Below are 57671 nucleotides of genomic sequence, written 5' to 3' on the forward strand. Positions count from 1 at the left end.
CGGCACCAAGGGCAAGACTACCACCACCTTCATGATCCGTTCCATACTGGAGCACGCTGGGATAAGCACCGGCCTCATCGGAACCATCGAGGTCATCATCGGCGACAAGCACATCCCGGCCCACAACACCACGCCGGAATCCTACGAGGTGCAGGAATATTTCGCTCAGATGGTGGCGGCAGGCTGCAAGGTTGCGGTTATGGAAGTCTCCTCTCAGGGCCTGAAGCTTCACCGCACCGCAGGCATCCGGTTCGACATCGGCATCTTTACGAATCTGGCTCCCGACCACATCGGGGAAAATGAGCATGCCAGCTTTGAGGAATACATGGAGTGCAAGAGCCGCCTGTTCCGCCAGTGCGATATCGGTATCGTAAATGCGGATGACGAGCACTGCAGCGATATCCTGAAGGGTCACACCTGCAAGGTGGAAACCTATGGCTTTTCCGAAAAGGCGGATCTTCGGGCATCCGATTTGAAGCTGGTGAATCGTCCGGGCTTTTTGGGCGTAGACTATCACGTATCAGGTCTTCTGAATTTCGATGTGGAAATCGATATGCCGGGCCGCTTCAGTGTATACAATTCCCTGGTAGCTATCGCAGTCTGCCGTCATTTTGACATTCCGAAGGAGGATATGCTGGCAGCTCTCGAAGTGGTACAGACCAAGGGACGTATCGAGAAGGTGAAGGTCTCCGACGACTTTACCCTGATGATCGACTATGCCCACAATGCCATGAGCCTGGAAAGTCTGTTGACCACCTTGAAGGAATACAATCCGAAGCGTCTGGTCTGCCTGTTCGGCTGCGGCGGCAACCGCTCCAAGCTGCGCCGCTATGAGATGGGAGAGGTGTCCGGCAATCTGGCGGATCTGACCGTCATCACCTCCGATAATCCCCGTTTCGAGGAACCCCAGGCCATCATCGACGATATCAAGACCGGTATTGCCAAGACCAGTGGAAAATATGTGGAAATCATTGACCGGAAAGAAGCCATCCGCTACGTGATTGAGAACGGCCGGCCCGGCGACGTCATCGTCCTGGCCGGGAAGGGCCACGAGGACTATCAGGAAATCTGCGGAGTCAAGCATCCCATGGATGAGCGGGTGCTTATCGCGGAGGTTCTGGAGGAGTTAGGTAGAAAGTGAAATTTGCCAATATCATTGTAGATATTTCCCTGGAAAAGCTGGACCGGACCTTCCAGTACCGGGTTCCCGAAGAACTGCAGGGTATCCTGAAGGAAGGTATGCAGGTCCGGATCCCCTTCGGAAACGGGGGGCGGACCCTGACCGGTTACGTGCTGGAGCTGACGGATACCTGTGAATGGGATGAGAAGAAATTGAAGCCCATCCTGGGACTGGCGGAAAAGGGCATCCGGCTGGAGGGCCAGCTCATCGCTCTGGCGGCCTGGATGCGCCGCACTTACGGCTCCACCATGAATCAGGCATTAAAAACAGTGCTTCCGGTGAAAAAAAGCGTGCAGGAAAAAATTTCCAGAAAAGTGCGGCTAGCGGTGACGAGAGAAGAGGCGGAGGCGGCGCTTGCGGAGATGGAGCGAAAGCACCAGACCGCCCGGGTCCGGATCATAAAAGCCTTGCTGGAGCAAACCGGGCAGGACATGGACTACGCGGCAGCCCAGAAGGAGCTTGGTCTGACCGCCGCCACCGCACGGAAGCTGATGGAGCTTGGCCTCATCCGCATCGAATCCGATACCATTTTCCGTAACCCGGTTCGACCATCTGAGGTACAGGCACATCCCTTCACCCTCTACCCGGCCCAGCAGGCCATCGTGGAGGATGTGGCGGCGCGCGCGGCAGCAGGCGACCTGCGGCCTTCTCTGATTCACGGCGTTACCGGCAGCGGAAAAACCGAGGTCTATATGGAGCTGATTGCGGCGGTGCTGGAGCAGGGAAAAGAGGCCGTCGTGCTGATTCCCGAGATTGCGCTGACCTTTCAGACGGTGCTGCGGTTTTACCGGCGCTTCGGCGACCAGGTGTCGATTATCCATTCGAAGCTGTCCGCCGGGGAGCGTTACGACCAGTTCGAGCGGGCCAGACGGGGCGAGGTGAAAGTCATGATAGGTCCCCGTTCCGCCCTGTTTACACCATTTCCCAGGCTGGGCGTCATCGTCATCGACGAGGAGCATGAGGGCAGCTACAAGAGTGAAAATGCCCCCCGATACCACGCCAGGGAGGCGGCCATCGAGCGTGCCCGCATGTGCGGAGCCTTTGTGGTGCTGGGCTCGGCGACCCCGTCGGTAGATTCCTATGAACGTACAAAAGAGGGCCTTTACCGGCTTTATGAATTGCCGTTCCGGGTGGAAAACCGTGCCATGCCAGAGACCGAGGTGGTGGATCTCCGGGAAGAGCTTCGCATGGGAAACCGCTCCATCTTCAGCGCCCGGTTAAAGGAGCTTATGGAAGACCGGCTGCGAAAGGGCGAGCAGATCATGCTTTTCCTGAACCGGCGGGGCTATGCGGGCTTTGTTTCTTGCAGAGCCTGCGGACATGTGATAAAATGTCCACATTGCGATGTGTCTTTATCCCTGCACCATGGGGGCAGGATGGTTTGTCATTACTGCGGATATCAGACAGTCCAGCCGAAGAAATGTCCTTCCTGCGGATCGGCCTACATCGGGGCTTTCCGGGCAGGCACCCAGCAGGTGGCGGAGGCTGCCGCGAAGACATTTCCGGGAGCGCGGATTCTGCGGATGGATTTCGATACCACGAGACAGAAAGGCGGCTATGAGCGGATTCTGGAAGCATTTTCAAAGAAGCAGGCCGATATTCTGGTGGGTACCCAGATGATTGTAAAGGGACACGATTTTCCGGGAGTAACCCTGGTGGGTGCGCTGGCGGCGGATCTGTCGCTGTACGCAGGCGACTACCGGGCGGCGGAGCGCACCTTTCAGCTGCTGGTGCAGGCGGCGGGACGGGCAGGCAGAGGCACTACGCCCGGAACGGCAGTAATTCAGACCTACAGTCCCGATCACTACAGCATTGAGACGGCGGCAGATCAGGATTACAAAGCGTTTTTTGAAAAGGAAATGGCATTCCGGCGGATGATGAACTATCCCCCGGCGGCCCATCTGATGGCGCTTTACCTCATGTCGGAGGACGAGGAAGCCCTGAACCGGGGCGCGGTGCGGCTGAAGGCACTGGCTATGTCCCATACCCGGCAGGAAATCGCTCTTATCGGCCCTTCAGACGCAGGTCTGTCTAAGCTGAAGGACGTCTATCGCAAGGTGCTGTATCTGAAATGCACGGAAATGAATTATTTGACAGAATGGAAGGGATGGCTGGAAGCAGTGCTTCCGAAGGAGAAGCAGCTTTCCACCTTCAATATACAGTTTGATATGGATCCCGTGAATCCTTTTTAAGGGGAAACCACTGTTCACAGTTACTGTACCGCGAAGCGTGTTACTGTGAACGAAGTGAACGGTAACGGGAGAGAAAGGAAGGAAACAAAAAATGGCAATCAGAAATATCAGAGAGCTGGGAGACGACATTCTCCGCAAAAACTGCCGCGAGGTCAAAGAGATGACTCCGAAGATTCAGGAGCTCATCGATGACATGTACGATACCATGTACGAAGCTATGGGCGTGGGCCTGGCTGCTCCGCAGGTTGGTATCTTAAAGAGAATCGTGGTGATCGACACGGACGGAACGCCCTATACCATGATCAATCCGCGTATCCTGGAGACTGCGGGCGAGCAGGAGGGCAGCGAGGGGTGCTTAAGCGTGCCGGGTAAGGCCGGTATGGTACGTCGCCCGAATTATGTAAAAGCGGAAGCCTACAATGAGAATATGGAGCGCTATGAGGTGGAGGCCGAAGGACTGCTGGCACGTGCCATCTGTCATGAGCTGGATCACCTGGACGGTAAGCTGTATGTGGATCTGGTGGAAGGCGATCTCTACGATGTAGAGACCGGCGATGATGACGAGGAGTAAATACGTATGAAAATCATTTTTATGGGAACCCCGGATTTTTCTGTGGGGACACTGGAAGCGCTGATTGCGGCGGGACATGAGATTACCCTGGTGGTATCTCAGCCGGATAAACCAAAGGGACGCGGTCATGAGCTGCAGCCCACGCCGGTGAAGGAGGCGGCCCTGAAGCACGGTCTGCCGGTCTATCAGCCGAAGAAGGTGCGGGATCCGGAAGTGATCGGGAAGCTTCGTGAGACGGAGGCTGATGTGATCGTAGTCATCGCCTTTGGTCAGATTATCCCGAAGGCCATTTTGGAGATGAAGCAGTACGGCTGTATCAACGTCCATGCTTCCCTGCTTCCCAAATACCGGGGCGCGGCCCCGATTCAGTGGGCGGTTATCGACGGCGAGAAGGAGAGCGGCGTGACCATCATGCAGATGGACGAGGGACTGGATACCGGCGATATGCTTCTGAAAGGAAGTCTGGAGCTTGCGGCGGACGAGACGGGCGGCAGCCTTTTTGACCGTTTGAGTACACTTGGCGCGAATCTCTGCGCGGAAGCGCTGGAGAAGCTGCCAAAGGGTGAATTAAAGCCGGAGAAACAGGGGGAAAGCCCGACGGAATACGCGCGGATGCTGACCAAGGACATGGGTAATTTGAATTGGAATGAGAGCGCGGAGAAGCTGGAACGGCTGATCCGGGGCCTGAACCCGTGGCCCAGCGCCTATACAAAGCTGGGCGACAAGACCCTGAAAATCTGGTCTGCGCGGGTCTGTGAGAGAGCGGATGAAAATGCCACCTGTGGGGAGATCATAAGAGTGACGAAGGATACTGTCTGTGTGGCCTGCGGCGAGGGAGCGCTGGAGATTACAGAGCTTCAGCTTCAGGGTAAGAAACGGATGGATACGGGAGCCTTCTTGCGGGGTTATCACCTGGAGCCGGGCACAAGGCTTGGTTAGGTAAAGAAACCCCTCATTGGGATTCCGGTCTGCCCCGGCAAGGGCAGATGAGTGAAAGGAGTGTTACAGTATGCCTTATGGATATGGCTATGGTTATTATTTTGATCCCACTTATATTTTAGTACTGATTGGCGTGGTGATTTCCCTGTGGGCTTCGGCCAAGGTGAAAACCACCTATTCCAAATACAGCCGGGTACGCAGTATGTCCGGCCTGACCGGAGCGCAGGTGGCAGACCAGATTCTGCGGGCCAATGGCATCTACGATGTGCGTATCGAGCATGTCAGCGGCGAACTGACCGATCATTACGATCCGAAGAACCGGGTATTACGTCTGTCGGATGTGGTGTATAATTCCACTTCCGTAGCGGCTCTCGGCGTAGCAGCCCACGAGTGCGGCCATGCGGTGCAGGACGATAAGGATTATTTTCCCCTTCGCTTCCGCAATGCGTTGGTGCCGGTGGCAAATTTCGGAACCCAGGCGGCCTGGCCGATTATCATCATCGGACTGATTTTCGGAAGCAGTTCATTTCTCGTTAATCTGGGAATTCTGCTGTTCTCCCTGGGCGTACTGTTCCAGCTGGTGACCCTGCCGGTGGAGTTCGACGCGTCCCATCGGGCGATCCAGATTCTGGGAAATACAGGAATCTTATACGGAGATGAGATTCGGGATACCAGGAAGGTCTTAAGCGCGGCGGCCATGACCTACGTGGCGGCTGCAGCGGCTTCTATCCTGTCTCTGTTACGTCTCCTGATACTCTTTGGAGGAAGAAGAAATCGTGACTAAAGGAACGGATATCCGTGAGCTGGCTCTGGGGATTCTGCTGGAGGTATCTGCAGGCGAGGAGTACAGCCACATTGCGCTTCGGAATGTACTGGATAAATACCAGTATCTGGAAAAGCAGGAGCGCGCCTTTTTAACCCGCCTGGTGGAGGGAACTCTCGAGCGGCGGATTGAGCTGGATTACATCATTGATCAGTTTTCCAGTGTAAAAGTAAGGAAACAAAAACCGGTCATCCGGGAGCTTCTTCGGATGTCGGTCTATCAGCTTAAATATATGGACAGTGTGCCGGATTCCGCCGTGTGCAACGAAGCGGTGAAGCTGGCCCAGAAAAAGGGCTTCCGACAGCTGAAGGGCTTTGTAAACGGCGTTTTACGGAACATTGCCCGAAATCTTTCAACGGTAAAGCTGCCGCCGGAAAAAGAACCGGTGCGTTACCTGTCTGTGCGTTATTCCATGCCGGAATGGATGGTAAAGGAGTGGCTGACAAGCTACGGGCGGGAGCAGACGGAAACTATGCTGGCAGCCTTTTATGAAAAAGAGCCGCTGACCATTCGGGTAAATAAGAACCGAATCAGCCCGGCAGAATTAAAAAAACGGCTTGAAGCGCGGAATATTCATGTCCAGCCAGCGCCCTACATCGACGGTGCGCTGCAGATGGACGGCTTCGATTATCTGGGCGGCCTCGATGAATTCCGTGAGGGACTGTTCCAGGTCCAGGACGTAAGCTCCATGCTGGCAGTAGAAATCGCGGGCGTAAAAGCGGGAGATCACTGCATCGACGTATGCGCGGCCCCCGGCGGCAAGAGCCTGTATCTGGCGGAAAAGGCTGGAGAGACGGGCGGCGTGGACGCAAGAGACCTGACGGACTACAAGGCGGAAATGATTCGGGATAACGCGGAACGGTTAGGCGTGACAAATGTAACAGTGTCCGTGAAGGACGCCTGTGTATATGATGAGGCCTCAAAGGAAAAAGCAGATGTACTGCTGGCGGATCTGCCCTGCTCGGGTTTGGGCGTTCTGTCAAAAAAGACAGACCTCAAGTACCGCATGAGTAAGGAACAGCAGCAGGAATTACAGGAGCTTCAGCGGAAGATCTTAAGCACCGCAGAGGCTTACGTGAAGCCCGGCGGAACCCTTGTATACAGCACCTGTACCATCAACCGGGGCGAAAACGAGGAAAATGTCCGCTGGTTTCTGTCCCATTTTCCATACGAGGCGGTATCCCTGGACGACTGCCTGCCGGAGGAGCTTCGGAGCGAAACCACGAAGCAGGGATACTTACAGCTGCTTCCGGGAGTCCATCGATGCGATGGCTTTTTCATTGCGAAATTCAGAAAGAAAATTGGAAAATAAGTATGGAACAGAGAGATATCAAATCCCTGACTCTGGAGGAGCTGAAGGGTGAGCTTCAGGCACACGGGGAAAAAGCTTTCCGGGCGGGTCAGATCTATAACTGGATGCATGGAAAGCTTGCTTCCGGCTTTGACGAGATGAGCAACCTCTCCAAAAGCTTACGGGAGCTTCTGAAAAACGAATATGAATACACCAATCTGGAGATTGTAGAGGTACAGCGATCCCGGCTGGACGGAACATGCAAATACCTGTTTCGCCTCGCTGACGGCAATGTGATCGAGAGTGTCCTGATGCGCTATCATCACGGCAATTCCGTCTGTATCTCCTCCCAGGTAGGCTGCCGCATGGGCTGTCGCTTCTGCGCATCCACCATCGGCGGTGTGGTGCGCTCCTTAAAGCCCTCGGAAATGCTGGATCAGATTTACCGGATCCAGAAGGACAGCGGCGAGCGTGTCTCCAATGTGGTGGTCATGGGAACCGGCGAACCGCTGGATAATTACGATAACCTGCTTCGTTTTATCCGGCTTTTGACGGATGAAAACGGACTGAACATCAGCCAGCGGAATCTGACAGTCTCCACCTGTGGTATCGTGCCGCGGATCCGGCAGCTGGCGGATGAGAATCTGGCGATTACCCTGGCACTGTCGCTTCATGCAGTGACACAGGAAAAGCGTGCGGAACTGATGCCCATTGCCAATAAGTATCCGCTGTCGGAGGTGTTGGATGCCTGTACGTATTATCATCAGAAAACCGGGCGTCGGATGACCTTCGAGTACAGCCTGGTAGGCGGCGTGAACGATCACCCGGAGGACGCGAGGCGTCTTGCGGCTCTGGCGAAACCCATTCACAGTCATATAAACCTGATTCCTGTAAATCCGGTGACAGAGCGGAGCTTTGTGCAGCCGAAAAAAGAGGTCATCGGTAATTTCAAAAAGGAACTTGAAAAATACGGGATAAATGTTACTATTAGAAGAGAAATGGGCCGCGATATCGATGGCGCCTGCGGACAGCTGCGCAGACGTTATCTGAAAAGCGGAGAACCCGGAGAGGAGGGATCAGATGCTGAAAGCCTGGGGCATGAAGGACATCGGGAAATGCCGTGAGATCAATCAGGACTATATTTTCGTATCGGAAGAGCCCATCGGAAACCTTCCGAACCTGTTTCTGGTAGCGGACGGCATGGGCGGCCACAAAGCTGGCGATCTGGCCTCTGAATATACGGTGGCGAAGGTACAGGAAGCGGTGTCCAAGAGTATGCAGACCATTCCCTATCAGATTCTGAAGGGCGCGTTCCAATATGCGAACCAAAAGCTTTTGGAGAAGGCGGGAGAGTCGGACAGCTACACGGGCATGGGAACCACGCTGGTGGCGGCGACAGTGAAGAACGACGCGGTCTACGTGGTAAATGTGGGCGACAGCCGCCTGTATAAAATCGGCGATAAGATCGAACAGATCACAGAGGATCATTCCCTGGTAGAAGAAATGGTCCGCATGGGAGAGATTTCAAAGGAACAGGCACGAAATCATCCCGACAAAAATATTATTACGAAAGCAATGGGCGTGTCGGACACGGTGGAGCCGGATTATTTCGACACAGATCTTCAAAAGGGCGAATGCCTTCTGATGTGCTCGGACGGTTTGACAAACATGGTCAGCGACCGGCAGATCAAAGAGATCGTGGAGCTGCGCACGGATCTGGAATCCTGTGCGAAGGAGCTTATAAGAGCAGCCAACCAGAACGGCGGAAGAGATAACATTGCTGTCGTATTAATAGAGCGTGTATAACGCGGATAGGATGATGAGGTGAAATTATGGTAAGAATTGGAATGTTTTTAGGAGACCGCTACGAGATTCTGGAGAAAATCGGATCCGGCGGAATGGCAGAGGTCTTTAAAGGAAAGGATCATAAGCTGAACCGTTTTGTGGCGGTAAAGGTACTGAAGGATGAGTTTGTGGAGGATAAAAATTTTGTCCGCAAATTTAAAGAGGAGGCCCAGGCCGCGGCGGCGCTGGCCCATCCGAATATCGTGAATGTCTACGACGTGGGAGACGAGCAGAATATCTTCTACATCGTCATGGAGCTGGTAGAGGGCATCACCCTGAAGACTTATATCGAGAAGAAAGGACGTCTGACGGTGAAGGAGGCCACCAGTATTGCCATTCAGGTGGCGTCAGGTCTGGAGATTGCCCATAACAATCAGATTGTACATCGGGATATCAAGCCTCAGAATATCATCATTTCCCGGGAGGGCAAGGTGAAGGTGACTGATTTCGGTATCGCCAAATCCATCTCTTCCAATACGAATACGGCGGACGCCATGGGATCTGTACACTATACGTCCCCGGAGCAGGCCAGAGGCGGTTACAGCGACGCCAAGAGCGACATTTACTCTCTGGGTATCGTCATGTACGAGATGGTGACCGGACGGGTGCCATTCGACGGGGAGACCACGGTGGTGGTAGCGGTGAAGCACCTGCAGGAGGATATCGTATCCCCCAGAGTCTACGCTTCCGATGTGCCGGTGAGTCTGGAACATATTATCCTGAAATGTACGGAGAAGAGCCCGGATCGCCGTTATGCCAATGCGGCGGAGCTCATCGCGGATCTGAAGCAGTCCCTGCTTACGCCGGATCTGAATTTTGTCAAAGAGATCGTGCCGGATGGAGCCAAGACCGTAGCCATCACCCGGGATGAGATTTCGAAAATTAAGCGGGAGACCGGTCGGATTCCGGCGGCTGCCGACGACGCGGAGTCCAAGTACGCTTATCTGGATCGCCTGAACGCGGAAAAGGATGAGGACTATGACGACGAAGATTATGAGGATGACGAGGACTACGAAGACGAAGATTACGAGGATGACGAGTACGATGAGGATGACGGAAAACGCGGTAAAGGCGGAATCTTCGGCTTTTTGAAAAAAGATAAGAAGGAAAAAGAAGCAGACGACGAGGATGAGGATGACGAAGACAACGACGGCATCCTGGATCCGAAGATGGAGAAGATCATGACCATCGGCGGTATTGTGGCCGCGATCATTATCGTAATTATCCTGGCGGTCATCATCGGCAAGGTGCTGGGCTTCGGCAAGGGATCCGGTAATAAGAACACAGATGATACGGAGATTGCGGACGTTCTGAATGAGGAAGTAGAGGTTCCGAGTCTCTTAGGGTTAAGCTATTCCAAGGCAAAGGATGAGCTGAACAAGCTGGATCTGGGTATCAAGCTTGGCGAGACCAAGTCTTCCGATCAGTATGACGCGGGCCAGATCATCAGCCAGAGCGAGGAAGCTGGTACGAAGGTGGATCCGAATACCACAATTATTGTAGACGTATGCGGCGACGGGGAAAAGGTAGAAGTACCCGATGTGAAGGGATACAGCCAGGCAAAGGCCGAGAGCGCGCTGAAGGCGCTGGGACTGACGGTGGATATTACCGAGGTAGCCAGCGAGGATGTGGCGGCAGGAAAGGTTATCTCCACTTCTCCGGTGGCAGGCAAGAAGATTGACAAGAGCGGCGTGGTAAGCGTTGTAGTCAGCAAGGGCAAGGAAGAGGATCAGAAGATAGAGGTTCCGGCCATCACCGGCAAGACTGAGGCCAAGGCCAAGGAGCTTCTGAAGGCGGCAGGACTGGCTTCCGGCCAGGCTTCCCAGGAGTTCAGTGATACCGTAGACGAGGGCAATATCATTTCCCAGAGCCCGAAGGCAGGCACCAAGGTGGATAAGGACAGCAAGGTAAGCTATGTCATCAGTAAGGGTAAGGAAAATAAGGACGTCTATATCGGCAATTACAGTGGCATGAGCGAGTCTGAGGCTACAAGCAAGGCTCAGGGCAAGGGACTTAAAGTAGTTGTGGATTATGAATACAGCAGCTCTATGGCCAGCGGACAGGTAACACGTACCGAGCCGGGTAACGGAACTACAGTGACTGCAGGCAGTACCATTAAGATTTGGGTCAGCAAGGGTACAGAGAGCGTAAGCGTTCCGGATCTGTCCGGTATGAATGCTTCCCAGGCGCAGACAGCACTGTCATCGGTAGGCCTGACTCTTGGCGGAACGACCACGGGTACGGCAGCGCCCAGTGAAGGAGATTCAGGACGTATCTACGACTGGAGCTCCAAGGGTTCCTCTGTATCAAAGGGAACCGCCATCAGCATTACCGTATACGGAGCTTATGCCGCTCCGACGCCGGAGCAGCCGACGACCCCATCTGAGGGCGGCGATACGACAACACAGCAGTAAGTGAAAGCAGATCACACATGCAGGGAAAGATAGTAAAAGGGATTGCCGGATTCTACTACGTTCACGTAGCGGAATCCGGTATCTATGAATGTAAAGCAAAGGGAGCCTTCCGCAATCAGAAGGTGAAGCCCCTGGTGGGCGACAATGTCCGGCTGGAAGTGCTGGATGAAGAACAGAAAAAGGGTAACATTGAGGAAATACTGCCCCGAAAAAATGAGCTGATCCGCCCGGCGGTAGCCAATATCGACCAGGCGCTGGTCATCTTTGCGGCGGCAAAGCCAAAGCCCAATTTTAATCTGCTGGATCGTTTTCTGATCCTGATGCAGTATCAGAAGGTTCCGGCTGTGGTCTGCTTTAATAAGCAGGATATGGTAGACGCGGAAGAATTACAGCTCCTTAAGAACACCTACGAGAGCGCAGGCTATCAGGTGATATTCACCAGCGCGGCGAAGGAGGAGGGCATACAGGCGGTACGTGATTTACTGAAGGGAAAGACCACCACCGTGGCCGGACCATCCGGCGTAGGAAAATCATCCCTCATCAATCTGCTTTCCCCGGAGGCAGAGATGGAGACCGGTGACATCAGCCGGAAAATCGAGCGCGGAAAGCATACCACCCGTCATTCGGAGCTTTTTGCCCTGGATGAGAACACCTTTATCTGCGATACGCCGGGCTTCAGCTCCATTTACCTGCCGGAGATGGAGAAGGAGGAGCTGGGAATCTATTTTCCGGAAATCGCGGAATACGAGCCCTTCTGCCGCTTTCAGGGCTGTGCCCATATCCATGAGCCGGGCTGTGGCGTCAAAGAGGCTTTGGAGGAGAAAAAGATAAGTCCTATCCGATACGATAATTATAAGCTTCTATATGAGGAGTTAAAGGATAAGAGGAGGTATTAGTTATGATGAACAAGCTGGCTCCGTCCATCCTGTCCGCCGATTTCGCGGCACTTGGCGAGGATGTACGGAAGGTAGAGGAGGCAGGCGCGGAGTACCTGCATATCGACGTGATGGACGGACATTTTGTCCCGAATTATTCCCTGGGTATCCCGGTCATCGAGTCCATCCGCAGGAAATCTGTGATGGTATTCGACGTCCATCTGATGATAGACAATCCGGATCAGTATATCAAGGCTTTCGCGGAGGCCGGAGCGGATATTCTGACCGTTCACGCGGAGGTCTGCCCCCATCTGAACCGGACCATCGCGGCTATCAAGGAAAACGGCATGAAGGCCTGCGTGGCCCTGAATCCGACCACGCCGCTGAACGTACTGGATTATGTGCTGGAGGATCTGGATATGGTGCTTCTGATGACCATCAACCCGGGCTTCGGCGGTCAGAAGTACATCGAGAGCAGCACCAGAAAGATTCAGGAGCTGCGGAAAATGATGGAGGCCCGCGGCCTCGAGATCGACATCGAGGTAGACGGCGGCATCAAGCTGAACAATGTGAAGACTGTTCTGGACGCAGGCGCGAACATCATCGTGGCAGGATCCGCGGTATATGGCGGCGACGTGCAGAAGAATGTGGCAGACTTTATGAAGATATTGGGTGAAGCATGAGAACAGTAATTATCAGCGGGGGCAGAATCGAGCGCGATTTTGCCCTGTCTTTTTTGGAAAATGAAACCTTTGAGCAGTTTATCGCAGTGGATAATGGACTGCGCTTCTGCTATGACAATCAGATAAAGCCCACATGGATTGTGGGCGACTTTGACACGGCGGCGCCGGAGCTGGTGGAATATTACCAGACACAGACCGATATTCCCATCCGCCGCTTCAATCCGGTGAAGGATTCCACAGACAGTCAGATCGCCATAGAGCTGGCCCTGGAACTGGGAAGCAGTGAAATCACGCTCCTTGGCGGCACGGGTACCCGTATGGATCATGTGCTGGGCAATATTCAGAGCCTGATGCTGGCAAAGAAAAAGGGCGTGTCCTGTGTCATTCTGGATGAATATAACCGAATTCAGCTGATTGATGGGGAGACGAGACTGAAGAAATCGGAGCAGTACGGTAAGTATGTGTCCCTGCTTCCTCTGACTACCGAGGTCACCGGCGTGGATCTGACCGGTTTTAAGTTTAATCTGACCGGTCACACCTTCACCAGTACCGGAAGCGCAGGACTTGGCGTCAGCAATGAAATTATCGAAGATATTGCGGAAATCCGCGTAAAATCCGGAATTTTTGTGTTAATCGAGTCCCGGGACCTTCCGAAACGATCCGAAATATCTGAAAAAAGCAACAGAAATACAAAGTGAAATGCTGGGTTGTCTGCATCCCGGGCGCATTTTAAAATGGAAATTCATGGAAACACCATGGGAATGTTGTAAAATTGTCGAAAAACTGCGGAATATGTTTGTGCATAATTACCAAAAAAACGGGTAGACTAGCCTGCAGACGAAATGTTTCGGCAGGGATTGACAAAGGAAAGACTTGCTGTCATAATACGTCCATCAAAGCAAAAGCGCTTTGAGCTAGACTTTGAATTCGTATTCAGGCCTAAAGGAGTGAAAGAAAATGCAGACAAAAAAGATTAAGCTGAACGCAACAGAGGACGTAAAGGAGTTTGTACAGGGCGCAAGCAAGTGCGATTTTGATGTGGATGTTTATTACAACCGCATCCTCATCGACGCCAAGTCCATTCTCGGCGTGCTGAGCATGGATCTGAATCAGATTCTGACTGTGAAATGTCACGGTGAGAACGGCGATTTTGATCGGGTGCTGGCAAAATTTGCAATAGCTTAAAACTAACCGATAAAAGAATACGGCGACAGAAGAAGGAGTCTTCGGCATCCCTGGGATGCCGGAGGCTCCTTCTTCGTTATCAGGGGCCGTTGCCGGGGCTTGCGATCCGGCATTTTTTGTTTCGGTAATTTTACAGGAGCATGCGGCTGTGCTACAATATATTTTTAGAGAACAGCGGTTGGTGAAAGCCAACCGGGAAAAAGCAGGAGAGACCGATACATGGAAGAGACAAGGCCGCAGATCCGCATTTCCGTGCGGGACCTGGTGGAATTTATTCTCCGATCCGGAGATTTGGACAATCGAACAGGAACGAAAACGGATCTGGAAGCCATGCAGGCCGGCGGGCGCCTTCACCGGAAGATCCAGCGGCGGATGGGCGCGCATTATACCGCTGAGGCTGCCCTTAAGCTTCTGGTTCCCATGGGCGACTTCGACTGCTTGGTGGAAGGGCGGGCCGACGGAATCTTTACGGAGGACGGGGAGGTCTACATTGACGAGATTAAGGGCATGTACCGGGATGTGATGCTTCTGGAGGAGCCTGTCCCCGTGCATCTGGCCCAGGCGCTCTGCTACGCCTGCATTTATATGAGACAGCAGGATCTGCCCCGGATCGGCGTCCAGATGACCTATGGCAACCTGGAGACCGGGGAACTGAGGTATTTTCGCTCAGAGCATAAGAGAGAAGCATTGGATGCCTGGTTTGATGAGCTGATGGCCCGCTATGAGAAATGGGCCCGGTTCCAGTACGCGTGGAAGCAGATCCGAAAAGCCAGCATCCGGCCTCTGGAATTCCCCTTTTCCTATCGGGAAGGGCAGCGGGATCTGGCGGCGGGCGTGTACCGGACCATTGCCCGGGGAAAACGGCTTTTTATTCAGGCGCCCACCGGCGTCGGCAAGACCATTTCTACGGTATTCCCGGCGGTGAAGGCCGTGGGCGAGGATCTGGGCGACCGCATCTTTTACCTGACGGCCAAGACGATCACCCGGACCGTGGCCGAGGAAGCCTTCGGAATCTTACGGACTCAGGGTCTGCGCCTGAAGGCAGTGACCCTGACAGCGAAGGAGAAGCTCTGTATCTGCGGGACCCCGGACTGCAATCCGGACGCCTGCCCCTATGCAAAAGGGCATTTCGACCGGATTAACGATGCGGTCTATGAGCTGTTGACGACCGGCCCGGATGCCATCGACCGTGAGCTTCTGCTTTCCCAGGCGGAGCGGCACCGGGTCTGTCCCTTTGAGCTGAGCCTGGACACAGCGACCTGGACCGACGCCATTATCTGTGATTACAATTATGTCTTCGATCCGAACGCGCGCCTGAAGCGCTTCTTCGGCGAGGGTGTGAAGGGCGATTACCTGTTCCTCATCGATGAGGCCCACAACCTGGTGGAGCGGGGGAGGGAGATGTTCAGCGCGCGCCTTTGCAAAGAGGATTTTCTGGAGCTGAAGCGGGCGTTAAAGGGCAGGGATAAAAAGGCTGAACGCCTGCTGGACCGCTGCAATAAGTATCTGTTGGGCTTCAAGCGGGAGTGCGAGACCTGGCAGCTTCATGAGAACATCGATCCGCTGATTCTGCTTACGCTGTCTCTGTCCACGGAGCTGGACCGTCTGCGTGAGGAGGGGCTGGAGCCGGAGCTGGACGCACAGGTGCTGGAATTCTGGTTTACCCTGCGGGATTTCCTGAATACGGCGGATCTGCTGGATGAAAATTATGTGATCTACAGCGAATTGGGAGAAAATGGAAACTTCTATCTGAAGCTCTACTGTGTGGAGACTGCGGAGAACATCCGGGCCTGTCTGGATAAGGGGCGGGCTGCCGTCTTTTTCTCGGCCACCCTGCTTCCCATGCCCTATTATAAGCATCTGTTGGGGGCGGAGGATGATTACGCGGTCTACGCCCGGTCGCCCTTCAGGCCGGAAAAGCGGCTGCTTCTCCTGGGGCAGGATGTGAGCAGCCGCTATACCCGCCGGAACCGCAGCGAGTATGAGCGGATAGCCGCGTATCTGAAGCAGATGAGCAACGCGCGGATGGGGCATTACCTGGCCTTTTTTCCGTCCTACCGGATGATGGAGGATGTCTACGATCTCTATCTGGAGTTGGATGAGGGGCGGACCGAGTGCGTCATTCAGCAAAGCGGCATGGGGGAAGCACAGCGGGAGACCTTCTTAAGCCGTTTCCGGGAACCGGCCTGTACCCGCAGTCTCCTGGGTTTTTGCGTGTTGGGCGGTATCTTCTCCGAGGGCATCGACCTGAAGGGCGAAAGCCTTATCGGGGCGGCCATCGTGGGTACAGGTCTGCCCCAGATCTGCAATGAGCGGGAAATTCTGCGGCAGTATTATGAGGGAAGGCAGATGGACGGCTTCGCCTACGCCTATCGTTATCCGGGCATGAATAAGGTGTTGCAGGCCGCAGGGCGGGTTATACGAACCGAGGAGGATCTGGGCGTGGTATTGCTTCTGGACGACCGGTTTGGGACAGCCGAGTACACGCGCATGTTTCCGCTGGAGTGGAGCGGCGTGCGGGGATGCCGGAGCCGGGATGTGGGAGAGCAGATCGAGGCCTTCTGGAAGATACAGGAAAAATAAAAACACCGATAAGTATGTCTGAGAATAAGACTACTTATCGGTGTTTTGCTATACTGTCCTAGGCAGTAAAATACTCCAGAAACTGCTTTGCAGCAGGACTCAGCGGCAGCTGCTCACTGTGCACCAGCATCAGCTGCCGGCTGGGCAGCTCTTCCGCCAGTGTCAACGGGAACAGATCGCTGGAATGGTTGGGCAGGCAGTAATCTGGCACGAAAGCAATGCCCAGACCAATGGTTGCCAGGTCCAGCAGCAGATCATTACTGGAAAGCTCGATTTCCGGCACCAGATCCAGCTGATGCTGCTGGAACAGGGCATGCAGATATTCGTTGGTGGTACTCTTGCGATCCAGCATCAGAATCGGATAGTTCAGAAGCTCCCTGAAACTCAATTTCTGATTTTCCAGATTAAAATAATTCCGGTTGGCAATAAAGACGTCCTGAAAGCTGCGGACTTTTGTCATATGTCCGGTATTGCCCAGTCTGGAATTAGGGTAATTGGAAAAAATCAAATCCACCTGACCACTTTCCAGAAGATCCACGCAGCCAATGGAGGTATTGTTGGTAACCTTGATATGGATTCCGGGAAATTCCCTGTGGAACCGGCTCAGGAAAGGCCCCAGAAAATACCGGCAGATGGTGTCGCTGGCACCGATGCGCAGCTGGCCGCCGCCCAGGGAATTGGCCTCCATAATCTGATTTTCACCCCGTTTTATCAGGTTGATGGCAGGCTCGATATGGCGCAGCAGAATCTCACCCTCGGGGGTCAGCTGCACCCGCTTTGTGCTCCGGATAAAGAGGTTCTGGTTCAGCTTCTTTTCCAGTACCTTGATGGACTGGCTCACCGCCGACTGAGAGATAAAGAGCTGCTTGGATGCTTCGGAGAAGCTTAAGGTTACAGCCACATGATAGAAGACCTTGTAAAGCTCGTAATTGATATCCATGAAATCACTCCTTCTTTTTCTGATATGCCGACAGAAGCGCAAGGGTCAGAAGGCCGATGGCAGTCAGCAGGGAAATTGCGTCGCCCACCCGGAACAGGATCGGAAGGGTAAAACGAATCGTGACAGTACCGTGCGTCTGTTCCGGAAGCGTGACGCGAAGCCGAACAAGGGTATCACTGACGCCGGTGGAAAGCTTCTGTCCGGATTCATCCTGAGCCCGGTAATAAGGGTAATAGTTAAAGGGCACATCCACATAGGAATCGGAAGCGCCGCTGCTGTTTTCATAGGTGAAAGAAGCGCAGGTGCCGTCTCTGGAAATATTGGTCAGCGCAACACCCTCCGACGCGGTGAAGGTGATGTCCTGGCTGCGAAGCTCCCGGGTACTGAAATAGGCTCCGTCATCGGAAATCAGGTACAGCACGTCGGTGGTCTGAATCTGATCCAGCTGATTTTCCGCTGTGGCAAAGGTGTCCGCTTCATTGACATAGCTGCTGAAATAAGATCCTGCGGACCAGGTCAGGAAGAGAGCGCAGCCGAAAAATAAAAGCTTCTGACCGGAGCGCTCCCGGAAATAGCCGCAGACAGCGATAGCTGATACCACGCAGAGAAACAGCGTCGCGAAGGTCAGAAACCGGGAGGAAAACTGAATGGCCCCGGCTACGCGGTTAATGAGCCCAATCCGCTGCAGCCGCTCCCAGGGAAAATAAATGGTAGAGGCGTAGACGGACAGCCAGCCAAATACCATGCACCAGGTACCAAGCTTTCTCTGAAAAGCCGGAAGCCGGTTTTTCCTGCGGAAGCAGAGGGCGAGGAACAGCAGGATTCCCATTAGCAGGAGAAGACCTATGGAATAAGGCATTTCCCCGGCAACAGAGCCCCGACCGAGAGCGTCGCCTGCGGGATTTAAGAGACCGACGTCAAAGAGCTGGATGCCGTACAGGGAATAACCGGCCAGATTGCGGGTGTCGTCAAGCAATACCAGCGGATACCGCATCAAATCGAGGAAGGGCAGAATTGACCACAGGTTCAGAAGCACCGTGACGCCGCCCGCGAGTACGATATGAAGCAGCCGCTTCCGGTCTTTCAGACGGGGCAGGCAAAGCAGAGCGAACAGTACCGCAAAGCCCAGAGCCAGCTCGGTGGAAATCATGTGGGACTGAAAAAGTGCGGTGAAAGCCAGCACAGCAGTCAGCCATTTCTTATAATTCCCATAGAAAAGCTGGTACATGCCGAGCATCAGCAATGGCAGGAAAACGGTCGCCAGAATCTCGCCCACAGCAGAGCGGGTGTAGAGATTGATGAGCCGGTAAGCCGACAGGGTGTAGAAAAACGCGGCGGTCATGCCAAGCTTTCGGGAACGGCACAGGCGGGAAAAAGCGTAATATGCCATGCCTGCTGTAGCCAGGTTTACACAGAACAGAAGCAGCCGATAGCAGCCGATGGGGGACATGCCAAGCCGAATCAGCAGCGCGAAGGGATACAGGAAAAATTCTGAATAAAAAGTCGGATTCATATAACCGAAGCCCCGGAACAGTCCGGAATGGATGCGCACCGGAAGCTGGGTAAACAGATCCTGAGCCAGATAAAAGAGACGGCTGTAGTGGAAGAACATGTCATGGCCGTTTAAAAGCCAGGGCAGAGTCAGCGGCATGGAAGACCAGACAGACGCAAAAGCCAGCGTAATCAGGATCTCCGGCCGGATGCTCCGGCGGGTTCGGTACAGCAGAAGCAGGCAGGAGGCCAGCAGTAAAAGCGCTGCCAGAATCAGCGGATCCCGGTAGAGGCCCCGATCGGAGAGCAGATAGATGCCCCGGAAGGTAAGGGGATTTTCTGCCAGCACGCGGAACTGTACGCAGGTCAGGGAGTCGTCCAGGGTAAAGGACAGGGTCACTTCTTCCTGTCCGGGCTCTACAGGAGCCTCATTCAGCACGCGTCCGGAGGTATTGTCAGAATTCAGATACAGGGGATCGTATACCTGTACAGTGCTGCCGTCCGCATCGGCTGTGACGGCAAAGGTCAGATGATAAGTACCCTTTTTTAAATAATGGCCGTCGCTGGTGAGTGGGACGGAACCGGCGCCCCCGGGAATAGTCAGCGTCTCATTTTCCACAGTGACGATACCGATGGCGTCTTCCGGATAGTTCATTTCCTCACAGGTAAAATTGCGCTCCACATAATCGGTGAACGGAGCAGCCAGAATCATAACAAGCAGAACCAGCGTAAAGAAAAGCTGGCCCCGGAATTTCAGCAGCTGTTTCATAAAAATCTCCTTTTTAATTAAGAAGTCAGATCTTGTTTTTTTCAGTATAACACAGAAAAAGGAGAAAAGCCATTAGATAAAGTTATAAATTAATTTAAATATATTAATTATACTTATGGAAAGTTTTGTGCTAAGATGGAGACAGGAATTGTTACAAGATGGATAATGTGGTATAATTACGCGAAAGTGTATGATACCGTGCTGAAATACTATCATTATTAGGAGGTCGGTTATGAGCAACGTAAGAAGAATTTATGTGGAGAAAAAGGACGCTTTTGCCGTAAAGGCGGAGGAACTTCAAGAGGAGATCCAGAGCTTCCTGGGAATTGAGGATGTAAAGGGCGTGCGGGTGCTGATCCGTTACGATGTGGAGAATATCTCTGACGAGGTATTCGAGCGTGCCTGCCGGACGGTATTTTCCGAGCCGCCTGTGGATATGTTATATGAAGAGACCTTTGAGATCGCACCGGACGCGAAAGTATTCAGCGTGGAGTACCTGCCGGGACAGTTCGACCAGAGAGCGGATTCTGCTGTGCAGTGCGTCCGTTTCCTGAAAGAGGATGAACAGCCGGTGATCCGCACCGCCACCACCTACGTCATCGAGGGCGGCATTTCCGATGAAGAACTGGCTTCTATTAAGAGCTACTGCATCAATCCGGTAGATTCCCGGGAGGCAGCCGTGGAGAAGCCGGAGACCCTGGTGACCGTATTTGACGAGCCGGCGGACGTGAAGATTTTCGACGGCTTCTGCGATATGGACGAGACCGCTTTAAAAGAGCTTTACAGCTCCCTGAACCTGGCCATGACCTTCCGTGATTTCCAGCACATTCAGAACTATTTCAGAGGCGAGGAACACCGGAATCCGTCCATGACCGAGATCCGCGTGCTGGATACATACTGGTCCGACCACTGCCGTCATACCACCTTCTCCACGGAGCTGACCGACGTAAGCTTCGAAGAGGGTTACTATAAGAAGCCCATCGAGGACACCTATCAGCAGTACCTGGCTGACCGTGCTGAGATTTTCAAAGGAAGAAAGGACAAGTTTGTCTGCCTGATGGATCTGGCGCTGATGGCCATGCGGAAGCTGAAGGCCGAGGGTAAGCTTCAGGATCAGGAGGAATCCGATGAGATCAACGCTTGCTCCATCGTGGTACCCGTGGAAATCGACGGCGAAACGGAGGAGTGGCTGGTAAACTTTAAAAACGAGACTCACAACCATCCGACTGAGATCGAGCCCTTTGGCGGCGCAGCCACCTGTCTGGGCGGCGCGATCCGCGACCCGCTGTCAGGCCGTACCTATGTATATCAGGCCATGCGTGTAACCGGCGCGGCTGACCCCACCGTATCCGTAAAAGAGACCCTGAAGGGCAAGCTGCCCCAGAAGAAGCTGGTGCGCGGCGCAGCCCACGGCTACAGCTCCTACGGCAATCAGATTGGTCTGGCTACCGGTTATGTAAAAGAGATTTATCATCCGAACTACGTGGCGAAGCGTATGGAGATCGGCGCGGTCATGGGCGCGGCTCCCAGAAAGGATGTCATCCGTGAGACATCGGATCCGGGCGATCTGATCATTTTGCTGGGCGGCGAGACCGGACGCGACGGCTGCGGCGGCGCTACCGGTTCCTCCAAGGTACACACTGAGAAGTCCATTGAGACCTGCGGCGCAGAGGTGCAGAAGGGTAATGCTCCCACCGAGCGGAAGATTCAGAGACTGTTCCGCCGTCCGGAGGTAACCCGTCTGATTAAGAAGTGCAACGACTTCGGCGCAGGCGGCGTATCCGTAGCCATCGGCGAGCTGGCAGACGGCCTGAAGGTAAACCTGGATCTGGTTCCGAAGAAATATGCAGGCTTGGACGGCACCGAGATCGCTATTTCCGAGTCCCAGGAGCGTATGGCTGTTGTAGTAGATAAAAAGGACGAGGCAGAGTTCCTGAAATATGCTGCAGAGGAGAACCTGGAGGCTACCACCGTAGCTGTGGTAACCGAGGATCCGAGACTGGTGCTTTCCTGGAGAGGAAAGGAGATCGTGAATATCTCCAGAGCATTCCTGGATACCAACGGCGCTCACCAGGAGACCACCGTAGCGGTAGACCTGCCCACCGAGCAGGATAAATACTTTGTAAGAAATGACGTCGAGGATGTCCGCGCCAAATGGCTGGATACCCTGAAAGACTTAAATGTATGCTCCCAGAAGGGCCTGGTGGAGATGTTCGACAGCTCCATCGGCGCAGGCAGCGTCCTGATGCCCTACGGCGGCAAGTATCAGCTGACCGAGACCCAGGCCATGGTGGCAAAGCTTCCGGTGCTGAAGGGCAAGACAGACGTGGTTACCATGATGAGCTACGGCTTCGATCCGTATCTGTCCAGCTGGAGCCCCTACCATGGAGCAGTATACGCAGTCATTGAGTCCGTGGCAAGAATCGTGGCAGCAGGCGGCGATTACAGCAGGATCCGTTTCACCTTCCAGGAGTACTTCCGCAGAATGACCGAGGATCCCCACCGTTGGAGCCAGCCCTTCGCAGCGCTTCTCGGCGCTTACAGCGCGCAGCTGGGCTTCGGTCTGCCCTCCATCGGAGGAAAGGACAGTATGTCCGGTACGTTTAACGAGATCGACGTACCGCCTACACTGGTATCCTTCGCGGTGGACGTGGCCAGCGACAAGACCATCATCACACCGGAGCTGAAGAAAGCCGGTAATAAGCTGGTTCTGGTGCAGATTCACAGAGACGCTTACGATCTGCCGGATTACGGGGAGATCAAGGATCTGTACGGCAAGTTCTTCGAGGATGTAAAGGCAGGCCGCATTCTGTCCGCCTACGCTCTGGACGGCTCCGGCCTGGCAGCCGCGGTCAGCAAGATGTCCTTCGGCAATCGCTTAGGCGTAAAGATCGAGGCCAATGTAGATAAGAGAGACCTGTTTACCGCAGGCTTCGGCGACATCGTAGCCGAGGTTCCGGCTGACAAGGTGGCTGAGCTTGGCGTAACTTATACGGTAGTTGGCGAAGTAACCGAGAGTGGCTTCGCTTACGGCGATATGAAGATTGACACCGAGGAAGCGCTGAAGACCTGGGAGGAGCCTCTGGAGAAGGTATTCCCCACCACCGCAGTGGCAGGAGCCGAGAAGGTGGAAAGCCCGCTTTACAAGGCGGACAGCGTCTATGTATGCAAGCATAAGGTAGCGCGTCCCACCGTATTTATCCCGGTATTCCCGGGCACAAACTGTGAGTATGACAGCGCCAAAGCCTTTGAGCGAGCAGGCGCGGACGTGATTACCAAGGTATTCCGCAACCTGACTGCAGAGGATATCCGCGAGTCCGTAGAGGAATTTGAGAAGGCCATCAATCAGGCACAGATTATCATGTTCCCCGGCGGCTTTTCCGCAGGCGACGAACCGGACGGTTCCGCGAAGTTCTTCGCGACGGCCTTCCAGAACGCCCGCATGAAGGAAGCAGTGATGAAGCTCTTAAATGAGCGCGACGGACTGGCACTTGGTATCTGCAACGGCTTCCAGGCACTGATTAAGCTGGGATTGGTACCCTACGGCGAGATCGTGGGACAGAAAGAGGATTCCCCGACCCTGACCTTCAATACCATTAACCGTCACGTCTCCAAGATGGTTTACACCAAGGTAATGACCAACAAGTCACCGTGGCTTGCGGGCGCAGAGCTGGGCAAGACTTATGTAAACCCGGCTTCCCATGGAGAGGGACGTTTTGTGGCGAGCAAGGAGTGGATCGACAAGCTTTTCGCGAACGGTCAGGTAGCGACCCAGTATGTCAATCCGGATGGCGAAGCCAGCATGGACGAGTATTGGAATGTAAACGGTTCCTACGCAAGCATTGAGGGAATCACAAGCCCGGACGGACGTATCCTTGGCAAGATGGCGCACTCCGAGCGCCGCGGCGACTCCGTTGCCATCAATATTTACGGAGAGCAGGACATGAAGATCTTCGAGTCCGGCGTAGCATATTTTAAGTAAGACAAAGGAATGTTTATGGACACAAAAAAGTTTGAATTTTTTTGCAGTCGTGTAGCAGCAGGGGTAGGAATCCTAATCTTGGGATTCCTGTCCCTGTATAGTATTTTTTACACAAGAAAATTTCCAACCAATCATGACGAGATGCCGGTGCAGACCTGGGGCTCGCCGGTAAGTCTGGTGATTCTGGTGGTATTACTGATCGCGGCTGTAGGGTATCTCGGACACTGGATTTTAAAAAATGAGAAGCACCGGGAACGGAACATCCGCCTGTTGCTTGCCTTTACCTGTATCTATGCGGCAGTCTACGGAATCGTCTGGGCCTTTGCCTGCAAATACCACATGATGTGGGATCCGCAGCTGGTATCCTTCTGGGGCGATCAGCTGGCCCACGGCATGAATGACGTCAGCGCCAGCGATATTGATTATCTGAGCTCCTATCCCCACCAGATGGGACTGATTGCGCTGCTGGAGCTGGTCTACCGGATCTGCGGTCCCGAGAACTATCATGCCTTTCAGGTGCTGAACGGGCTGGGTGCCGGAGCCATCGTATATCTGGGCTGCAAAATCATAAGAATGACCACGAAGCGTCAGGAGCCGGCAGTTTATTTTCTGCTCCTGATGTTGTGCTGTCATCCTTTATATATTTATGTGTGTTTTGTCTACGGAGAGGTGCTGTCTGTGTGCCTTTCTTTTCTTGCTGTTTACGCGCTTTTATTATATCTGGAGCGTCGGCAGATCCGCTACGGCGTGCTGCTGGGCGCGGCGCTGACCCTAGCCTGCCTGGTACGGAGCAACTGCTATATCGTCATTGCGGCCATCGCCTGCGTCCTTCTGGTAAAAATGATTTCCGACAAAAAGCTGCGTCACGGTCTGGTGCTGCTTCTGTGCCTTGCCATGTTTTTTGTGAGCCATACGGCTCTTGATAAGTTCTATGAGCAGCGGCTGGGCTTTTCATTGGAAAATGGTATGCCGACGGTGCTCTGGGTGGCCATGGGCCTGCAGGAGGGCGGAAGCGACGGCATTGAGCGGGAGGCCGGCTGGTACAATGGCTTTGCCTACGACGTCTTTGTGGACGAGTGCGGAAGAGATCAGGAGCAGTCGAAGCAGATTGGTATGGAAGCTGTGATGGAATCTCTGATGAATTTTAAAGAGCATCCGGCCTATGCCGCGGACTTCTTCTGGCGCAAGATCGGAAGTCAGTGGGTAGAGCCCACCTATTCTTGTATGCAGGAGACCAACCGTAGAATCGAGGAGCGGAGCACCTTTATGGATCGGCTTTACAAGGGTGATCTCTGGCCGGGCTTTGTGCGCTTTATGGACGTATATCAGTCCGTGATTTATTTCGGAGCCTTTCTGTTCCTGCTTCTGATAATTCGAAAAAAGATTCCGGTGGAGCAGCTGTCTCTGCTGATTGTAGTTATCGGCGGTTTTCTCTTTTACGTTGTCTGGGAGGCAAAATCCAGGTATGTGTTGCCTTATTTTATTATGCTAATCCCCTCCGCCGCCTGCGGTTGGGATCTGTTCCTGCAGAAATTAGGAAGGCTATGGGAAAAATGCGGAGTCGGCAGACGGGTACGTGCCTTTGCGGCTAAGCTTCAGACAGAAAAGACGGAACAGCTCTGCAGCCGCGTCATCTTACTCCTGGCCGGACTGCCCACAGCTTTTCTGTTTCTGTACAGCCTGATTTTCACCACCATTTATGAGAGCAACGATCTGGAGGTACCGTCCCAGACGGTGGATCCGGTGCCGCTTATCCTCCTGTTTGTGGCGGCTTCGCTGGCAGCTCTCTGGATGGCGGGCCGGTGGATTCTGAAAAAGGAAGCAAACCGGAAGCGGAATCTCCACATCCTGCTGGGCGTGGTGCTGGCCCACTGCGCGGTGTTTTGCATCGCCTGGAATCTGTTGGATCAGAGTGCGTTGCGGGCAGATCCCCTGTACATTCACGCCATCGGCGGCGGCTTTGCTTTAAGCGATCTGAACGAGAGTGCCATGGATTATCTCTACACCTATCCTCATCAGGCCGGACAGGCCCTTCTGGTGGAAATCGTATACCGCATCTTTGGTTATGAGAATTTCTTCGCGTTCCGGATGGTGAATACGTTGGGCGTATTGGTATTTGTGGTCAGCGGTTTCGCGATTACGGGAGAACTGTTCCGGAAGGACCGGGCGCAGGTGAACTTCCTGCTGCTGGCGGCTGGCTGTGTTCCGCTTTTTGTGTATACAAACGTAATTTACGGAGAAGTTCTGGCAATTGCAGCAGTTTCCTTCGGCCTCTGGATGTTCCTGCGGTGGCTGCGGGAGGAAAAGCTGCGGGATCTGATTTTAATGATTCTGGCGCTTGTTTTCGCCGTTTATATGAAAAATAACGCGCTGATCGCGGCGGTAGCTATCATTCTTACGGCGCTGATAAAAGCCGTTGCGGAGCACCGGAAGAAGCTGGCCGTCTGGATGATTCCGTTCCTGGCCGCGCTATTGCTTTCGCAGCCGGCCATGACAAAGCTCTATGAGCACCGGAGCGGCTGGCCCCTCGACCGGGGCATGCCGAAGACGCTCTGGGTAGCCATGGGACTCCAGGGTGAGGGCATGACCGCGGGCTGGTGGAACGAGTACCCGGATAAGGTCTATAAGGAACAGGCAGGTTACAACCCGGAGGAGGCCGACGCCATTGCGAAGGAAGCCATCGCATTTTCCGTGAAGGGGTTTGCGGAGCATCCGAAGGCAGCAGTATCCTTCTTTGGCCATAAATTCGTGAGCCAGTGGAACGACGCCGGCTACGGCTGTGAAGTGAGCGCCGGAAGCCAGGATACTCCGCGGCTGAAATTCTGGATGAACGGTTATCAGTCGCTGATTTTCCTGGGAGCCTGTGCCTTTGCGGTACTGGCATGGAAACGAAGATACCGGATCGAAGCGTGTCTGCCGGTGTTGATCCTGCTGGGCGGTTATCTGTTCCATCTGGCCTGGGAGGTCAAGGGACGATATGGTCTGTTCTATTTTGTGCTGCTGCTTCCGGCGGCTGCAGAAGGACTGGACGGACTTACGGAAAAAGCGTTGAAGAAGGAAAAAGCGGGGGAAAACGTTCATGAAGCATGAAAAAAAGTGGACGCTGGAGAGTCTGTCCTGTAAGGCTGTCTGGTTTTTGAGCACTCTGATTTTTCTGGTTTTGACGGTTACGGGTCTGATTTTTACCCGGTACTTTGTCGCGGATTATTCCATAGAGAAGCCTTATGTGAAAATAGCCTGGTTTCCGCTGATCCTTCTGGGGGCGGCGCTGTTGGGCCGGGTGATTTATCGGATTGCCTGCTGCATTTCAGAAGACGCGGTACGGGGAAAAAGACAGGTAAGGTGCCTGCTTCTTATCGTACTGATCTGGTGCCTGCTTTTTGGAGCTGTCTGGGTACTCCTGGCAGCCAGCACGCCGGTGGCCGATCAGTATATGGTAGCCACCAGCGCCGAGCGCTTTGCACAGGGCAATTATGGCCGTCTGGAATATGGAAAATATCTGTATTACTATCCGTTTCAGGTGGGACTGACGGCCTGGGAGGAGCTGAATTTCCGGCTCTTTGGACTGCATAACTATACGGCTCTTCAGCTGGGAAATGTGTTTGCGATCCTGGGAACGGTCTATGCAGGCTACCGGATTGTGAGCCTTTTATTTGACAAAAGAAGAGTGGAAGCGTGCTACCTTCTGCTGATGGCGTGCTGCTTTCCGCTTCTGATTTTCAGCGCGTATATCTACGGGGATGTGCTTTCTATTTTCCTGTCCATGCTTGTGCTGTGGCAGACGCTCAGAATGGTAAAAACAGAGAAAAAGTCCGCGGTTCTGTGGATGGTCCCGGCGGCAGCGGCAGCGGTGGCGCTGCGCAGCAACAGCCTGATTGTTCTGATTGCGGTCTGCTGCGTGCTGGGCGTAAAAGCCATAACAGGAAAAAAATGGATATATCTGCTGTGCGTTCTATTGCTGGGTGTGGGAGCTTTTGCGGGAAAAAAAGCGATCTATCAGTACTATGAGGCCAAATCCGGAACGGTGATCAACGATGGAATGCCGTCCGTACTCTGGATTGCCATGGGCATGCAGGAGGGCGATCTGGAAGCGGGCTGGTATAACGGATATTCCATTTACATTTATCAGGATACCTGTCTGTACGACGGCCCCACGGCGAAAGCGCTTGGAATTGCCGAGATCAAGGCAAGGGTGAAGGTATTTCTGAAAGATCCGCTTTATGCGGCGGATTTCTACTCCAGAAAATTTACCAGTCAGTGGAATGATCCCACCTATGGCTGTTTTATCATGACCTACGCGGCGGATCAGGGGCGAAGTGATCTGGGCGAAAGCCTCTACACAGGAACGCCGAAGGCCGTATTGGAGAAGTTTATGGACAGCTATCAGCTTGTGATTTACGGAGCGGTGCTGTTTCTGCTGGTATACAGACGAAAAGAAAAGCGGGAGCTGGAATGGTATGTACTTCTGATCGCCGTGATAGGCGGCGTGCTGTTCCACGAGCTCTGGGAGGCCAAATCCCGCTATGTACTCCCGTATTTTATCATGATGATTCCGATGGCCGCGGCGGGGCTTATGGAGCTTGGCGGAGCAATCGGAAAATGGAGGACGAAAGATGAGACTGCGAAAGGCGGCAGATAGGACGGTTTCCATACTGGGGCTGGGGTTATTTGGGGTACTGACAGGCTTCAGTCTGTTCCTGACCTCTCGGTTTGCGCTGAGCTATGAGGAAATTCCCCGCACGACAGGGGATATTTTCCCGCTGGTGCTGCTGATTTGCGGGTGTCTGACCTTTGTCATGTATCGGATTTCTGAATGGATGCTTCGGGAGGAGGAGCGGCAGGAACGACGCGTCCGGATTCTGGCCGGGGCGGTATTTTGCTATGTGCTTTTACTTGGCGTCTGGTGGGTCGGCGCCGCCGATGTGGTTCCGGCAGGGGATCAGGCGTCCATCTGTACGGCTGCGGAGCAGTTTCGAAACGGGAACTTCGAGATGCTCACCATCGATTCCTATGAGAAATATCTTTATATCTATCCTCATCAGGTAGGGCTGACGGCGGTTATGGAGGTCGTATTCCGGCTGTTTGGAGATGGCAATTATATGGCCTTTGAGTATCTGAACTGTCTGAGCGCGGCGCTTACGCTGTACTTCGGCTACCGCGTTACCCGCTGCCTGACCGGGGAAAAACGAGCCTGGATTTATGAGCTGTTCCTGAGCGCGGCCTGTTTCCCGCTGTTGTTTTATACGACCTTCGTGTACGGGGAAATGCTGTCGATCATGCTGTCGATGCTGACGATCTGGCTTTTTCTGGAATATCGGAAGCGGGAGCAGGCATGGTGGATGATCGGCTGCGCGTTTAGCTGCGCGGCAGCGTGTCTGGTCCGGAACAACTGTCTGATTTTGCTGATTGCCCTGGTTCTGGTGCTGCTGGTGACGGCCCGTGGCGAACGGAAATGGAAGCTGCTGCTGTCGGTTCTTTTGCTGGCGGCGGTATATCTGGGAGCGAAAAACGCAGTGCAGACCATGTACGAGCAGCGCTCCGGCGTGGAACTGAACGCGGGCGCGCCCAAGCTTCTGTGGGTGGCCATGGGGATGCAGAAGGGGGAAGGGGCTCCGGGCTGGTCCAACGGTTATATCCTGCACAATTACTGGGGAGCGTCGGACTTTGATAACGAGGCCGCTCAGGCTATGGCGGTTCAGGATATTAAGAATTCAGCGAAGGAGTTCCTGCATCATCCCAGGTACGCGTTGTGGTTTTATGCGGAAAAATTTGCAAGCCAGTGGAATGATCCCACTTATGAATGCTTTGCCATGACCCACATGGATAACGATCACCGAAGCGCGGTGGCGCAGAAGCTGTACGAAGGGGTTCCGCACAGGGCGATGACCTGGTTTATGAATCAGTATCAGAGCCTGATTTACGGCGGGTGCTTCCTGTGGATTCTGTATACATTCTGGAAGAAAAAGGATTTGTCCAGGCTGATACTTGTGATTACCGTGTTCGGCGGTTTTCTGTTCCATATGATCTGGGAAGCGAAGGGACGGTATATTCTGCCCTATTTCGTGCTGATGCTGCCGATGGCGGCAGGCGGCCTTGCGGAGGCTTCGGTGCGTATGCGGGAGTGGCTTAAGCGGCATGGCAGACTTCCGGTTAAAATGAAAATGCAGTAAAAAAATGGAACGTATAGTAGCGGGGAAATGACACATACTACTCTTACAGACAAAGGCGCGGATGGCGGTGGCTGTCCGCGCCTCACATAGTTTTTAACAGGAGGTAAGGGTACGATGACAAGACTGGATTGTACGGTAGGAAGCTGTCTCTACAATAAGGAGCAGTGCTGCTGCAAGGACAATATCGAGGTGGCGGGCGATCACGCGAAGCATTCCCGCGAAACCTGCTGCGAGAGCTTCCGGGAGCGGACCATAGGCGCGGCACAGAGCGGCGTGGAGATTCCAACCAAGAATACGGAGGTGGTCTGCAAGGCATGTGACTGCACCTTTAATGAGGACTGCAGATGTACGGCCAAGCATATCGGTATCGCGGGCGGGGCGGCCTGCGATTGTAAGGATACGGAGTGTGCTACGTTTCGGTGTAGATGTGAGTAAAATTTAGGTTATGTTCAGACAGGAGAATCCGGTTCTCCTGTCTGGGATGAAGTTCTATGTTTATGAGAGCATGCCGCCGAGCGTGCCGCCGGCGGTGCAGAGGAGCAGGGTGGTGATGAAGCTGGAGGCTTCGGCGCTGCCCTGACGGGCGGCCAGGGAGATGAGGGCCAGCAGGGTGAAGTAGAGGAGGCCGCCCGCCGCGCCCCAGAGGTATTTGCGGGTTTTCATCATTTTGCCCATGAGAAAGCCGGCCAGGAAGCAGGCGATGAGGTATATGGCGGTGATGCTTAAGTTGATGACGGACTCGGACAGGCGCAGCTTGTAGAGGAGCAGCGCAAGCAGAAGAAGCAGCCCGCCGGTGACGATGTAGGCGGCCAGCAGGGCCTTTAAAAGGCGCATGGCAGCGCCCTGATAATGTTTCATTTTTTCCATGATGGCTCCCTTCTGATGGGCGGCTCTTACGCGGGCCGCCTTTCTGGTTTAGTATATGTAGCGATTTTTCGGTCCATGCCTGAAAAAAATACTTTAAAAATCGCTGCATCTATGCTATACTGTTCTGTAACTACAGGGTATCACCAGATAATCCCTGGAAGATTGAAAGACAGGAGGGAAACCAAGATGAAGCATATTCAGACACTGAACACACAGATTCTGCAGAATACCGTGAAAAAAGGCGGCTGCGGAGAGTGCCAGACATCCTGCCAGTCAGCATGTAAGACATCCTGCACCGTAGGAAACCAGACATGCGAGCAGCATAAATAAGGCATATTTTCAAGGCTTTCAGAATACCCCGCCGCTGACGGCGGGGTATTTGAGCGATCACAGGTATTTTATTTAAGGAGACAACATGATACATCGTTACTATAATAATGGATATTACATCGTCCTGGACGTGAACAGCGGGGCTGTCCATGTGGTGGACGAGCTGGCTTACGAGGTTATCGGCCTGGTAGACGAGGCCTGTCAGCCGGATGAGATTGTCGCGAAATTGAAGGACCGCTGGCCCGAGAGCGACATCCGCGAGGTGCTGGAAGATGTGGAGGAGCTGACCCGTCAGGGCGTCCTCTTTACGGAAGATACATATAAGGATAAAATCATTGATTTCAAGAAGCGTTCTACTGTAGTCAAGGCCCTGTGCCTGCACATCGCCCATGACTGCAATCTGGCCTGCCGCTACTGCTTCGCCGAGGAGGGCGAGTACCATGGCCGCAGAGCGCTGATGTCTTACGAGGTGGGCAAGCAGGCCCTGGATTTCCTCATTGCCAATTCCGGAAGCCGCCGGAATCTGGAGGTGGACTTCTTCGGAGGCGAGCCGCTGATGAACTGGCAGGTGGTCAAGGACCTGGTGGCCTATGGACGTGAGCAGGAGAAGCTTCACGATAAGAAGTTCCGTTTCACCCTGACCACCAACGGTATTCTTCTGAACGACGAGGTTCAGGAGTTTGTCAATAAAGAGATGAGCAACGTAGTCTTAAGTATCGACGGACGAAAGGAAGTCAACGATAAGATGCGTCCCTTCCGCAACGGCCACGGCAGCTACGATATCATTGTGCCGAAGTTCCGGAAGCTGGCAGACAGCCGGAACCAGACCAATTACTACGTGCGTGGAACCTTCACCCGCAATAACCTGGACTTCTGCGAGGACGTGCTGCATATGGCGGACTTAGGCTTCAAGCAGGTGTCCGTGGAGCCGGTTGTGGCAGCGCCGGAGGAGGATTACGCCATCCGTGAGGAGGATATTCCGTTTATCTGCGAGCAGTATGACAAGCTGGCGGCAGAGATGGTAAAGCGTCATGGCAGGGAAAATGATTTCAACTTCTTCCATTTCATGATCGACCTGACCGGAGGCCCCTGTGTATACAAGCGCCTGTCCGGCTGTGGTTCGGGAACCGAGTACCTGGCTGTAACTCCCTGGGGCGACCTGTATCCCTGCCATCAGTTCGTGGGAAATGAGAAGTTCCTCATGGGAAATGTATGGGACGGCGTAAAGAATGAGGAGCTACGCGACGAGTTCAAGTGCTGCAATGTCTATGCCAAGGAAAAATGCCAGAAGTGCTTTGCCAAGTTTTACTGCAGCGGCGGCTGCGCAGCCAACTCCTACAATTTCCACGGAAGCATCAACGATGCCTATGACATCGGCTGCGAGCTTCAGAGAAAGCGTGTGGAATGCGCAATTATGATCAAGGCAGCTACGGCTGAGCAAGGAGAATAAAAGTCATGAAAAAGAGTACAGGAATTATCAGTCTGGTTCTGACGGTGGCTGTGACAGCGGGACTGCTGGCACTGGCTGCTGTGGGAGTGGGCGAGAACAAGACAGGAGCGGCAAAGAATATTCCGTTGGGTCTCGATCTGGCCGGCGGCGTGAGCATTACCTATCAGGCCAAGGGCGAGACGCCAAGCGCCGAGGAGATGAACGACACCATCTACAAGCTGCAGAAGCGTGTGGAAGGCTACAGCACCGAGGCGCAGGTTTACCCCCAGGGCGATGACCGGATCAACATCGAGATTCCGGGCGTGACTGACGCCAACGCTATTCTGGAAGAACTTGGAAAACCTGGTTCTCTTTCCTTCCAGGATATGTCCGGCAATGAGCTGCTGTCCGGTACAGATATCAAGACCGCTGAAGCAAAGGCTTACAAGGACAACCTGAACAACACCGATTATGAAGTGGCGCTGACTCTGACCGACGAGGGCGCGGAGAAGTTCGCGGAGGCTACCGCGGCCAACATCGGCTCCCGCATCGCCATTGTATATGACGGCGAGACCATCAGCGCGCCGACTGTACAGACCGCCATTACCAACGGTAATGCAGCCATTACCAATATGGAGTCCTATGAGTCAGCAGAGCAGCTGGCTTCCACTATTCGTATCGGTTCCCTGAAGGTGGAGCTGGAGGAGATCCAGTCCAAGGTCGTAGGCGCGCAGTTGGGCGCTGACGCCATCCGTACCAGTATGCTGGCCGGAATCATCGGTTTTGCGCTGGTTGTTATCTTTATGATTATCATGTACCGTCTGCCGGGCGTGGCAGCAGGTATTGCGCTGACTTCCTATGTTGGCATTACCTTAGGTCTGTTGAACGCATTTGAGATTACCCTGACCCTGCCGGGTATCGCAGGTATCATTCTGGGTATCGGTATGGCCGTGGATGCCAATGTCATTATCTTCGCCCGTATCCGGGAGGAAATCGGCGCAGGCAAGTCGGTAAAGGGCGCCATTAAGACAGGCTTCCAGAAGGCGCTGTCCGCTATTCTGGACGGCAACATCACCACGCTGATTGCGGCGATTATCCTGAGCCTGAAGGGCTCCGGATCGGTCAAGGGCTTTGCCCATACGCTGGCTTTAAGTATCGTGGTTTCCATGTTTACGGCCCTGGTGATAACCAGACTGGTTATGAATGCGTTTTACGCGCTGGGACTTCAGGACGCGAAGCTCTACGGTATCCAGAAGGAGCGCAAGACCATAAACTTCCTCAGCAAGAAAAATATCTGCTTTGTGATTTCCGCAGTGCTGATTCTGGGCGGACTGGCAGTTATGGGCGTGAACGGATCCAAGGGTAAGGGCGCGCTGAATTACAGCCTGGAGTTCCAGGGCGGTACCAGCATTACCATTCCGATGAACGAGGCCCTGTCCATTCAGGAGATCGACGAGACTGTGAAGCCGGTGGTAAGCGAGGTTATCGGAAGCAATGAGATTCAGGCCCAGAAGGTAGACGGCAGCAACGATGTTATTGTGAAGACCAGAGCCCTGGATCTGGAGACCCGAGAGGCCCTGTGCCAGGAACTGGTGGAGAAGTTTGGTGTAGATGAGAATCAGATTGCTATCGAGAACATCGGCGCGGCTATCAGCAGCGAGATGCGTTCCGACGCCATCACCGCTGTACTGCTGGCAGCCCTGTTTATGCTGCTGTATATCTGGTTCCGGTTCAAGGATATCCGGTTCGCGACCAGCGCCGTAGCGGCTCTCTTACACGATGTGCTGGTGGTACTGGCCTTCTACGCCGTGGCGCGGCTGTCCGTAGGCAGCAACTTCATTGCCTGCATGCTGACCATCGTCGGTTACTCCATCAACGCGACCATCGTCATCTTCGACCGTATCCGTGAGAACCTGGAGACCGCCGGAAGAAAGGCCGACCTTCAGGAGCTGGTAAACCGCAGTATTACCCAGACCCTGTCCCGAAGCGTGAATACGTCCGTGACCACCTTTATCACCGTTGCGGTTCTGTATATCCTGGGCGTAGCGTCTATCCGTGAATTCGCCCTGCCGCTGATGGTGGGTATCGTGTGCGGCGCTTATTCTTCGGTATGCATTACGGGTGCGCTGTGGTATGTGATGAAGACGAAGCTGGGTAAAAAGAACTAAGTTTTTTATTCAGTCAAAAGACAAGTACAAAAAAACATAGTATTAAGATAATTTTTCTTGATTTTCGTGCGATGCGTAAGCGAGCACGAGACATAAAAGGCAGATGGTGGATGCATCATCTGCCTTTTTATGTTATGATAATGTGCGGTACAAAATTTGAGTTACAGGAGATTATACATATATGAACGAACAATGGATACAAGCCCCCAAAATCGACGGCAACCAGGAGCTGGCCGCGCAGTTTCACATGAGCCCCATGGCCATGCGCCTGATCCGCAGCCGGGCCGGGGAGAGCGAGGCAGAGGTCCGGGCCTATCTCTGCGGCACCCTGGACGATCTGGCGGACGCCCGCCTTATGAAGGGCATGACGGAGGCCGTGGCGCTGCTGCTTGAGAAAATCCGGGCGGGCGCGTCCATCCGCATCATCGGCGACTACGACATTGACGGCGTGAACGCCACCCACATCCTGGTGACGGGCCTTCGCCGGGTGGGCGCGCAGGTGGACACGGTGATTCCCGACCGTCTGAAGGACGGCTACGGTATCAATGAGCACCTGATTGAGCAGGCGAAGGAGGCAGGTATCGACACCATCGTTACCTGCGACAATGGCATCGCCGCAGCCAAAGAAATCGCCTATGCAAAAGAACTGGGCATGACCGTCATTGTCACCGACCATCATGAGATACCCTACCGGGAAGCAGAGGACAGCACCCGCACCACGATCCTGCCCCCGGCGGATGTGATTGTGAACCCAAAGCAGGCTGACTGCCCCTATCCCTACAAAAAGCTCTGCGGCGCAGCCGTGGCCTGGCGGCTGGTGGAGGTACTCTATCAGGAGGCAGGCGTCCCCCGGGAAGAATTCCTCGATTTGGCTCAGTTTGCAGCCGTGGCCACCATCGGCGACATTATGGATCTGACCGGTGAAAACCGGATTCTGGTAAAATACGGATTAAAACAGTTAGCAGATACTACCAACCCGGGTTACCGGGCTCTGCTAGCTGTCAACGGCCTGGAGGGTAAGAAGCTCACCGCCTACCACATCGGCTTCGTTATCGGCCCCTGCATCAACGCCAGTGGCCGCCTGGACACTGCAAAGAGGGCACTGGAGCTGCTGGGCGCGTCCTCTAAGACCGAGGCGGAAAAGCTGGCCGGGGATCTGAAAGCCCTGAATGACAGCCGGAAGGATCTGACGGCGAAGGGAACCACCGAGGCTATCCGCCTTATCGAAGAGACCGATTTGGGTCAGGATAAGGTTCTGGTGGTCTACCTGCCCGACTGCCACGAAAGCCTGGCCGGTATCATCGCAGGCCGCATCCGGGAGCGCTATTTCCGCCCCTGCTTCGTGCTGACCGACGGTGAGGAGGGCGTGAAGGGATCGGGGCGTTCCATTCCCGGCTACCACATGTTCGAGGAAATGACAAAGGTGGCGGAATTATTTACCAAATTCGGCGGCCACCCCATGGCGGCAGGCCTGTCCATCCCCACGGAAAATGTGGAACTCCTGCGGAAGCGCCTGAACGAAAACTGTCGCCTGACCGACGCAGATCTGATTCCGAAGCTGTCCTACGACGCCGTCCTGCCCATTCAGTATGCAGGCGAACAGATTATAAAGGAGCTTGAGCTTCTGGAGCCATTTGGCAAGGAAAATGATAAGCCCCTGTTCGCGGCAGCGAACGTCCGGGTGAAAAGCGCCCGCGTCATCGGTAAAAACCGCAACGTCTTGAAGACTGTCCTGGAGGACGACAAAGGAAGCCGCCTGGAGGGCATCAGCTTCGGCGACGTGGAAGCTGACCTGCATTACATAGAAAGCAAAGACACCGTCTGCTTGCTCTATTACCCGGAAATCAATGAATTTCAGGGGAGGAGAACCGTACAGGCGGTCATTGAAAGCTGGAGATAAAAAACGATGGATCTGGTGCGAAAGCACATTTAATGGAAAAAAGTAGAAAATTAACAGATTAAATTATTGAAATTGTGCAAAAAACAGAGAAAAATTGTGAAAAGGGTTGTATATAGAAAATCGGTGTCCTATAATAACCCTTAACTTCCAAAATAAAAAGACAACGAGGAGGAAAACGTTATGTCAGTAAACAAGAAGATAAAAGCGCGTTACGCGGAAATCGCTCAGTTTCTGGGCCTGCGTTTCAACGAAGAGTATTGTGTGGTTTATGGAGAGAAGGATGGCTTTACGCTTCGCATCAGCGGCCTGGACAATGGCCGGGGTATCGAGTACGGTATGGTCTGCGTATCGGTCGGTGTGTCTGAGAATGGCGTGAAGCTTGAACAGGATAAACAGTTCCGCAAGGAGCATAAGGGCGTCATGGGCATCGTACAGGAAAAGCATACTGTCCGGATGACCCTGAAGCAGTGTAAAAATATGGAGAAGCTTAAGGGCGTTCTGCAGGACTCCCTTCCGGCCTTCCTGGACATGCTGAAGCTGGGAGGATTTACCAATGGCTGTGAGCTCTGCGGCGAGGCCAAGGAGACCGGAGCAGCTTACGTGGCAGGCAATTCCATCTGCCTCTGCGACGAGTGCTACGACAAGGTCAGCGAGAACGCGGCGGCTTACACTGCAAATGAGAAGAACAAGAAGGAAAACCTGGTAGGCGGCGTCGTAGGCGCGCTGGTAGGCTCCCTGCTCGGCGTAGCCAGCATCATTCTGCTGAGCCAGATGGGTTATGTGGCAGCCCTGTCCGGCGTCATCATGGCAGTCTGCGCGCTGAAGGGCTACGAGCTTCTGGGCGGCAAGCTGACCAAGAAGGGTATCATCATCAGCGTAGTGATTATGATCATCATGACCTATGTGGGCGACCGCCTCGACTGGGGCATCATGATTGCCAGAGAGCTGGAGGTAGACGTTTTCTACGGCTACCGTCTGGTACCGCTGCTTCTGTCTGAGGAGATCATCGATGCGACCAGCTATGTGGGCAACCTGGTACTGGTATACGCCTTCCTGCTTCTGGGCGCCATCCCCACCATCCGCAACGCCATGCGCAGGGACAAGGTGGCAGGAACCATCTGCAAACTGCATTAAGAAACGAAAAAAACGGCCCGGCCTGTAAAAACGCAGACGGGCCGTTGGCGTTACAAAGCCCGTAAATCCGGCCCCCTGTCTTGTCAAACACCGGGAATCATGCTATAATGGGCAAGTATGTAAATACCGTGCTGACAGGACGGTAGTTTTTTGTTTTTAAAATTTAACAAAAAAAGGAAAGAAGAGGAAGAAACATGAAGAAGATTGAAGAATACGTCAGAAGCATACCGGATTTCCCGGAGGAGGGAATTATTTTCCGCGATATCACATCCGTACTGCAGGATGCGGACGGCCTTCATCTGGCCATTGACTCCATGCAGGCTCTGCTGGACGGCGTGGATTTCGACGTGGTCGTAGGAGCAGAGTCCAGAGGCTTCGTGTTTGGTACTCCGATTGCCTATAATCTGCATAAGCCCTTCGTACTGGTGCGGAAGAAGGGCAAGCTTCCCTGCGAGACCGTTTCCCGCTCCTATGATCTGGAGTACGGTACCGCGGAGATCGAGATGCACAAGGATTCCATCAAGCCGGGCCAGAGAGTCGTTCTGGTGGACGATCTGATCGCCACCGGAGGAACCATCGAGGCGGCTGCGAAGCTGGTGGAGGAGCTGGGCGGCAAGGTCGTGAAGATCATTTTCCTGATGGAGCTGGCAGGCCTGAAGGGCCGGGAGCGTCTGAAGGATTACGATGTGGCGTCTGTCATCCGTTACGATGGAAAATAAATAATACAGGGGGACGAGTGAGATGAAGAAGTTTTTCGAGGAATTTAAGAAGTTTATTTCCAGGGGCAACGTCATGGATATGGCAGTCGGTGTTATCATCGGCGGCGCGTTCACCGCGATAGTCAATTCTCTGGTAAATGATATTTTCATGCCGGTGCTCTCCCTGATTACCGGCGGCTTTGATATTGCCGGCATGTCCGTGTCCTTCGGCGTGGGCGACAATGCGGCGACATTGAACTACGGCGCATTCCTTTCCGCTGTAATTAATTTCCTGCTGATCGCGCTGGTGATCTTCTGCATCATCAAGGCCATGAATACCGCTAAGGACAAGATGCTGAAGAAGCAGGAGGAGGAAGCGCCCGCTCCGACCACCAAGAAGTGTCCCTATTGCATGTCTGAGATTGATATTCAGGCGACTAGATGTCCTCATTGTACATCTGAGTTGCAATGATTTGGATCAGCCTGAAGCACTTGCTGCTGAAGGCGTAAGAAAGTGATTCAGGAGTGCAAAATCCCATCGGCGAAGCCGATTTTCATGGATTTTGCATGAATTGTAACTGTGAAGGGACTGAACAGTTATAATTACAAAAAGGCAGGTGTTGATTATGGCAGAGACGAAAATCGGTGTAAAAAACAGAGATATGGAAGTGAACCGGGACGACGAGAATGTGAAGGCAATGCAGGATTTCACCAGTCCGGATGTCCTCTACAAAGAGCTGATCGCCAGCGTCCACAAGTACCATCCGTCCACCGATATCTCGATGATTGAAAAGGCCTACAAGATCGCGTCTGAGGCGCATCAGGGACAGCTTCGGAAATCAGGAGAGCCGTACATCATTCACCCCTTGTGCGTGGCCATTATCCTGGCAGATCTGGAGCTTGACAAGGAGACCATCGTGGCAGGACTTCTGCATGACGCGGTGGAGGATACGGTCATGACCACCGAGGAGATCGCGGCGGAGTTCGGCGACGATGTGGCCCTTCTGGTAGACGGCGTCACCAAGCTGGGACAGCTGTCCTATTCTGCGGATAAGATCGAGATTCAGGCGGAAAACCTGCGTAAAATGTTCCTGGCCATGGCCAAGGATATCCGTGTCATCCTGATTAAGCTGGCCGACCGTCTGCACAATATGCGGACCCTTCAGTACATGAAGCCCGAGAAGCAGAAGGAAAAGGCCCGGGAGACTATGGACATCTACGCGCCCATCGCCCAGCGTCTCGGTATTTCCAAGGTCAAGAATGAGCTGGATGATTTATCGCTGAAATATCTGGAGCCGGAGGCTTATTATGACCTGAAGGAGCAGATTGCTGAGAAGCGGAGCGTCCGGGAAGCCTTCGTCCAGCGTATCGTGGCGGAAGTAAAGAATCACATGGACAACGCAGGCATCGAAGCCCATGTGGATGGCCGTGTAAAGCATTTTTTCAGTATCTATAAGAAAATGGTGAACCAGCACAAGACGCTGGATCAGATATACGATTTATTTGCGGTCCGGATCATCGTGGAGACGGTCAAGGACTGCTATGCAGCCCTGGGTATCATCCATGAGATGTACAAGCCCATTCCGGGCCGTTTCAAGGACTATATTGCCATGCCCAAGGCCAATATGTACCAGTCGCTCCATACGACACTGATTGGCCCCAACGGCCAGCCCTTCGAGATTCAGATCCGTACCTACGAGATGCACAAGACTGCAGAATACGGTATCGCTGCCCACTGGAAATACAAGGAGAGCAGCGACGGCAAGAAGCCGGTGGATCAGCAGGAGGCTGAGAAGATGACCTGGCTGCGCCAGATTCTGGAGTGGCAGCGGGATATGTCCGATAACCGGGAATTTATGAACCTCTTAAAGAGTGATCTGGATCTGTTCTCCGAGAGCGTGTATTGCTTTACGCCCAGCGGAGACGTGAAGACCCTGCCCAGCGGTTCCACGCCCATCGACTTCGCCTACAGCGTCCACAGCGCGGTGGGTAATAAGATGATTGGCGCCCGGGTCAACGGAAAGCTTGTGACCATCGATTACAAGATTCAGAACGGCGACCGCATTGAGATTATTACGTCTCAGAATTCCCGCGGACCCAGCCGCGACTGGCTCAATGTGGTCAAGAGTACGCAGGCGAAGAATAAGATTAATCAGTGGTTTAAAAACCAGTTTAAAGAGGATAATATTTTAAAGGGCAAGGAGATGCTGACCCAGTACTGCAAGGCCAAGAGCATCAATATGTCCGATATCATGAAGCCGGAATTCCAGAATCTGGTCATGCGGAAATACGGCTTCAAGGACTGGGATTCCGTGTTGGCGGCCATCGGCCACGGCGGCCTGAAAGAGGGCCAGGTGGTCAACAAGATGGTGGAAGAGTATGAGAAGATCCACAAGAAGGAGATCACCGATGAGAAGGTTATGGAGGCGGTCACCGAGAACAGTGACAAGAAGCTGAAGCTGGCCAAGTCCAAGAGCGGCATCATCGTCAAGGGCCTGACCGACGTGTCAGTCCGTTTCTCCAAGTGCTGCAGCCCGGTACCGGGCGATGAGATCGTGGGCTATGTAACCCGTGGCCGCGGCGTGTCCATTCACCGGACTGACTGCGTCAACATCATGTGTCTGCAGGAGTCCGAGCGTGCCAGACTTATCGACGCCGAGTGGCAGGATATGGGATCTGCTTCTTCGGGCGAGAAGTACGCGACGGAGATCAAGATCTACGCCAACAACCGCACCGGGCTTCTGGTAGATATTTCCAAAATCTTCACCGAGCGGAATATTGACATGACCCAGATGAACGTGCGAACCAGCAAGCAGGGAACGGCGACGATTTCCATTACCTTTGAGATCAGCAGCAAAGAGGAGCTGCAGAAGATTGCGGAGAAGCTGTATCAGGTGGAGAGCGTTATGGACGTGGAGCGCGCCACCGGCTGATGAACCGCTGGAGGATAAGATGAAAGTAGAACGTATGGTGCTTGGTCAGATACAGACCAACTGCTATTTTGTCATAAATGAAGCCACGAAGGAGGCCATCGTCATCGATCCGGCGGATCGGCCGGAGGCGGTGCTTCGAAGGGCCGTGGACGAGGGACTGGATCTGAAAGCTATTTTTCTGACCCATGGACATGCGGATCATATGCTGGGCGTACCGGAGCTGAAGGCAAAGCTTGAGATCCCCGTGTATGCCTGCGAAGCGGAAAAAGAGCTGCTGGCAGACCCGGAGCAGAATCTGTCTCCGGCGCTTTTCCGGAAAAGCGTGGCGTTTGCCGCAGACGTGTGGGTAAAAGATGAGCAGGTGATAGAGGTGGCAGGCATGGAGTTCCATGTCTTTGCGACGCCGGGCCATACGCCGGGCGGTTGCTGTTATTACAGCGCGGAAGCAGGCGTGCTGTTCTCCGGAGACACCCTGTTCGCAGGCTCTGTGGGACGGACCGATTTCCCGGGCGGAAGCATGAGCGCACTGGTACGGGGCATCAAAGAGAAGCTTACGCCACTGCCGGACGAGACAAAGGTGTACCCTGGCCATATGGAAGAAAGCACCATCGGCGCGGAGCGGCGTTACAACCCCTATCTGGGATAAGAAAAAGGATAAGATAAATGGTTGAAGTTAAGATAAATGATGAAAGCTTTGCGTATGACATTCATTCGCTGATTCAGGCCTTTTACGGCGGCGAGGAGGTTCAGGTCCGTGTTAAGGAAGCCTTCACAGAAGCGGTTCCGGTTCAGATGGATGTGCAAGTTACCGACCGGGACATCAGCTTTTCTATCATTCAGAATGGGGCCTTTCAGGAGAAAGGCCATGTTTATGTGGAAAATCCGGACCGGAAAGCGGTAAAGAATCAGTTAAAGAAGCTGATGTACGACAAGCTCTGCGCCTTTACCGGTGAGACCCTGCCCTGGGGCACCCTGACCGGTATCCGGCCCACGAAGATTCCCATGGCCATGCTGGAGGAGGGCAGGAGTAATCCGGAGATCGCCCGGTATATGTGGGATACCTATGATTGCAGCAAGGAAAAGGCGGCTCTCGCCATCTCCATTGCCAACCGGGAGAAAGAGGTCCTGAAAAATCTGGATTATGAAAACGGCTACAGTCTCTATGTGGGCATCCCGTTTTGCCCCAGCATCTGTCTGTACTGTTCATTTTCGTCCTCTCCGATCAAGCTCTGGGAGAAGAAGGTGGAGGATTATCTGGCGGCGCTTTTTAAGGAGCTTGCGTTCCTCGGAAAGGCTTACGCGGGCCGGAAGCTGAATACCGTGTATGTGGGCGGCGGTACGCCCACGACCCTGACGGCGGAGCAGCTTGATCGGCTCATGATCTGTATTGAGCAGAATTTCGATTTTACTTATTTACAGGAATTGACAGTTGAAGCCGGACGTCCCGACAGCGTGACCCCGGAGAAGCTGAAGGTCTTAAAAGAGCATAAGGTCACCCGTATCTCCGTGAATCCCCAGACGATGAATCAGAAGACCCTGGATCTCATTGGCCGGAAGCATACGGTAGAGGAGACGAAGCAGGCCTTTTCTATGGCACGGGAGGCAGGCCACGACAATATCAATATGGACCTTATCGTGGGACTTCCCGGCGAGGACATTGAGGATGTGCGCCATACCATGGAGGAGCTGAGAAAGCTCGATCCGGACAGTATCACCGTCCATTCCCTGGCGGTCAAGCGGGCGGCCAGACTCAAGCTGTTCCGGGATACCTATGAGGAGATGGGGCTTCGGAACAGTCAGGAGATCATGGACTTAACCTATCGGTATTGTGTGGAACAGGGCGTATATCCCTATTATCTGTACCGTCAGAAGAATATGGCGGGTAATTTTGAAAATGTGGGCTACGCAAAGGTTGACAAAGCCGGAATTTACAATATACTGATTATGGAAGAAAAGCAGACCATTCTGGCGGCAGGCGCAGGAGCTTCTACAAAATTCGTCTTCGCGTCTGACCATATCGAACGCGTGGAGAATGTCAAAGACGTGAAGCAGTATATCGAACGCATTGACGAGATGATCGAACGGAAGCATAGCTTCATGCTGAAAAATGGTCTGATGTAATTATTCAGGTACTGAATAATTACGGAGGTAGACAGCATGAGTGAAATGAACCCCCTTTCCTTTTTTGAGGAGGACGTCACAGAGGAGATCAACCACGGAATCAGGGTGAGTAACCTGGCATACTGCGTGGCAAAGGAGCTGGGACTGTATGAAGAACAGTGTCATGAACTGGCTTTGGCCGGTATGATGCACGACATCGGCAAGCTCTATGTATCCGGCTATCTCTATGGCCGCGACAAAGACACCCTGAAGATCGAGGAAATGAAATATGTGCGGCTGCATCCTAGGCTTGGTTATGACGAGCTGATGCGGCTGGATTTCTCCGATTTTGTATTGGAGAGCATACTTTATCATCATGAGAATTACGACGGCTCCGGTTATCCGGAAAACCTGGCGGGCGATCAGATTCCGCTGGGCGCGAAAATCCTGCGGGTCTGCGACGTATACGCGGCGCTGACCTCCGACCGCCCTTACCGGAGCGCTTTTGATTCGGATACGGCGGTGGAGCTGATGATTGATGAAGTGAAAAATTTTGACATGAAAGTATTTCTGGCCTTTCAGCGGGCCATTCACGAAGCGGAGTGGCAGGGAAAATGGGCGCTGCCCGGATTGAAGGTTCGGATTACAGAGGAGGAGACGATATGATAACACAGGCACCAAGAGGAGTGGAAGACTGGTACGGCGAGCGGATGCACAAGCGCGCCTGGGTGGAGAAGCAGGCCAGAGAGCTTGCCCGCACCTACAATATGACAGAGATTATTACCCCGATTTTCGAGCACACCGTATTGTTCCAGCGCGGCGTGGGCGAGACCACGGATGTAGTACAGAAGGAGATGTATACCTTCGAGGATAAGGGCGGCAGAAGCATCACCCTGAAGCCCGAGGGAACCGCGGGAGCCATGCGTGCTTACCTGGAGCGCAATATGTACGCCAACCCGGCGCCCACCAAGCTCTACTATGTGACCCAGGCCTTCCGTTATGAGAAGCCCCAGAGCGGCCGTCTCCGTCAGCATCATCAGTTTGGCGTGGAGTTTGTGGGCTCTAAGAGCCCGCTGGCAGAGGTAGAGGTCATTTCCCTGGCAGCGACCCTGATTAAAAAGCTGGGCCTCAAGGATGTAAAGCTTCATATCAACAGCATCGGCTGCTCCAACTGCAAGAAGGATTACAATGACGCATTGCTTGCGTACCTGCGTAAGCATGAGGAAGCCCTGTGTCCCACCTGCCGGGAGCGTATGCAGAAGAACCCCATGCGTGTCATCGACTGCAAGGTTCCGGAGTGCAAGGAGATCGTCAAGGACGCGCCCCGTACCATTGACTATCTGGACGAGGAGTGCAAGAACCATTTTGACGAGCTTCAGCATCTGCTGACCGAGCTTGGCGTTCCCTTTGAGGTGGATACCGGTATCGTCCGTGGTCTGGATTACTATACCAAGACCGTATTTGAGTTCGTGAATTCCGACGGCTTCACCCTCTGCGGAGGCGGACGCTACGACGGCCTGATTCATGAGATCGACGAGAAGCAGGATATTCCGTCTGTAGGCTTCGGTATGGGTATTGAGCGTATCCTGTATTTCCTGGAGAAAGAGGGCGTGGAGGTTCCGGCCATGGAGACTCCCGATCTCTATGTGGGAATTCTGGGTGCAGAGGCGAAAGCGAAGGCCTATAAGCTGGTCAATGAGATCCGCAGCCACGGTCTGATTGTGGAGACCGATTACATGGATCGAAGCGTCAAGGCGCAGATGAAGTACGCCAATAAAATCGGCGCGAAGAAGGTTGTCATCATTGGCGCGGACGAGCTGGAAAAAGGCGCGGCCAATGTAAAGGATATGGCTACTGGAGAGCAGACCGAGGTGGCGCTGGCAGAGCTTCCGGGCCTGTTCTAAATCATAATAACAGCGATAGATAAGAGAGGAAAAAATTATGTTTCAGTCAAGAACACACACCTGCAACGAGCTGCGTCTCGCAAACGCAGGTGAAACTGTCACTTTGGTAGGCTGGTATGAAAACCTGCGTAAAGTCAGCAAGAACCTGGGCTTCCTGATCCTGAGAGATTTCTACGGAACCACCCAGGCCGTTATCGAGACCGAGGAAATGATGGCGAAGCTGTCCGGCGTCAACACCGAGTCCACCCTGTCCATTACAGGCGTGGTCCGGGAGCGTTCCAGCAAGAACGCGGCGCTGCCCACCGGTGAAATCGAGGTGGTTCCCACCGACATTCAGGTGCTGGGACGCTGCCGTTACAACGAGTTGCCCTTCGAGATCAACCGTTCCAAGGAGGCGGATGAGAACACCCGCCTGAAATACCGTTATCTGGATCTCCGTAACCCGGCTGTCAAGGAGCGCATCGTACTGCGCAGCAACGTGGTAGCAGAGCTTCGCAGAAGCATGACCGACCACGGCTTCCTGGAGATTACCACGCCGATTCTGACCTGCTCTTCTCCGGAGGGCGCAAGAGACTATCTGGTACCGTCCAGAAACCATCCGGGCAAGTTTTACGCTCTGCCCCAGGCTCCCCAGCAGTTTAAACAGCTGCTGATGACCTCCGGCTTCGACCGTTATTTCCAGATCGCTCCCTGCTTCCGTGACGAGGACGCCAGAGCAGACCGCTCCCCGGGAGAGTTCTATCAGCTGGATATGGAGATGGCATTTGCCAGCCAGGAGGACGTTTTCGCGGTGCTGGAGGATGTGCTTCCGCCGGTATTTGAGAAATACGGTACCTACAATACCGCGTCCAAGGCTCCGTTCCGCCGGATCTCTTACCATGACGCCATGGAGGTATACGGATCCGACAAGCCGGATCTGCGTATCGATCTGGTAGTTCAGGACGCTACCGAGTGCCTGGCAGACTGCGGCTTCGGTCCCTTCGAGGGCCAGACCGTGAAGGCTGTGGTATTCAGTGATTTCAAGGCTACCCGTAAGGTTATTGACAAGATTTGTGCTGACACCGAGGTACAGACAGGCAATAAGGCGTACTGGTTCCGTCTGGACGAAAATGGCGAGCTGGTAGGCGGTATCTCCAAGTTTGTCACCGAGCGCAAGGATCAGGTGGTTCAGGCACTGGGTCTGAAGCCGGGCGATTTCGTGGGTCTGACCGCAGGCAAGAAGCTGGCAGCTCAGAAGACTGCAGGCACTCTGCGTAAAATCCTCGGCAATACCGTAGAGGGTCATATGACGAAGGAGTGCTACGAGTTCTGCTGGATCGTAGACTTCCCCATGTACGAGATTGGCGAGGAGTCCGGCGAGCTGGAATTCTGCCATAACCCGTTCTCCATGCCCCAGGGCGGCATGAAGGATCTGGAGGAGAAGGATCCTCTGGAGATCTACGCATACCAGTACGATCTGGTCTGCAACGGCGTAGAGCTGTCCTCCGGTGCAGTGCGTAACCACGATCCGGAGATCATGGTCAAGGCCTTCGAGCTGGTAGGCCTGGGCGAGGACGACGTGAAAGCCAAGTTCCCGGCCATGTACAACGCATTCTGCTACGGAGCTCCGCCCCACGCAGGCATCGCTCCCGGCGTAGACCGTATGGTCATGCTGCTGGCAGGCGAGGAGAGCATCCGCGAGATCATTCCGTTCCCGATGAACAAGACGGCACAGGATGTGATGATGGGCGCTCCGGCCACCGTAGATCCGAAGCAGCTGGCGGATGTGCATATCGCCATTGTGAAGGATGAGAAGGAAGAAAAAGAAGACTAATTTACAGAGAAAATTCTTGTCAAAATTAGTATAAATTGGTAAAATAACAGTGTCGATGAAGGGTATGCAACGTAAAACAAGCGCGAACCTGGTCGGCACTGTTATTTTTTACACGATATGCAGCGCGGGTTCTTCCGACGCTGTTCACGAAAGATAAAGGTCTGGATTTCGATTCGAAATCAACACACCCAAAGTACGCCCAAGGGCGGAGTATGTAAAAACCAAGTATAAAACGGCTATTTTATGCCCTTGCAGGAAGGAGAAAGAAAACGTATAATGAAAAGGAGAGAATAGCAATGAATAACCGGACGAGTGCCAAGTCAAAACGCCGGAAGCGCGGCGGCAGTCAGGGAACCAGAAAAGCAGTACAGAGGGAGCATAAGGATCGTCTGTTCCGACTTATTTTCAAGGATAAAGAGGATCTGCTGGATTTGTATAATGCCGTGAATGGGACAGATTATGAGAACGCAGAAGATCTGGAGATTACCACCATTGAGGACGTGATTTATCTCAGCATGAAAAATGATTTGTCCTTTATGTTTGGCGTTGTCATGAATCTGTACGAGCATCAGAGTACCTGGAATGAAAATATGCCGCTCAGGGGATTTTTCTATTTTTCAGAACTGTATCAGCAATATCTGAACAGGAAGAACATAAAGCTGACAGATGAAAAGAAGCGCGTGATGGTTCCATTTCCCAAGTATGTGGTATTTTATAATGGTACAAGGGATATGCCGGATCGGGTGGAGATGAAGCTTTCGGATTGTTTTTTAAAACCGGATCGGGAGGAAGGAGAACCCTGTCTGGAATGCAAGGCAACAGTATTGAACATCAATGCAGGTCGAAACAATGACATGATGCGGAAATGCCGGAGATTATCGGATTACGCGTATTTCATCGGGCAAATCCGCTGGAAAATGGATGAAGGCTGGTCCCTGGAGGAAGCGACAGAGATTAGTATCAGGCGGTGCATTGACAGAGGAGTACTGGCAGATATCCTGACAAAATATGGAACGGAGGTGTGCAGGATGATACTGACAGAGTATGATGAACAGGAAGAGAGGGAATATCAAAGAGCGGAAGGCCGTGCGGAAGGTCGTGCGGAAGGCCGTGCGGAAGGCCGTGCGGAAGGCCGTGCGGGAAATATGTTTTCTATGATTCAAAAGAAGCGTGCGAAGGGTAAATCCCTGGTTCAGATTGCGGATGAATTGGAAGAAGATGTTGAGGTCATCCGCCCGTTGTATGATTTGGTCGAAAAATACCCGGATAAGACAGCGGAAGAATTGTCAGAACTCTATGTGAAGCAGTGTTAAATAAAATGAAGTTGGAATCTCCCATCCTCTGAAGCAGCTCAAAGGGTGGGAGATTTTTCGGTTTTGGGACAAAACATTACATTTCGCGCCATATATGTGCAATTCGCTCCAATTTGTGATGCAGGGAAGAAAAATATGCTAATATATGAGTAATGTTTTTACAGAATCACACACAAAGGAGCGGGGGATATGAGAAAACACTTGCGAGGAAATCGTGGAACAAGATGGCTGGCGATTCTGCTGACGGCTGCGATGGTCGTGGGCAGCGTGGATACGACGGTGCTGGCGGAAGCAGCTAAGGGCGCGGAGGAGCAGACCCTTCCGGTGGCGGAAGCGGGGACGTCCGGGGATGCGAAAGATAAGGAAGAAACGCCGGTTGTGAAAACGGAAACGAGCGAAGAGGTGAAGAATCCGGAAGCGGCAGAGAACGCGCAGCCCGGAAAGGCTGCGAATGCGCCGGAGACATCTGGAAACGCGCAGCCCGGAAAGAATGCGAATGTGCCGGAGACATCCGGGAACGCGGAAGAAGCGGGAGCAGTCGCAGACTCAACGTCAGAAAACGGCGCTGGGGGGGTGTTATCAGAGCTTCAGGAAGCGCCGGCAGAAGTCGAGCTTCCAACGGAGACCGTAGAGCTGGAATCGGAGTTTTCGGAAGAGTGGGATAATGATGAGCTGTTTGAGGGCTACGTATGGAAGCAGCTGTATGGAGATGAGGGTATCGCCACCTACGGTACGGTTGCGAGAAGCCATCTGAGTGAAGAAGAAAAAGCGGCTTACGATGTATTAAAGGACTGGATAAGAGAAATAGCGTGTAATGGAGGAAACGCAAGATTTTACGGTGAGATTACAATCAGTGGTTATATAGAAAACCCTAAGAGTTCCACAGTATTGGGAAAAATCTGGGACGCATTAAAGACGGATTGTCCCTATGAGTTGTACTGGTGGGACGGTGGCTCTCTGGGGTGGCACACTGAAGGTGGCATGGATGAGAACGGAAAATATTATATCAAGGTGACCCAAATAGACATAGGTATTGCAAGTGATTACCAGGGAGATACCAACATTTATGTGGATGCGGCAAAAGCACAGGCAGTAGACACAGCAGTAGCGAAAGCCAAGGAGATTGTTGACGACTTAAAAGATGGATCCGTCTATGAGCGTCTGAACGGCTACAAGAACGCAATTAAGGATTTGGCATCCTATGATATAGATGTCGATAGCACAGACTATGTGCAGCAGTTAATCAATGTCTTTGACGACAATTCGAACACAAAGACAGGCTACGAAGGCTATGCCAGAGCATTCCAGTATCTCTGTGATCTGGACGCAGGCGGAATTAAGTGTTACACGGTGAGCGGTGTCCTGGGATGTTGGACGCCGTATCTACAGCAATACGGCGAGTATATGTGGAATGTTGTCAGGCTGCGGAAACGGAATTATCTGGTGGATGTGGCACTGTGTGATGGCGATGGTCTCTTCGACGGTGTTGCAGAGGGTAGTCCAGATGGTACTGTTCAGGATAAGCTGTTTCTGGTAGGCGGTGTTGCAGAAAAAAAAGAAGAAGAAGGCCAACGTTATGTTAAGAAATTTAATAACAATAGTTTGAGTGAGGTTGCTTATGGGTATGATAGGAATACTATGAACGCCTATACCGAAGACGAACGGATTATCTCAAGCACGGATTATGATAATAGAGCGGTTGAATCGATTGCTTCTGCCACGATAACCATTGCGGCTGGTACAGACGTCCATGAGGACGAAACATTCATATACGATGCCCAGAACCATGATGTGGTAGTAAAGCTTGGCGAGGACGAACTGGAGCCCGAATATGATTATACCCTGACCATCATAAAGGACGGAGAGGCATACGTAGGCGCCATCCGGAATGCGGGAACCTATGAGATAACAGTGACCGGAAGCGGTGGTTATACCGGAAGTGTAGAGAAAACTGTTACCATTGAAAAGAGACCAGTGACGCCCAGTATCATAGAGAAAGCTGAGTATCTCACAAAGCCATATGACGGAACCACGGGAGCTTATCCAAGACTTAACTATGATGGGGAATGCCAGGAGTGGATGACACATTACATAAGGGCTGAATATGAAAATGCCAATGTGGGAACGGGTAAGCAGATTACAGTGAAAGTCCGTTTGGACGGCAAAATTGCAAATAATTACTATTTAACAACAGATACGTTAACAACAGATAAGGGCGTAATCACCAAGGGCGATCCGACCCTGAGATTCCGATACGGTGGAGGCGCATATGCCACAACATATACCTACAGTGGGGAAGCCCTGAGAAATCCGGAAGGAAATGAACTGATACTTACTAATGTTGATACCGGTGTTCAGATTATCACCCACGACGATTTGAAATTTACATGGTTCAAGGGAACCGATGAAAACGGAACGAAGCTGGAAGGAAACCCGGTGGATGCGGGAACCTATTATCTGAAGGTTTCTGTAGCTGAGACGGAGAATTATAACGCGGCGTCCGCAGGAAAAACGATCACAATTGAGCCGAAAAAGGTGGAGAATCCTGAGATTACAGTAACGCCGGATTCTTATGAGTACGACGGAGAAGAAAAGAAACCGACCGTAACAGTAAAAGATGGAGAAACGATCATTCCTTCAACGGAATATACAGTCTCTTATTCTGATAATAAAAATGTAGGAACTGCGACAGTAACCATTTCGAATAAAGAAGGCAGTAACTATGAGATAAGCGGAAACCGTAGTCAGACCTATACCATTACAAAAGTTGATAGCGCTAAGCTTACAGTGGTAAAACCGAAGGTTTCAGGCGTATACGGAACAAAAACAGGGGAGCTGGCGATTTCAGGCGGAAAGGTAACGACTGCGGACGGAAAAGAGATATCAGGAAGCTGGGCTGTAACAGATACCGCGAGCCATGATATGGATAAGCTTTTACCCGTAGAGGGGACAGAGACCTGCACCCTGACATTTACACCGGGGGATACGAATTATCCGAAGCTGACGGCAGAGGTGACTCCGGATATTACGGTGCGTCCGGTAAAGGTTCAGATTAATTCAATCAGCAGAGCCTATAAGGCGGAAAATCCGACATTTACCTGGAGGGCAGTGACAGAAGAAGGCTTCCTTGCGCCTGTAGAAAATGACAATCTGGGTATCGACCTGACGACAAATGCAGATTCAAATTCTTCGGTCGGACAGTATGATATTACCGGCACTGCATCCAATCAGAATTATGACGTTACCATCGCGGGCGGCAAAAATGCACTGACGATTACGAAAGCGGCGGCACCCGAGCCAACAAGGGTTGAAAAAAGTTATATCTATGCATCTGTTCCGAAGTACCTTGTGAGCATATACTTGAGCAAGGCAATGAATCTTCCGGCGGATTGTGGAGAGGTAACCTACACCTCAGGAGAATCGACGGGTGATATGAGTATACTGACGAGAACAGCAGTATATAACAGTACGTTTGAGTATGGTTTAAGAGATGATCTTACTGCAGAAAAAATTGGGGCAACAGTGGTTGTGAAAGTATCCGTTCAGATGGAAAATTATGAAGACACATACTACGAGCTTACCATACAGATTGTGGATAAAAAGGACATAACCGGATCTGCCTCTGCGAAGAACAGCATCCGCTATGGTCAGACATTGAAAGATGTAGAACTGGCAGGTACTTTTACAGATGCGGAGAATACGGATATAACCCTGGCAGGCACATTTACCATATTAAACGGGGATAATATGCCTTCAGCCGGCACTGCTGAAGTACGGTGGACATTCACACCGACAGATAAGAAATACAAACCGGTGAACGGAACAACAAACATCACCGTGGAGAAAGCCACTCCGGAGCGTGCGGCAGCGCCGACGGCGTCCGAGCTTACCTATGGACAGACCCTGGCAGACAGCACGCTGACGGGCGGAAAAGCAGTGAACCCGAATACGCAGGAGGAAGTGGCAGGCACCTGGAGCTGGGCAGATGACACAGTGAAACCGACGGTGGACAATCAGGGCTATCAGGTAGTATTTACACCGAATGATACAGCCAATTATAACCGTATCGAAGCGACGGTAGAGGTAACCGTGAAAAAGGCGGTTCCGACCATCAACGAAGCGCCGACGGCGTCCGACCTGACCTATGGACAGCCCCTGTCTGAAAGCACACTGACAGGCGGAGCAGCGTCCACGGACGGAACCTTTACCTGGGCAAAAGCTGATACCAGACCGGAGGTCACGGACAGCAATGTCACCGAATATGAAGTAGTATTTACACCGACAGATATAGTCAACTGGGGGAATGCGGCAGCAAAGGTACAGATAGAGGTAAGCCCGAAGACCCTTACCTGGGACGGAAGCGCCCTGACAGTTCTGACCAAGCTGGCCGATGAAACGAAGGACGCCAGCCTCATCGGAGAACTGAAGGTCTCCGGTCTGCTGGACGGCGACGACGCAGGCCTGAGCTATGAGAGTCTGACTGCTGAGTTTGATACAGCGGAAGCGGGAACCGACAAGCAGGTAACCGTGACCATCGCAGGAGCGGCTTTGACGAATGCCAATTATGTGCTTCCGGCTGAGACTGCCTTTACGCTGAAGGGCTCCATCGAAAAGACTGCGGCTCTGCCGGGTCAGACAGGTCTCGGAAACGATTACCGTCTGGTTATGGGCGCAAAGGACGTAACCGAGGTAACGCCGGATCTGGCAAAGACAGAGAACCTGAACACACCGGAAAAGATCGTGGAATATCTGAAGAAGCTTCTGGTGGATTGTAAGATCGACGGAAAGAATCCGGCGAAGGAAAATACGGCTGTTTATGACGCAGTGCTGCTCTATAGCGCAGACGGCGGTGAAACCTGGATCCGCGCGACGGCAGACAACTTCCCGGCAGAGGGCGTCAAGGTGATCCTGCCCTACCCGGAGGGCACCAACGCAGCCGATTACCGTTTCAGCGCGGTACACATGTTTGCAATGAACCGCGGCGCGTATAAGGCGGGCGATGTGGAGACTCCGGAGCTGACATTGACGAAGGATGGCATCACCATGACCCTGAAGAGCCTCTCCCCAATAGCCCTTTCCTGGGTAAAGGTGGAGAAAGCGCCCGAGACGAAGCCCGAAGATCATTCCGGCAGCAGCTCCGGCAGCGGAAATAAGAGCGGCGGAAGCGCCGTCACAAGCGCAGCCACCGGTGACAGCAGCCAGCCCGTATTCTGGGGCGCAATGGCGTTGATTTGCCTGCTGGGCATATCCATGCTGCTTACAGCAGTACGCAGAAAACGCGGGCAGCGGACAGAGTAATACGAGGATAAGGGATTGAAAACCTGGAACAGGGCGTCTGAGGCATTACTGCTTCAGACGCCCTGTTTCTTTCGGAAGCTCTATGCGCGGATACTGCCGCAGCAGCTTTTCCAGTTCGTAGATAGCCGGGGTCAGGAATTTATTTTTGTGATAAACCAGTTTAAAGGTCCGGTTCCATTCCTGATTTTCAGGAGAAAAAATGCGGAGACGCTGATGACGGATTTCATGGTACATCAGACGCAGAGACATGACAGACAGAACCTTGTTGTATAAAACGGCGTTCAGGATCGTGCGGGGGCAGTTGGCTTCCCAGGTGATACGGATGGAGAGCCCCTGCTCTGCCACGTACTGTTCAAAAAGCCGTCGTGTGCCGCTGCCCTGTTCACGCATGGCAAAAGCCTGTCCGTTTAAATCCGAAGAGTGAAGTGTCTCCATTTCATAAAAAGGATGATGAATCCCTGCTGTCAGAACAAGACAGTCGTCGATAAGAGGGAGCACAATCAGATCGGGAGACTGAATTTCACCCTCTACAATCGCGGCGTCCAGCTGGGATCTCAAAAGCTTTTGTTCAATTTCGGCAGTATTGCTTACAAAGGAATATACTTCCAGACCCGGCAGCTTCCTTTCCAACTCTAGAATCACGGAGGGAGTCAGACAGGTACCGACGGTGAGGGTGCTGCCAAGCTTCAGCGTAGCGGTCTGCCCCTGATTCATCATCAACTGCTCCAGCTCTGAAAACCGGGAAATCAGCTCCGGAGCCTGGGACAGCAGAAGCTTTCCCTGTTCTGTCAGGTAAAGCTTTTTCCCGAGCCGTTCAAACAACAGACAATGGTAATGTTTTTCCAGTTCCCGGATGGCCTGGCTGACGGTGGGCTGGGTCAGATACAGATGCTCTGCAGCTGCACACATGGTGCCGTATTCGGCGACAGCGGTAAAAATCGAAAGATGGCGAATGGTCATGTAAAATCCCCTTTTCTGTCAGATATATAGATAAAACCTATTGATTTAATAAAATAATATCATTTTTCAAATTGATAAGCAAGTGCTATAGTAAGAGTAACGAAAATGTATCAGAAAAGGGGAAGAAAAATGAAGGTCATTGTAGTGGGCGGTGTAGCAGCCGGAACCAAGGCTGCAGCCAAGCTGAAGCGGGAAGATCGAAATGCGGACATCCGGATCCTGACAAAGGGAAAGGATATTTCCTATGCGGGCTGCGGTCTTCCGTATTATGTGAGCGGCGTGATCCGGGAAAAAAAGGATTTGCTGGTGCATACGCCGGAATCTTATGAAAAAGTAACCGGAGTGCCGGTGGAAATCCGGACTGAGGTGACAAAAGTAGACCGAAAAGGGAAAACCGTGGAGGCTGTGAATCTGGATACGGGAGCAGTCGAAACCTATGCGTATGATAAGCTGGTGATTGCCACAGGCGCGCGTCCCTTTGAGCCGGATTGCCCGGGCACGCAGCTGAAAAATGTATTTTATATGAGAACGCCGGAGGACGCAGATATGCTTCGGCAGGCTGTGGAAGCCGGAGAGATCCGTCGGGCAGTGATCGTGGGCGGTGGATTTATCGGACTGGAAATCGCGGAAAATCTGGCGGCGAAGGATGTGAAGGTATCCGTCATTGATTTCGCGCCCCATATTCTGCCGGGCTTCCTGGATCCGGAGATTGCGGATTATGTGGAAAATAAGCTGGCGGACGCGGGCATCATGTGTTTTACCGGAATGGGCCTGGAAGAAATTCTCGGGGAGGAGAAGGTAGAAAAGGTAAAAACCTCCCGCCGTGCCATGAAGGCGGATGCCTGCATCCTGGCTATGGGAATCCGTCCTAATACGGAATTTTTGCAGGACGCCGGTCTGGAAATGTTCAAAGGAGCTCTGTTGACAAATCAGGCGCTGCAGACAAATGATCCGGATATCTACGCGGTCGGCGACTGCGCTATGGTAACGAACCGGATTACCGGAAAGCCCCAGTGGTCGCCCATGGGTTCCACAGCGAATATAGCGGGCCGCGCGGCGGCGCAGCACCTTGCCGGGAAAACAGTGCAGTATCCGGGCGTGCTGGGAACCGGCGTGGCGAAGCTGGCCGGCTTCTGCATGGGAAGAACCGGATTACTGGAGCAGGCGGCGCGGGAAGCAGGCTATGACGCAGAGAGTGTGATTTGTGTGGTGGACGATAAGGCACATTACTATCCGGGCGCAGCTTTATTTGTCATAAAGCTGATTGCAGATCGGGAAAGCCACAGGCTGCTTGGTATGCAGACTGTGGGAACGGGAGCGGTGGATAAGCTGACGGATATAGCGGTGACTGCGATTTCCATGAAAGCGACCCTGGAGGATCTGCAGTACATGGATTTTGCGTACGCGCCGCCCTTCTCCACTGCGATTCATCCGCTGCAGCATGCAGTGAATATTCTGCTGAATAAGCTGAACGGGGAGCTGGACAGCATGACGGCCGCAGAGTATGCGGAAGAAGGAGAAAATTATCGGATCGTGGATGCGGGTATTACACCGTCGCTGCACGGGTATCCCTATGTGGACCTGAACAGCCTGGACGGTCCGGCAGACGGGCTTGGCAGGAACGAAAAGCTGCTTTTGGTATGTTCCAAGGGAAAACGGGCTTATCTGGTGCAGAACCGTCTGAAGGCTTACGGATATACGGATACAAAGGTACTGGAGGGTGGCATGACCTTCCATACAGAATTAACAGAGGAAGAATAAAAGGAGGCACACAATGGCTACATTAACAATCAGCAAGGAAGATGAAAAGCGCGTAAAGGCAATGGGATTTCTGAGCAATAAGGGAACCGATAATTTCTCGGCAAGAATCATTACCGTCAATGGAAAGATAACGGCTGCGCAGCAGAGATGCATTGCGGAAGCGGCGGAAAAATTCGGAAACGGAGTGATAACCTTTACCACCCGTCTGACGGTGGAGGTACAGGGCGTTCCCTACGACAAAATCGAAGAATTCAAGGAATATATTGCCAGAGAAGGACTAATTACAGGTGGAACCGGTTCTGTGGTACGCCCGGTTGTAGCCTGTAAGGGAACCACCTGCCAGTATGGACTTTTGGATTCCTTCGCCATTTCCGAGGAAATCCATCACCGTTTTTATGAGGGGTATCACACGGTAAAGCTGCCGCACAAATTTAAGATTGCGGTAGGCGGCTGCCCCAACAATTGTGTAAAACCGGATTTAAATGATTTGGGAATCATTGGTCAGAGAATCCCCGAATTTGACGAGGATAGCTGCAACGGATGTAAGAAGTGCAGCGTAGAGGCAGCCTGTCCCATCGGCGCGGCAAAGGTGAAGGACGGCGTTCTGGAGATTAACAAAGAAATCTGTAACAACTGCGGCCGCTGTGTGGGTCAATGCCGTTTCGACGCCATCGAAGACGGTCAGTACGGATTTAAGATTTACATCGGCGGCCGCTGGGGCAAAAAAATCAATCACGGAAAAGCGCTGCGTAAGGTGTTCACTAGTAAGGAAGAAGCCTTAAACGTGATTGAAAAGGCGATTCTCCTGTATCGGGAGCAGGGCATTACCGGCGAACGTTTCGCTGCGACCATCGAACGTCTCGGCTTCGATAACGTGGAGCAGCAGCTTCTGTCTGATGAAATTCTGGAGAGAAAGCAGGAGATTCTGGATGCGCAGCTTCATCTGACAGGAGGAGCAACCTGTTAAAAGGGAAACCCTATAGGGTATATTTTGTTGACGAAAGCCCGTCTGTATGCTACACTGACTAAGGTATAACGCAGAGAGTATGCATGATGCATAAAGCAGGGGAATCAGGTGGAAGACCTGAGCGATCCGGTCACTGTAAGCAGCGTGTCTGCAAGCCAGGCTA

Annotated in this window: 40 protein-coding genes and 1 riboswitch (2 of these 41 running past the window's edge); of the genes, 36 read left to right on the forward strand and 4 right to left on the reverse strand. The window is 53.0% G+C overall.

Translation table 11 applies throughout. The features are described 5' to 3' along the window. The 14 genes from ACESZP_RS05725 to ACESZP_RS05790 form a co-directional block, all read left to right on the forward strand. Positions 1–1141, forward strand: partial view of a UDP-N-acetylmuramoyl-L-alanyl-D-glutamate--2,6-diaminopimelate ligase gene (locus ACESZP_RS05725; RefSeq protein ID WP_178039889.1) — the 3' portion only. Its footprint begins 329 nt before the window's first position; the window shows 1141 of its 1470 coding nt (coding positions 330–1470); its start codon lies beyond the left edge, outside the window; its stop codon occupies positions 1139–1141. Further along, positions 1138–3372: a replication restart helicase PriA gene (gene priA / locus ACESZP_RS05730; RefSeq protein WP_499708304.1), complete on the forward strand. Its 2235-nt coding sequence runs from the start codon at positions 1138–1140 to the stop codon at positions 3370–3372. Before ACESZP_RS05725 ends, priA begins: the two co-directional genes overlap by 4 nt. Positions 3373–3463: 91 nt before the next feature. After that, complete coding sequence (gene def / locus ACESZP_RS05735; protein WP_178039891.1) at positions 3464–3943, forward strand: peptide deformylase; 480 nt, start codon at positions 3464–3466, stop codon at positions 3941–3943. A gap of 6 nt (positions 3944–3949) precedes the next feature. Further along, positions 3950–4882 (forward strand): methionyl-tRNA formyltransferase, encoded by a 933-nt coding sequence (gene fmt, locus ACESZP_RS05740; protein WP_499708305.1) that lies wholly within the window; start codon positions 3950–3952, stop codon positions 4880–4882. Between the two features lie 70 nt (positions 4883–4952). Next, complete coding sequence (locus ACESZP_RS05745; protein WP_178039893.1) at positions 4953–5666, forward strand: zinc metallopeptidase; 714 nt, start codon at positions 4953–4955, stop codon at positions 5664–5666. Beyond that, positions 5659–7017 carry a 16S rRNA (cytosine(967)-C(5))-methyltransferase RsmB gene (gene rsmB / locus ACESZP_RS05750; protein WP_499708306.1) on the forward strand — a complete coding sequence of 453 codons (1359 nt, stop codon included), beginning with the start codon at positions 5659–5661 and terminating at the stop codon, positions 7015–7017. The genes ACESZP_RS05745 and rsmB overlap by 8 nt, the downstream gene beginning before the upstream one ends. A 2-nt stretch (positions 7018–7019) precedes the next feature. After that, complete coding sequence (gene rlmN, locus ACESZP_RS05755) at positions 7020–8120, forward strand: dual-specificity RNA methyltransferase RlmN (RefSeq protein WP_499708308.1); 1101 nt, start codon at positions 7020–7022, stop codon at positions 8118–8120. Next, the gene (locus tag ACESZP_RS05760; protein WP_178039896.1) at positions 8077–8802 is read left to right on the forward strand and encodes a Stp1/IreP family PP2C-type Ser/Thr phosphatase; all 726 of its coding nucleotides are present in this window, start codon (positions 8077–8079) and stop codon (positions 8800–8802) included. The genes rlmN and ACESZP_RS05760 overlap by 44 nt, the downstream gene beginning before the upstream one ends. A 26-nt stretch (positions 8803–8828) precedes the next feature. Continuing rightward, positions 8829–11255 (forward strand): Stk1 family PASTA domain-containing Ser/Thr kinase, encoded by a 2427-nt coding sequence (pknB, locus tag ACESZP_RS05765; RefSeq protein ID WP_499708309.1) that lies wholly within the window; start codon positions 8829–8831, stop codon positions 11253–11255. Between the two features lie 17 nt (positions 11256–11272). Continuing rightward, positions 11273–12151, forward strand: coding sequence for a ribosome small subunit-dependent GTPase A (gene rsgA, locus ACESZP_RS05770; protein WP_178039898.1), 879 nt, complete (start codon positions 11273–11275; stop codon positions 12149–12151). Between the two features lie 5 nt (positions 12152–12156). Then, positions 12157–12813, forward strand: coding sequence for a ribulose-phosphate 3-epimerase (gene rpe, locus ACESZP_RS05775; protein WP_178039965.1), 657 nt, complete (start codon positions 12157–12159; stop codon positions 12811–12813). Beyond that, positions 12810–13511, forward strand: a complete 702-nt coding sequence (locus tag ACESZP_RS05780; RefSeq protein ID WP_499708310.1) for a thiamine diphosphokinase — start codon at positions 12810–12812, stop codon at positions 13509–13511. Before rpe ends, ACESZP_RS05780 begins: the two co-directional genes overlap by 4 nt. A gap of 259 nt (positions 13512–13770) precedes the next feature. Further along, positions 13771–13998, forward strand: coding sequence for an HPr family phosphocarrier protein (locus ACESZP_RS05785; protein WP_178039900.1), 228 nt, complete (start codon positions 13771–13773; stop codon positions 13996–13998). A gap of 219 nt (positions 13999–14217) precedes the next feature. Next, positions 14218–16581, forward strand: a complete 2364-nt coding sequence (locus tag ACESZP_RS05790) for an ATP-dependent DNA helicase (protein ID WP_499708311.1) — start codon at positions 14218–14220, stop codon at positions 16579–16581. A gap of 58 nt (positions 16582–16639) precedes the next feature. Here the strand turns inward: ACESZP_RS05790 and ACESZP_RS05795 are convergent, their stop codons facing one another. Beyond that, a complete protein-coding gene (locus ACESZP_RS05795) occupies positions 16640–17521 on the reverse strand; it encodes a LysR family transcriptional regulator (RefSeq protein ID WP_499708312.1) in 882 nt (293 codons plus the stop codon). 4 nt (positions 17522–17525) lie between these two features. After that, positions 17526–19781: a putative glycosyltransferase family protein gene (locus ACESZP_RS05800; RefSeq protein WP_499708314.1), complete on the reverse strand. Its 2256-nt coding sequence runs from the start codon at positions 19779–19781 to the stop codon at positions 17526–17528. Between the two features lie 232 nt (positions 19782–20013). Here ACESZP_RS05800 and ACESZP_RS05805 point away from each other — a divergent pair, with 232 nt between their 5' ends. From ACESZP_RS05805 to ACESZP_RS05825, 5 genes are all read left to right on the forward strand, one after another. Next, positions 20014–23763 (forward strand): phosphoribosylformylglycinamidine synthase, encoded by a 3750-nt coding sequence (locus tag ACESZP_RS05805; protein ID WP_499708315.1) that lies wholly within the window; start codon positions 20014–20016, stop codon positions 23761–23763. A gap of 141 nt (positions 23764–23904) precedes the next feature. Then, on the forward strand, positions 23905–26853 hold the full coding sequence (locus tag ACESZP_RS05810) for an ArnT family glycosyltransferase (protein ID WP_499708316.1): 2949 nt from the start codon (positions 23905–23907) through the stop codon (positions 26851–26853). Then, positions 26843–28402, forward strand: coding sequence for a glycosyltransferase family protein (locus tag ACESZP_RS05815; RefSeq protein ID WP_499708317.1), 1560 nt, complete (start codon positions 26843–26845; stop codon positions 28400–28402). The genes ACESZP_RS05810 and ACESZP_RS05815 overlap by 11 nt, the downstream gene beginning before the upstream one ends. After that, on the forward strand, positions 28377–29933 hold the full coding sequence (locus tag ACESZP_RS05820; RefSeq protein WP_499708318.1) for a glycosyltransferase family 39 protein: 1557 nt from the start codon (positions 28377–28379) through the stop codon (positions 29931–29933). Before ACESZP_RS05815 ends, ACESZP_RS05820 begins: the two co-directional genes overlap by 26 nt. Positions 29934–30047: 114 nt before the next feature. Then, the gene (locus ACESZP_RS05825; RefSeq protein WP_178039908.1) at positions 30048–30368 is read left to right on the forward strand and encodes a DUF1540 domain-containing protein; all 321 of its coding nucleotides are present in this window, start codon (positions 30048–30050) and stop codon (positions 30366–30368) included. A gap of 60 nt (positions 30369–30428) precedes the next feature. Here ACESZP_RS05825 and ACESZP_RS05830 read toward each other — a convergent pair whose 3' ends face one another. Continuing rightward, positions 30429–30800: a TIGR04086 family membrane protein gene (locus ACESZP_RS05830; RefSeq protein WP_178039909.1), complete on the reverse strand. Its 372-nt coding sequence runs from the start codon at positions 30798–30800 to the stop codon at positions 30429–30431. A 186-nt stretch (positions 30801–30986) separates the two neighbouring features. On the opposite strand from ACESZP_RS05830, the gene scfA reads away from it, so the two are divergent. The 15 genes from scfA (at position 30987) to ACESZP_RS05905 (ending at position 53820) form a co-directional block, all read left to right on the forward strand. Continuing rightward, the gene (scfA, locus tag ACESZP_RS05835) at positions 30987–31130 is read left to right on the forward strand and encodes a six-cysteine ranthipeptide SCIFF (RefSeq protein ID WP_158362647.1); all 144 of its coding nucleotides are present in this window, start codon (positions 30987–30989) and stop codon (positions 31128–31130) included. Positions 31131–31215: 85 nt separating this feature from the next. After that, the gene (scfB, locus tag ACESZP_RS05840) at positions 31216–32580 is read left to right on the forward strand and encodes a thioether cross-link-forming SCIFF peptide maturase (protein ID WP_499708319.1); all 1365 of its coding nucleotides are present in this window, start codon (positions 31216–31218) and stop codon (positions 32578–32580) included. Positions 32581–32585: 5 nt separating this feature from the next. Then, positions 32586–34727, forward strand: a complete 2142-nt coding sequence (secD, locus tag ACESZP_RS05845) for a protein translocase subunit SecD (protein ID WP_499708320.1) — start codon at positions 32586–32588, stop codon at positions 34725–34727. Between the two features lie 181 nt (positions 34728–34908). Further along, on the forward strand, positions 34909–36627 hold the full coding sequence (gene recJ / locus ACESZP_RS05850; protein ID WP_499708321.1) for a single-stranded-DNA-specific exonuclease RecJ: 1719 nt from the start codon (positions 34909–34911) through the stop codon (positions 36625–36627). 180 nt (positions 36628–36807) lie between these two features. Further along, on the forward strand, positions 36808–37761 hold the full coding sequence (locus tag ACESZP_RS05855; RefSeq protein WP_499708322.1) for a hypothetical protein: 954 nt from the start codon (positions 36808–36810) through the stop codon (positions 37759–37761). A 194-nt stretch (positions 37762–37955) separates the two neighbouring features. Next, positions 37956–38480 (forward strand): adenine phosphoribosyltransferase, encoded by a 525-nt coding sequence (locus ACESZP_RS05860; protein ID WP_178039914.1) that lies wholly within the window; start codon positions 37956–37958, stop codon positions 38478–38480. Between the two features lie 22 nt (positions 38481–38502). Then, a complete protein-coding gene (gene mscL / locus ACESZP_RS05865; protein WP_178039915.1) occupies positions 38503–38931 on the forward strand; it encodes a large conductance mechanosensitive channel protein MscL in 429 nt (142 codons plus the stop codon). Positions 38932–39085: 154 nt separating this feature from the next. Beyond that, entirely contained in the window at positions 39086–41392 is a 2307-nt protein-coding gene (locus ACESZP_RS05870) for a RelA/SpoT family protein (protein ID WP_499708323.1), read from the forward strand. A 19-nt stretch (positions 41393–41411) separates the two neighbouring features. Continuing rightward, a complete protein-coding gene (locus ACESZP_RS05875; RefSeq protein WP_178039917.1) occupies positions 41412–42038 on the forward strand; it encodes an MBL fold metallo-hydrolase in 627 nt (208 codons plus the stop codon). A 17-nt stretch (positions 42039–42055) separates the two neighbouring features. Continuing rightward, positions 42056–43513, forward strand: coding sequence for a coproporphyrinogen dehydrogenase HemZ (gene hemZ, locus ACESZP_RS05880; protein ID WP_349163297.1), 1458 nt, complete (start codon positions 42056–42058; stop codon positions 43511–43513). Positions 43514–43549: 36 nt separating this feature from the next. After that, entirely contained in the window at positions 43550–44158 is a 609-nt protein-coding gene (locus ACESZP_RS05885) for an HD domain-containing phosphohydrolase (protein ID WP_178039919.1), read from the forward strand. Next, positions 44155–45396, forward strand: coding sequence for a histidine--tRNA ligase (hisS, locus tag ACESZP_RS05890; RefSeq protein ID WP_499708325.1), 1242 nt, complete (start codon positions 44155–44157; stop codon positions 45394–45396). Before ACESZP_RS05885 ends, hisS begins: the two co-directional genes overlap by 4 nt. A gap of 37 nt (positions 45397–45433) precedes the next feature. Continuing rightward, entirely contained in the window at positions 45434–47209 is a 1776-nt protein-coding gene (gene aspS, locus ACESZP_RS05895; protein ID WP_499708326.1) for an aspartate--tRNA ligase, read from the forward strand. A gap of 296 nt (positions 47210–47505) precedes the next feature. Next, positions 47506–48522 carry an RpnC/YadD family protein gene (locus ACESZP_RS05900; protein WP_499708328.1) on the forward strand — a complete coding sequence of 339 codons (1017 nt, stop codon included), beginning with the start codon at positions 47506–47508 and terminating at the stop codon, positions 48520–48522. 189 nt (positions 48523–48711) lie between these two features. Then, positions 48712–53820: a YDG domain-containing protein gene (locus ACESZP_RS05905; RefSeq protein WP_499708329.1), complete on the forward strand. Its 5109-nt coding sequence runs from the start codon at positions 48712–48714 to the stop codon at positions 53818–53820. Positions 53821–53865: 45 nt separating this feature from the next. Here the strand turns inward: ACESZP_RS05905 and ACESZP_RS05910 are convergent, their stop codons facing one another. Next, the gene (locus tag ACESZP_RS05910) at positions 53866–54780 is read right to left on the reverse strand and encodes a LysR substrate-binding domain-containing protein (protein WP_499708330.1); all 915 of its coding nucleotides are present in this window, start codon (positions 54778–54780) and stop codon (positions 53866–53868) included. Positions 54781–54909: 129 nt separating this feature from the next. Between ACESZP_RS05910 and ACESZP_RS05915 the strand changes: the two genes are divergently transcribed. Together ACESZP_RS05915 and ACESZP_RS05920 are read left to right on the forward strand one after the other, a co-directional pair. Then, the gene (locus ACESZP_RS05915; protein WP_499708331.1) at positions 54910–56541 is read left to right on the forward strand and encodes an FAD-dependent oxidoreductase; all 1632 of its coding nucleotides are present in this window, start codon (positions 54910–54912) and stop codon (positions 56539–56541) included. A 13-nt stretch (positions 56542–56554) separates the two neighbouring features. Then, on the forward strand, positions 56555–57508 hold the full coding sequence (locus tag ACESZP_RS05920) for a ferredoxin-like domain-containing protein (RefSeq protein ID WP_178039927.1): 954 nt from the start codon (positions 56555–56557) through the stop codon (positions 57506–57508). 58 nt (positions 57509–57566) lie between these two features. Next, positions 57567–57671: riboswitch (cobalamin riboswitch) on the forward strand; it runs 23 nt beyond the window's last position.

It is taken from the genome of Candidatus Dorea massiliensis AP6, assembly GCF_964245105.1.
In the GTDB taxonomy this organism is placed as follows: domain Bacteria; phylum Bacillota; class Clostridia; order Lachnospirales; family Lachnospiraceae; genus Laedolimicola; species Laedolimicola intestinihominis.

What these genes read in the sequence shown, in the direction of transcription:
- def (WP_178039891.1), top strand. Translation starts at nt 3,464, where the DNA reads ATGGCAATCAGAAATATCAGAGAGCTGGGAGACGACATTCTCCGCAAA.
- fmt (WP_499708305.1), top strand. Translation starts at nt 3,950, where the DNA reads ATGAAAATCATTTTTATGGGAACCCCGGATTTTTCTGTGGGGACACTG.
- ACESZP_RS05745 (WP_178039893.1), top strand. Translation starts at nt 4,953, where the DNA reads ATGCCTTATGGATATGGCTATGGTTATTATTTTGATCCCACTTATATT.
- rlmN (WP_499708308.1), top strand. Translation starts at nt 7,020, where the DNA reads ATGGAACAGAGAGATATCAAATCCCTGACTCTGGAGGAGCTGAAGGGT.
- ACESZP_RS05760 (WP_178039896.1), top strand. Translation starts at nt 8,077, where the DNA reads ATGCTGAAAGCCTGGGGCATGAAGGACATCGGGAAATGCCGTGAGATC.
- pknB (WP_499708309.1), top strand. Translation starts at nt 8,829, where the DNA reads ATGGTAAGAATTGGAATGTTTTTAGGAGACCGCTACGAGATTCTGGAG.
- rsgA (WP_178039898.1), top strand. Translation starts at nt 11,273, where the DNA reads ATGCAGGGAAAGATAGTAAAAGGGATTGCCGGATTCTACTACGTTCAC.
- rpe (WP_178039965.1), top strand. Translation starts at nt 12,157, where the DNA reads ATGAACAAGCTGGCTCCGTCCATCCTGTCCGCCGATTTCGCGGCACTT.
- ACESZP_RS05780 (WP_499708310.1), top strand. Translation starts at nt 12,810, where the DNA reads ATGAGAACAGTAATTATCAGCGGGGGCAGAATCGAGCGCGATTTTGCC.
- ACESZP_RS05785 (WP_178039900.1), top strand. Translation starts at nt 13,771, where the DNA reads ATGCAGACAAAAAAGATTAAGCTGAACGCAACAGAGGACGTAAAGGAG.
- ACESZP_RS05790 (WP_499708311.1), top strand. Translation starts at nt 14,218, where the DNA reads ATGGAAGAGACAAGGCCGCAGATCCGCATTTCCGTGCGGGACCTGGTG.
- ACESZP_RS05795 (WP_499708312.1), bottom strand. Translation starts at nt 17,521, where the DNA reads ATGGATATCAATTACGAGCTTTACAAGGTCTTCTATCATGTGGCTGTA.
- ACESZP_RS05800 (WP_499708314.1), bottom strand. Translation starts at nt 19,781, where the DNA reads ATGAAACAGCTGCTGAAATTCCGGGGCCAGCTTTTCTTTACGCTGGTT.
- ACESZP_RS05805 (WP_499708315.1), top strand. Translation starts at nt 20,014, where the DNA reads ATGAGCAACGTAAGAAGAATTTATGTGGAGAAAAAGGACGCTTTTGCC.
- ACESZP_RS05810 (WP_499708316.1), top strand. Translation starts at nt 23,905, where the DNA reads ATGCCGGTGCAGACCTGGGGCTCGCCGGTAAGTCTGGTGATTCTGGTG.
- ACESZP_RS05815 (WP_499708317.1), top strand. Translation starts at nt 26,843, where the DNA reads ATGAAGCATGAAAAAAAGTGGACGCTGGAGAGTCTGTCCTGTAAGGCT.
- ACESZP_RS05820 (WP_499708318.1), top strand. Translation starts at nt 28,377, where the DNA reads ATGAGACTGCGAAAGGCGGCAGATAGGACGGTTTCCATACTGGGGCTG.
- ACESZP_RS05825 (WP_178039908.1), top strand. Translation starts at nt 30,048, where the DNA reads ATGACAAGACTGGATTGTACGGTAGGAAGCTGTCTCTACAATAAGGAG.
- ACESZP_RS05830 (WP_178039909.1), bottom strand. Translation starts at nt 30,800, where the DNA reads ATGGAAAAAATGAAACATTATCAGGGCGCTGCCATGCGCCTTTTAAAG.
- scfA (WP_158362647.1), top strand. Translation starts at nt 30,987, where the DNA reads ATGAAGCATATTCAGACACTGAACACACAGATTCTGCAGAATACCGTG.
- scfB (WP_499708319.1), top strand. Translation starts at nt 31,216, where the DNA reads ATGATACATCGTTACTATAATAATGGATATTACATCGTCCTGGACGTG.
- secD (WP_499708320.1), top strand. Translation starts at nt 32,586, where the DNA reads ATGAAAAAGAGTACAGGAATTATCAGTCTGGTTCTGACGGTGGCTGTG.
- recJ (WP_499708321.1), top strand. Translation starts at nt 34,909, where the DNA reads ATGAACGAACAATGGATACAAGCCCCCAAAATCGACGGCAACCAGGAG.
- ACESZP_RS05855 (WP_499708322.1), top strand. Translation starts at nt 36,808, where the DNA reads ATGTCAGTAAACAAGAAGATAAAAGCGCGTTACGCGGAAATCGCTCAG.
- ACESZP_RS05860 (WP_178039914.1), top strand. Translation starts at nt 37,956, where the DNA reads ATGAAGAAGATTGAAGAATACGTCAGAAGCATACCGGATTTCCCGGAG.
- mscL (WP_178039915.1), top strand. Translation starts at nt 38,503, where the DNA reads ATGAAGAAGTTTTTCGAGGAATTTAAGAAGTTTATTTCCAGGGGCAAC.
- ACESZP_RS05870 (WP_499708323.1), top strand. Translation starts at nt 39,086, where the DNA reads ATGGCAGAGACGAAAATCGGTGTAAAAAACAGAGATATGGAAGTGAAC.
- ACESZP_RS05875 (WP_178039917.1), top strand. Translation starts at nt 41,412, where the DNA reads ATGAAAGTAGAACGTATGGTGCTTGGTCAGATACAGACCAACTGCTAT.
- hemZ (WP_349163297.1), top strand. Translation starts at nt 42,056, where the DNA reads ATGGTTGAAGTTAAGATAAATGATGAAAGCTTTGCGTATGACATTCAT.
- ACESZP_RS05885 (WP_178039919.1), top strand. Translation starts at nt 43,550, where the DNA reads ATGAGTGAAATGAACCCCCTTTCCTTTTTTGAGGAGGACGTCACAGAG.
- hisS (WP_499708325.1), top strand. Translation starts at nt 44,155, where the DNA reads ATGATAACACAGGCACCAAGAGGAGTGGAAGACTGGTACGGCGAGCGG.
- aspS (WP_499708326.1), top strand. Translation starts at nt 45,434, where the DNA reads ATGTTTCAGTCAAGAACACACACCTGCAACGAGCTGCGTCTCGCAAAC.
- ACESZP_RS05900 (WP_499708328.1), top strand. Translation starts at nt 47,506, where the DNA reads ATGAATAACCGGACGAGTGCCAAGTCAAAACGCCGGAAGCGCGGCGGC.
- ACESZP_RS05905 (WP_499708329.1), top strand. Translation starts at nt 48,712, where the DNA reads ATGAGAAAACACTTGCGAGGAAATCGTGGAACAAGATGGCTGGCGATT.
- ACESZP_RS05910 (WP_499708330.1), bottom strand. Translation starts at nt 54,780, where the DNA reads ATGACCATTCGCCATCTTTCGATTTTTACCGCTGTCGCCGAATACGGC.
- ACESZP_RS05915 (WP_499708331.1), top strand. Translation starts at nt 54,910, where the DNA reads ATGAAGGTCATTGTAGTGGGCGGTGTAGCAGCCGGAACCAAGGCTGCA.
- ACESZP_RS05920 (WP_178039927.1), top strand. Translation starts at nt 56,555, where the DNA reads ATGGCTACATTAACAATCAGCAAGGAAGATGAAAAGCGCGTAAAGGCA.